Here is a 54,174-nt window from a genome sequence, read left to right on the forward strand (position 1 = left end):
ATCGGTGGAGCTGCATGACAAAGTCATCGGGCATTATCTGAACATAAAACACTATCAATAAGTTGGAGTCATTACCTGGTGTTGCGACGCAATTGCTCGCAGCGTATATTTTGCTATTTGATGAGTACAATGAGAAGAAAGCATCCGCCCAGAAAGACATTCTCATTAAGGTACTGGATGACGGCATCACGAAGCTGAATGAAGCGCAAAAATCCCTGCTGGTAAGCTCACAAAGTTTCAACAACGCTTCCGGGAAACTGCTGGCGTTAGATAGCCAGTTAACCAATGATTTTTCAGAAAAAAAACAGCTATTTCCAGTCACAGGTAGATAAAATCAGGAAGGAAGCGTATGCCGGTGTCGTCGCCGGTCCATTTGGATTAATCATTTCCTATTCTATTGCTGCGGGCGTAGTTGAAGGGAAACTGATTCCAGAATTGAAGAACAAGTTAAAATCTGTGCAGAATTTCTTTACCACCCTGTCAAACACGGTTAAACAAGCGAATAAAGATATCGATGCCGCCAAATTGAAATTAACCACCGAAATAGTCGCCATCGGGGAGATAAAAACGGAAACTGAAACAACCAGATTCTATGTTGATTATGATGATTTAATGCTTTCTTTGCTAAAAGAAGCGGCCAAAAAAATGATTAACACCTGTAATGAGTATCAGAAAAGACACGGTAAAAAGACACTCTTTGAGGTACCTGAAGTCTGATAAGCTATTATTCTCTCCATGTACTCAAGGTATAAGGTTTATCACATTTAAAAACACAGACGTTTTTTAAAGATTGAGAGTTACCTGTTGATAATAAGGTATCGGGTAACTCTCATTATGATAGAGCGCTTTCAAAAACAGGGCTACGAAATGGCGAGCATCCAGACGTATATTAAGAAAGCCCCCATCAACATCTATTAAATTTATCACTGCGCCCAGTCAGGTTTATTTAAGATATGATCCTGCCAGTCAATCACTTCTGATTCTTTCACTGCGATATGACGCACAGAGATACGTTCACCATGCATTGCCGCTTTCGAACCCGTAAGTAGCGGATGCCACGCAGGTAAATCTTTACCTTCCGCCAGCAACCGATAAGCGCAGGTCATTGGCAGCCATTCGAATGTTGGCAGATTTTCACGGGTTAATTTAATGCAGTCGGGTTCAAACTCGAAACGACGTTCGTAGTTCCGACATTGACAGGTTTTAATATTGAGCTGGCGACAGGCGACGTTAGTGAAGTAGATTTCGTCGGTGTCTTCATCCATCAGTTTATGCAGGCAACACTGACCGCAACCATCACACAACGACTCCCATTCCGCATCGCTCATTTCGTCCAGGGTTTTACTTTGCCAGAAAGGTACATCGCTCATCAGGTGTTCCGCCATTACGTTAAAACGCACCTTATAACCAGTCTGGCACAGCGATGCAAGTTTTGCCGCCGCTTTCAGGCGGCAAAAAGTATTACAAAACGCGAGTTGTCAAAGAATGCCCATCGAAAGTGACTGTCAGCTCATCACCGCTTTGCAACGGGCCGACGCCATCAGGCGTGCCTGTCAACACAACGTCACCGGCCTTGAGGGTAAAAAACTTGCTCATATAAGCGATCAGCGGAACGATTTTATGGATCATGTCCGCAGTCGTACCTTGCTGGCGTTGCTCGCCGTTTACGCTCAGGCCCAGCGTTGTATTTTGCGGGTCGCCGGTAAATTCCGCCGCGGGAATAAACCCGGAAAGCGGACAAGAGTTATCAAACGCTTTAGCCTTTTCCCACGGCTGCCCGGCTTTCTTCATTTTTCCCTGAACATCACGCAACGTCAGATCGAGCGCCACGCCATAACCGGCAATGGCTTTGCGGACATGCTCTTCCGTAGCCTGACGCAGCGTCGCGCCAATCAACACCGCCAGTTCGACTTCATGATGAACTGAACCGAAATCGGATGGGATCGCCAATGGCTGCCGCAGATCGCACAGTGCCGTTTCTGGTTTAATAAACAGCACTGGCTCTTCGGGCACTGCGCTGCCCATCTCTTTAATATGTTTGGCATAGTTACTGCCAACACAGACTACTTTACTCACCGGATAATCCAGCAGCGCACCTTGCCAGTTGTGATGTTGATACATAACGTTCCCCTCACCTTATCGTGGATATGAAAACCCGCGCCGACAAAGATAATGCCACCGCCGGATATCGGTTATTTGTTAGTGTCGTCTGTTTTCTGCCCCATGACGGAAAGATGTTGCTTCAGCAAATCTTCGGGTGGTGGCGGTAACTGCAAATAGTAACCTTGCTCGGTTAATGCCAGTTTAACCTTTTCAATATCAGCATTGACCAGTTTCTTCCGCCCATCCAACGGCAGAATCATCGCTAACTGAGGCTGACCAAAACCTTTCATCAGTTCCTCAGGAACACGCGAAAAATCGTCTTTTTTTTCGACATATAAATAGGTCTGGTCACGCTTGCTGCTTCGATAAATCACACAAAACATACTTTTACTCTTTAAGATGCCAGGTTTTGGCATAAGCTAACATCAATGAAACCCGCGCCACAAGCCAGCCAGCTGTAGATTTCTGCGGTTTGTTGAGTCCATGCCCCTTTATAAGTAATCCCCCCGGCAAAAAATGCCGCGCCGGGATTTTACCGAACGCAGAAAAGCCACTGGAATTCTCCCGTAAGGGATTGTTATATTATAACAGTTCATCGTACTCATTCTGAACAGGAGACTACCAATGAAAATCAAGAGCATCAGTAAGGCTGTATTGCTGTTTGCACTGCTAACCTCCACGAGCTTTGCTGCGGGTAAGAATGTCAATGTTGAGTTCAGAAAAGGCCATAGCAGCGCTCAGTACTCCGGCGAAATAAAGGGATACGATTACGATACATATACCTTCTATGCCAAAAAAGGTCAGAAAGTGCATGTGAGTATCTCTAATGAAGGCGCTGATACTTACCTCTTCGGGCCAGGAATCGATGATTCTGTTGATTTATCCAGATATTCCCCAGAACTCGATAGTCACGGACAATACTCACTCCCTGCTTCTGGCAAATATGAGCTGCGAGTGCTGCAAACCCGAAACGACGCCCGTAAAAACAAAACTAAAAAATATAACGTCGATATTCAAATTAAGTAAATGTCAACCGACGGGGACTCTCCCCGTCATAAACGTTGACGCCCCACTCCTCTCTGTCGCTCAAGAGGTTAATGACGAATAGAACATAATGTAAACAAGACATCACTCACGACACATAAATAACATCTTTGTGGTGATTTGATTGATTTTTCCACTCCGCTTACCATCCACACCAAAATAACGATCATCACGACATAATTTTTCTTTAACATCGCAAAATACACCGTTAGCGAATGTAAATTCGCTGGGACCGTAGCCTTGTAATGATTGTAAGTTTTCAGCGGCTTTTTCGCCGAGATATTTCCTTGTTAACGCTGGGGAAATGCCATCTGAGTTCACACAAATATACGGGTCGCAAACAACGCCGCACGCCGGAGATTGAAGTCCGCCAGCGTCATTTCCAGACGCCATTGATGAGAACATCATCCCCACACCTGACAATCCGATATAAAAAATACGCATCATATTCATAGCACATCCTGATAATCCAACCGTACAACACTTATGCTCATTTCATCATCAATCCGTAATCAAAACCGCTGACCTGGACGAGTTACGATGACCTGACAGAAGTATCAGACGTCTTCTGCGGTTTCTATGATAGAGCAATTCTGTGGCGGATATTAAGATAACGGGTATCTGTTCTTTAATGATGCCGCAAAAAATGGAAAGTTAAGAAAGCCTGGCGTGGTGAAAAAATACACTTGCCTCAATACTGGATATTTAAACAGGTCTGGAGATGCTGTCACGATTAGGGTGCGGAAAAAGGAAGCGTAAATAAGAACAATCAAAAGTACGACGGCAATGGGTTGATTGACAAGGGTATTTTTTAAGCTATGAATCAGCGCCATTTATCACAGAATAGACTTTTACTCTGAATAAATGGGAGGGTGACTTGCCTCAATATAATCCAGACTATAACATGCCTTATAGTCTTCGGAACATCATCGCGCGCTGGCGATGATTAATAGCTAATTGAGTAAGGCCAGGATGTCAAACACGCCAATCGAGCTTAAAGGCAGTAGCTTCACTTTATCTGTGGTTCATCTGCATGAGGCAGAACCTAAGGTTATCCATCAGGCGCTGGAAGACAAAATCGCTCAGGCCCCCGCATTTTTAAAACATGCCCCCGTTGTACTCAACGTCAGTGCACTGGAAGACCCGGTAAACTGGTCAGCGATGCATAAGGCGGTTTCGGCAACCGGTTTGCGGGTTATTGGCGTAAGTGGCTGCAAAGATGCGCAACTTAAAGCCGAAATTGAAAAGATGGGGCTGCCTATCCTGACGGAAGGAAAGGAAAAAGCGCCACGTCCAGCTCCCACACCGCAGGCTCCAGCGCAAAATACAACGCCGGTCACAAAAACGCGTTTAATAGATACCCCGGTGCGTTCCGGTCAGCGTATTTATGCTCCACAATGTGATCTGATTGTTACAAGCCACGTTAGCGCTGGGGCCGAATTGATTGCCGATGGGAACATTCATGTCTATGGCATGATGCGCGGTCGTGCGCTGGCAGGGGCAAGTGGTGACCGGGAAACGCAAATATTTTGTACGAACCTGATGGCGGAACTGGTGTCCATCGCAGGTGAATACTGGCTGAGTGATCAAATCCCAGCAGAATTTTATGGCAAAGCGGCGCGACTGCAGTTAGTCGAAAACGCTTTGACCGTTCAACCGTTAAATTGATCCCTTTTTAACAAGGAATTTCTATGGCACGCATTATTGTTGTTACTTCGGGCAAAGGGGGTGTTGGTAAGACAACCTCCAGCGCGGCCATCGCCACTGGTTTGGCCCAGAAGGGAAAGAAAACTGTCGTGATAGATTTTGATATCGGCCTGCGTAATCTCGACCTGATTATGGGTTGTGAACGCCGGGTCGTTTACGATTTCGTCAACGTCATTCAGGGCGATGCAACGCTAAATCAGGCGTTAATTAAAGATAAGCGTACTGAAAATCTCTATATTCTGCCGGCATCGCAAACACGCGATAAAGATGCCCTCACCCGTGAAGGGGTCGCCAAAGTTCTTGATGATCTGAAAGCGATGGATTTTGAATTTATCGTTTGTGACTCCCCGGCAGGGATTGAAACCGGTGCGTTAATGGCACTCTATTTTGCAGACGAAGCCATTATTACCACCAACCCGGAAGTCTCCTCAGTACGCGACTCTGACCGTATTTTAGGCATTCTGGCGTCGAAATCACGCCGCGCAGAAAATGGCGAAGAGCCTATTAAAGAGCACCTGCTGTTAACGCGCTATAACCCAGGCCGCGTAAGCAGAGGTGACATGCTGAGCATGGAAGATGTGCTGGAGATCCTGCGCATCAAACTCGTCGGCGTGATCCCAGAGGATCAATCAGTATTGCGCGCCTCTAACCAGGGTGAACCGGTCATTCTCGACATTAACGCCGATGCGGGTAAAGCCTACGCAGATACCGTAGAACGTCTGTTGGGAGAAGAACGTCCTTTCCGCTTCATTGAAGAAGAGAAGAAAGGCTTCCTCAAACGCTTGTTCGGAGGATAAGTTATGGCATTACTCGATTTCTTTCTCTCGCGGAAGAAAAACACAGCCAACATTGCAAAAGAACGGCTGCAGATTATTGTTGCTGAACGCCGTCGCAGCGATGCAGAACCGCATTATCTGCCGCAGTTGCGTAAAGATATTCTTGAGGTCATTTGTAAATACGTACAAATTGATCCTGAGATGGTAACCGTACAGCTTGAGCAAAAAGATGGCGATATTTCTATTCTTGAGCTGAACGTGACCTTACCGGAAGCAGAAGAGCTGAAATAAGCCCGCTGTAAAAGCGCATTTATCTTCAAGGCAGAGTTATCTCTGCCTTGAGTTTTTCATCCCTCTCATCCACGTTGTGGTAAAGCGGCGAGTATTCTTGCTGATACTCCTCATTGCTATTTCCACCTCCCCCTTTACACCTTAAGGCTGTTCCCACGCACAAAACAAAATGTTTATGCCTGGTTGAGTAAATAACCTTATTCTTAGTATGGATATACTGGGAGATGATAACCCCGCAATTTCATTATTCATTGTTCTCCCATAGGATGAGGTTTCCCGCCGTAACTGGCGGGCTTTTTTTGCCCCAGAATTTTCCCTTTCAACATCCTGTAAACGAAAACTGCGCCGAAGCGCAGTTTAATCGTTGATGGTCAGAACGACCAGTTCACACCAGCCACCGCGTTCCACGGGGATTCCACACCGGCACCATGGCTATACCCCACCCCGAGATGTCCGCTAAACGTACTGCTGAATGAGGCTTTAATAGCTGCCTGGTATATTCCACGTCTGCCCGACAAATCATTGACGAAATTACCGTCATTATTCACCTTCACCCGGTTATCATCGACAAATTCTTTGCGCACAGCCGCCTTCAGCCAGGGTTCATTTCCATACCGTTCCCCAGGCGCATGTTGTAACTCAGCGTTGCACCCAGTTCACGATATATACTGCGGGTATCGACTGATTTCGACTCCATGCCATTGGATAAATGATAGTAGCGTCTAAGTGACCGAAGCTCTGCTGCAACATCAGCCCGCAGGCACCAGACCAGGGGATTCATCCTGAAGAGACAGCGCAGGTGTATTGTGTTCACCGCTCACCAAAGACATCATGATGAAATGATGATATCCCGCATAAGAAAGAGGCATTTTTTACACGCAGTGCGCTGAAGTGTAGTTGGATAAAAAATCACTCTTTTCTGATAATACTGTCGTACGCTTATCTTTCGACAATGAGGCCGTCGGCAAAATAAAATGACTAATGTAATCGTTGCTGATGAATATCTTCTGCTCACATAAAAATCACACAATAATATTGATAAATCAGATTATCTTACCTTTACAACATTGCGTTAACAGTCAATGACACTTCTTGAATAAAAATATTGTCAATCAATGAGTTATTCCTCATTTAAGATTATTCTCATTCACGTAAAAAACATAATTCCTATCATCACAGCCACGCTCATTTTGAATTATCTGAATAATAGCGAGCGTTCTTTAGTTAAGCAGATCTTAATTGAAGACGAAATTATTGTGTGTGCAACTTACTTAATACCGGACATCTAAGTTGAAGAAAAAAATACTTGCCTTCGGGCTTATCTCAGCATTGTTCTGCTCCACGCCAGCGATGGCGGATATGAACCGCACCACGAAAGGTGCATTGCTAGGCGCAGGCGTTGGTTTACTTACTGGCAATGGTGTTAATGGCGTACTGAAAGGTGCAGCTGTTGGCGCTGGTGTTGGTGCAGTAACAGAAAAAGGCCGCGACGGTAAAAATGCGCGTAAAGGTGCAAAAGTGGGTGCCGCCGTTGGTGCTGTCACTGGCGTTCTGACCGGCAATGGCCTCGAAGGGGCGATTAAAGGTGCCGTGATTGGCGGTACGGGTGGTGCAATTCTGGGTAAAATGAAATAAGGAATGATGATGAAAAAATTTGCTTTACTGGCGGGCCTGTTTGTTTTCGCACCAATGACCTGGGCGCAGGACTACAATATTAAAAACGGTTTGCCGTCAGAAACCTATATTACTTGCGCAGAAGCCAACGAAATGGCAAAAACTGACAGCGCACAGGTTGCAGAAATTGTTGCGGTAATGGGTAATGCCAGCGTTGCCAGCCGTGATTTAAAAATTGAGCAATCTCCGGAACTGAGCGCCAAAGTGGTAGAAAAACTGAATCAGGTTTGCGCTAAAGACCCGCAAATGCTGTTGATCACGGCAATTGATGACACCATGCGTGCTATCGGCAAAAAATAATATTTCATATGTACCGCGTCGATGAATACGACGCGGTTTTTTAGCTAACGGCGGGATCAGAACTTATATTTCAGGCCCACCATCACTGCGGTGTCATTGTAGCCATTATCACCCAGCTGCACGCCCACATTCCCCAGACGCTGGCCGCTGGATTCAGGTTGCCATTTACGCCAAGTTTAATTTCCCCCAAATTACTCGCCCCATCTTGTTCGACTTTCACACCGTTCATTGAGACAGCAAAATCTTTACTGTTATGGATCCAGTTCATTTCAACAAAAGGTTCAAAGTCGTCACCGTGCGGACCGCTGTTTTTCTCCTGAGTACGAATAAAGGTGCGGAAGCCGAGTCGGGTCTGGATGTTGTTATTTGCGTCATTCTCAATACGTGAGCCATTGGCTTCCGTGTGCGCATTATGATCGACGCCCATCCAGATAGCCTGTGCCTGTGGCTGGAAGATCCACGTATATTTCGCCGCTTCCAGACCAAAGGATTTATTCAGGGCAAAACCGTAACCCGCTTCCAGCGAGACGGTTGCACCTTTCGCGCTATAGGATTCATAGGCTAATTCATCCCCTTTCACCGAGTTTTTAAACCAGCTATATTGCGCCCAGGAGTCAATGTATGCGCCTTTTTTACTGATGTCATCGGCAAACCAGGTGGCATACAGCCCTGCGCTATAGCCTCTGACACTCCCTTTCGAACGATAATCCGACACGCTGGAATGAGTTAAGTTGTAGTCGCGGGCATAACCAGCCATCACTCCCAAACGCCAACTGTCACTATCGGTAAAACCACCGGTTAACAGATCGCCCCCTAACTGCGAGACGTAGCGATGCGAGGTCGTTCTCAACTGTCCGTTGCTGTCACGCCAGGCATTATGCCCGCCAATTTGACGTAGCCAAAGTCGGCTTGAACGCTCCTGTTCAGTTACAGGATCGATGTAGCGCGTTTCACCCGCACGGTCGTTCAGACGCATAACAAAAAGAGTGTTAGCAGCTGCCAGGTTAGCGACGTAACTTCCAGCTTCGGGGCGCAGGACGGGGGTAGGCGTTTCTGTTGATTCTGAATTTCCCTCTGAGCTGTTATCCTCCTCATTCACTGACTGATAACTTGTCAAATACCAGTTTTTGCCTTGTTGTTTTAGTTGATATTCGAAAGCTCCAGCTGCAATCCTTGCATCACCTTATCTGAAGGCATCTGCTGGAGATTCATCGCCATTCACAGTTATGAGTTCGATCCCGTTTAGCGTGGCCGCGCCGCTTCCTCCAGCATTTTTCACATAGACGGTAGTTGAACCCGAAGTATTACCCTCAACAATAAGTCTGTCCGTAGCCGATTTATCATCACCTAATACGGTGCGGATATTAAGCTGACCATTATTACCGACATAATTACCTTTTACGGTTAATGTTTTTCCTTGGGTAAATGTTTGACCATCATCATACGAAAGATTGATAATACTGTCTGAATTAGTCAGATGGGTAACAACGGAGTCATCTTTCATATTCCAGATTGTATTTTCTGAAAGCTTCAGCGTGGTTGTGCCGCTGACGAGTTTAGTCGCTCCATTTAGAATAGAGTCGGACGAAATTATGTTTAAGTCACCTCCAGTATTATTAACCAGAACATTATTACCAGGTGTGATAATACTTCGATTAAGGATACTTACATCCGTTGTAGTTTTGTTAACATCAATACTATCCAAAGCACTTGAAAGTTCAACACTTAATAGTGCTATTTTGGCTTGAGAATCGATATTTGATGCATCAATTGATATTCCTTTATCTTGTTTTGATACCGCGGTGACATTGGAAAAAAAATAACTCTCCACCATTGTATATTTTTGCAATGGGGGCTTTAGTGCCTGTTGTTGTAATAGAACTATTTTTTATATCAATGTTACCTTGTCGAATAGCAACTGCATAACTTCCATCAGCCACAGTTTCAAGTGCCACATAATCTAAATTAATATATGCTTTTTTCCCATTAGCATAAGCACCATAGCTATTAATGCCATTAGTTGTTATGGAACCACCATTCATTTTTAAATCAGCACGGCTAATAACTTCGTAACTGTTAGAATCACTAACTTCATCATCTACAGCATCGACACATGTTCGAGACTCTCCAGGACTTGAACATGCAAGAACACCTACTGCATTTTCCCCAGAGGTAACAATGTTCGTTTTATCTGTGGTTTCAAGACGGGTGTTATTTACCATCTTTTCAGAATCATTAACCTGGCTTAAAAGTCCCGCTGAATATGCCCCACCCGACTCGACTGAATTATCACCATTCATAAAGATGGTGCCACCAAATTCACTGACTACTGCGCTGGCTGTTATCCCTCCATTTTCTTTGTCAGATACGCTTCCAGAGGTCTTAATATCGCTATCGCTTATATATAATACTTTGTTTTGACTATCAACAGAAATACCATAAGATCCATCACCACTAGTCATCACACTGGCATTATTTATATATCCAGTTACACCGTCATCCACTTTCACAGCATGGCTTTCGTCTTCAGTGGTTAGATACTCTCCATTACTTATCGGATTATTATCTTTGATTTCAATCGGCGATTCTTCATCAGTCATATAGGAAATTATACTATAATCATCCAACAATTGTGTTGCATATGCATTACCCACCGCCAGAGCAATAAGTCCCAAACTAAACCCGGAGAGTTTTTTCAGTTTCATAGATTAACCATCCATTCATTGGATTAACAAACATTCCTGGTCAAATAACCTATGAGCTCAGATTACCAAAACGGAGGGTAAAGACAAAAACAAAAGCACAAAAAATTTAAATAGATAAAAAGCGACAATATATAAATGATAAATAAGTCGGCATTATCATTTTTCACCTTATTTTCATGACATTGATCACTTTGAGGTGACGATTTTGTTTAACAAATAACTCTTCGACATCAAAATTGTTAATAGTTGCGATGAGGATTATTTCGGTGATATATAAAAACAACCGTGATAACACCAGGGTTGACAACTATTTGCGCAATAATGCCTTTCCTTCAATGATCCAGGCGTTCACTGCCAGCAACCCATTCAGCCGCATACTGACAGTGAGAAACTGAAAGATTATTGCTGATCCCTGTGGTTGACGAGTCTTTCTCTTAATCGATTAACCAGATTGATCGCCAGCCAAACAAGGGCATTAAGCAAATTTATCGTCACAAGCACTTCTCCCAGCCCGGTACTGGGTTTTGCAATAAGGATGACCAGGAGGGTGATCAGCATAAATGCAATGGAAAATATGATATAGAGAGTGAAATAATCCAGATTATTACTATTGTTCATGCTACTAATGGCAATCCTGTCAAAACTTTCAAACAATTATAGCAAACAAAATAATGAACAATAGTAACAAGAGGCAACGAGCTAATTAGCTGTCTATAATTACACCGCACTATGGCCTTACTGATCAATTTTCACTCAACCACAACCTTCACCTTCGGTTTAGAAAGGATAATTTTGACCAGGTCGATGTATGTAACAGGTTTATAGAAATAATAACCCTGCTGAAATGTGATATTATTTTGGTTCAGATAGTCAAGTTGTTCTTTCGTTTCGACACCTTCAGCGACGATACTGATCGAAAGTTTACGCGCCAGATCCAATACACAATCCAGAATTCGGGTTGATTCTGGGTCTGCGTTTACGCGGCCAACGAAACTGTGATCAATTTTGATATAATCAATATGCAGGTCATGAAGATAAGAAAGCCCTGAGTAGCCAGTACCGAAATCATCCAGTGCGATGACAAAACCATTTTCATGCAGTATGTTCAACCGCTGAACCAGACTTTCATCAACATTCAATGGCTCACGCTCGGTGACTTCCAGAACAAGGTTTAAATCGCGGCGGGTAAAACTGTCACGGAAATTTAAACACTCGTCGACAAACGTCGGCGAAATAATATGCGAAGCGCTAAAATTAATTCCAATATGAAAACCTTCCGGCAATTTACTCGCGATAGCGTTCATCTGTCTGGCAACCTGATTCATCAGGCTTTGCGTAAGCGGAACGATTAATCCGGATTTTTCAGCAAGTGGAATAAATGCCGCGGGTGATATATATCCACCGTGAGGTTGTTTCCAGCGGGCTAACACCTCAACTCCCCGCAATGTCCCTTCCCGACCATTTACCACAGGTTGGTAAAAAGGGACGATCTCCCCATTATTTATTGCCCGTCGCAGGATCTCTTCAGGCGTTGCGCTTTTATTGAAATATCTATCAAGCAGGAAGGCAGCGGCGCAGGCGATTAACAGAATAAATATTAAAATCCCAAAGCCTTTATCGATAAGTCTGTAGAAGCTAAAGAGTGGCGGCGGGTTAAAGATAATAGTGAAATGATATTTTGTGGAGTGAACCTTCTCGGTATAGGGATAATGTCCATTAAGCGTCATCACATCACCCGTTGGTCCAATAATGTCATCCGCCACGCGTAATACATACCTTACCCCTTTCAAGGGTACATTAAGTGCCCCACGAATATGCTGATCGCTTATCGTAACCAAAATGCGCGTATCTGCAAATTGGTTCTGATAGAGCAGGATAGGTAATCTATTAACGGTGTCGATTGCTGGAGCCAACAGTAAATTACTGTCCGGGAAAACAGGAATACGAGACAACAGGACCCGATTCCCAGGCAGGGATGTACACCAGACTATTCCCTGTTTGAGAATGATGATTGTGCGCAGGTGAGGTTTCAGAGCTGCTTCAGTGCCAAGCTGATATTGCTCCTCGAGGTTGCATTCCTTCCCGGCAATGTTAACCGCTGTTTGAGTCGCTTGTGACGCTTCTTCAAGTATATGATTGATATTGTTGGCGGCATATCTCGCTCCCGCCAGGTACTCTGCTTTTGCGGAATACCAGAGCTGGATGTTCAAAATAGCGACACCGGTAATAAACAAGCATATCGCAACGAGGATGGGTATGAGTGTATTGCGCATTTGCTTGTCCCGGCCAAAGGGTTTAATACATGAAAATGCCATTCATTCGCTCGCGCTGGCATCTACAGAGAGCATGGTAGAGAGCATAAGAAATATCCACGCCGAAGATAAAATTTTCTCCATCTTGATCTAACCCATTAATTATTGAGCATAATGTAGGCAGTACAAAATAAGTTAGGCGGGATATCAGGCGTCAAGAATGGAGAGCGAGAACTCTCCATTCTTGACACCTGATATTGCGGACATAATAAGAAAGCATAACGCCTGAAATGCTCACTTTGTATCAGCATGGTGATACAGCTGATGTTTATTCTAAAACCTTACTCAAGTTCTAAGAGAGCACGGATTCCCTGTCATTAATAATGATATCCGTTAGTGTAGTCTTATGCATTTCAATGTACTGCAATATTTGCAGATAGAGATCAGAAAGAATCACACTGGTTTCATCTTTTAAACGCAAGCGTAAAGCCTGATCAATAATATGACTATCAACATACCCATGCGTCATGAACACCTCCCTCTCGAGATTTTTAAACAAAGCACATTGAAAAATAAATCTCTCTGGGATTGAATTATTCATGTCAGCCTCGTAGAAATATTAACCTAATAAAATTATGCTGTGTATAGTCTAAAGCGACAGACAAAAATAAGATGAATGAGTTTTCTATAAACTTATACTTAATAATTAGAAGTTACATATCATCAGCTGTGTATCGCAACACGATTTCCAGTGTTTTTCTAATCACATCAGCTTTGAGAATATCACTTGTTGTTTCCAGGGAGTGTATCAGACTTAAGATAATATTTTTATTATTAACATTATCGCCTGAAAGCATTAAATTGGTGACAGCCTGCCCTAACACTGCTGACTCTTCTTCTAACAAATTACCCGAACTGCGAAAGTAACTTGCTAACGCTTTATCAGTTATTGCATTATGAATTGTAGTATCTTCAAGCATGGTAACCTCTCATCTTACTTATGAAATTTTAATGTATTCTGTTTATTTTCCAACCATTGAACATACTTTTATTGTCAGCTGTCGCTGTTCTTCGGTTTGGCCCTCCTGAATCACTATTGCTAAAATCACGAATTATGCTGTCAATTAAATCGCGTCGGAAAGCATCTTCCTCAGCCGATTTCATTACGAGTAATTGCTTAATAAGAGTCTGCAATGAAAAATTTATCTTCATGCGCAGTATCTGGAGCACCGCCTGGCCAGTAATTTCATATTTTATACGTTCATTATCAGATGTCTTCATAACGACTTCATAGCTAACCTGTTAAATAATCAGGCTGTTGCATTATTCAAAAAGCAACCCAATTAGTGCATTATAATGTTTCTGTTTCTCTTCCCCTGTCGCTTGTTCCAGTCGGCAAAGAAGTTTGGCACAAAGCGACTTTCGACTCAGATTACGTCCATCTTTCAAAATCTCAGTCACAATTTCCCCGAGAGTTTCCTGCTGAGTAGGCAAGTTAGCTTTTGCAAAGTAACGAGTGATTGCTCCCGCAGAATCTGAAGTCACTGAATTTTGATGCATGCTACGCCTCTGTTAAAAATGTTAATCAATGTGAAGTGAGGTAACAATAGCAAACTTGTACGAAATATGTGTACAGAATGATAAATTAATTTTTTGCAATTAGTGCTAATGCATATAAAACAATGTGTTATGATAAAAAATATTGCATCATTTAACTGACAATATATACAAGATTTTTCGCCAACTAGTGTTCAACTTTTTCCATTTTTTATCAATGTAAAGAAACGGTTATGTTTTGGTATTAAAAGAAAGACACAAGAAGATATGTCTGTTACCGTCTTACTCTCGCCTCACCCATTACCCTGGATTGTTAATGCTTACCACCCTTATTTATCGTAGCCATATACGTGACGACGAACCTGTCAAAAAAATCGAAGAAATGGTTTCTATAGCAAATCGCAGGAACATGCAGTCTGACGTAACAGGGATCTTACTGTTTAATGGTTCTCATTTTTTCCAGCTTCTGGAAGGTCCGGAAGAACAGGTTAAAATGATATATCGGGCTATATGCCAGGATCCACGGCACTATAATATTGTTGAGCTGCTGTGCGATTACGCGCCTGCTCGCCGTTTTGGCAAAGCGGGAATGGAATTATTTGATTTGCGCCTGCACGAGCGAGATGACGTTTTACAGGCCGTATTCGACAAAGGCACATCAAAATTTCAGCTAACTTATGATGACAGAGCGCTACAATTTTTTCGTACTTTTGTCCTTGCAACCGAACAATCAACCTATTTCGAGATCCCTGCCGAAGACTCCTGGCTTTTTATCGCTGACGGATCTGATAAAGAACTTGATTCCTGTGCCCTTTCACCAACTATAAACGACCACTTTGCCTTTCATCCTATTGTCGATCCCTTATCGCGGCGGATAATCGCTTTTGAAGCCATTGTGCAAAAAAATGAAGATAGCCCATCAGCCATAGCGGTTGGGCAGCGTAAAGACGGGGAAATCTACACAGCGGATCTCAAAAGTAAGGCGCTTGCATTCACGATGGCACACGCACTTGAGCTCGGTGATAAAATGATTTCAATCAATCTATTACCTATGACCCTGGTTAACGAACCTGACGCAGTCTCTTTTTTACTTAATGAAATAAAGGCCAATGCTCTGGTGCCTGAACAAATCATCGTTGAATTTACTGAAAGTGAAGTCATATCTCGGTTTGATGAGTTTGCCGAAGCGATTAAATCGCTAAAGGCTGCTGGTATCAGTGTAGCAATTGATCATTTTGGCGCAGGTTTTGCTGGTTTGTTACTCCTGTCACGCTTCCAGCCTGACAGAATTAAAATCAGTCAGGAATTGATTACCAATGTTCATAAAAGTGGGCCACGGCAGGCAATTATTCAGGCGATCATAAAATGCTGTACATCACTTGAAATTCAAGTCAGTGCTATGGGCGTGGCAACACCAGAAGAGTGGATGTGGCTTGAATCCGCAGGAATTGAGATGTTTCAGGGAGATCTGTTTGCTAAAGCTAAATTGAATGGTATCCCTTCCATAGCGTGGCCAGAGAAAAAATAATTTTCAGCACATTCTTTCACATGATTTCAGTAGATCATCGTGAAAATGAATACGTTACGTTTAAATTTAATCCACATTAAAAATAATGTTTCATCCAATTTAGCTGAAATCTTATTTATACTTTGTACAATTTTAGCGTATATTGTACAAAGTATTATTGGGTCGTGTACAGGCGACGGAGATTTGTGACCGCAAGGAGGAATTGTGGCTTATTACAGCATTGGTGATGTTGCTGAACGTTGCGGGATTAATCCTGTCACTCTCCGGGCCTGGCAACGCCGCTACGGTTTGTTAAAACCACAGCGCAGTGAAGGCGGACACCGACTCTTTGATGAAGAAGACATACAACGCATCGAAGAGATCAAGCGTTGGATAAGTAATGGCGTCCCTGTAGGCAAAGTTAAAGCATTACTGGAAACCACCAGCCAGGATACGGAAGATGACTGGAGCCGCCTGCAAGAAGAGATGATGTCAATTCTTCGCATGGCTAATCCTGCCAAACTACGCGCGAGAATTATTTCACTGGGTCGAGAGTACCCAGTAGATCAATTGATTAATCATGTTTACCTTCCTGTTCGCCAGCGTCTCGTGCTTGATCACAACACCTCCCGCATTATGAGCAGTATGTTTGACGGCGCATTAATTGAATACGCAGCAACCTCGCTTTTCGAAATGCGCCGTAAGCCCGGTAAAGAAGCCATTCTGATGGCGTGGAATGTTGAAGAGAGAGCACGATTGTGGCTGGAAGCATGGCGTTTATCATTGTCAGGATGGCACATTTCTGTTCTTGCTGATCCCATTGAATCGCCGCGCCCGGAACTGTTCCCGACGCAAACATTGATTGTCTGGACAGGCATGGCACCAACGAGAAGGCAAAACGAACTTTTACAACACTGGGGTGAGCAAGGTTATAAAGTCATCTTTCATGCCCCCTAATTTCACCTTTATCCCGCCCCTTAGACAGAATGTTATAATCTGAACCCACAACAGCGTTTGTACCGGAGCTGGTCCGTTGCAAAATGCTCACCGGGAGAATTCAGATATTCCCTCTATCACACTCTGTACATATCACAGCCAAAGGACAGACCAGATTGAAGTGGTAAAACCGATCGTGCACACTACGCAGTCTCACAACTAACAAGAGGTTATTATCCTGATGGATCAGGTCGTTGTTTTTCAAAAGATGTTTGAGCAAGTGAGAAAAGAGCAAAACTTCTCCTGGTTTTATTCAGAATTAAAACATCACCGTATTGCACATTACATTTATTATCTGGCTACGGATAACATCAGAATTATTACTCACGATGATACGGTTTTGTTATTAAGAGGAACCAGGAACCTGTTAAAAGTTAGTACGACCAAGAACCCTGCTAAAATAAAAGAGGCCGCATTGCTTCATATTTGCGGAAAATCTACATTTCGGGAATACTGTTCAACACTGGCAGGCGCGGGCGTTTTCCGGTGGGTTACTGATGTTAATCATAACAAACGCAGTTACTACGCCATTGATAATACGCTTTTATATATTGAAGATGTAGAAAATAATAAACCATTAATCTAGCTAAAGTTGGATACTTAAGAAATGCTTCATAATTCAGTAAGGCATTAGCATAATGGAAATAAAAGTGCAGAGACTATCTCTATGGATGATTAATACTGTCTTTTTATTGTCACCCATAAATAATCACCAGACTAATACTATCAACTTGATATTTGAAATGTGATCACTTGACTTTTGATACGTTATTTTATAACGGTTAACATATTTATAAAAACAACGGCCGTGCCACACGTCCGTTTCAATACTTAACGCACATGTATTTTGGTTTAGTCATCATCCGGTTATATGTATTTTAGCCAGGAACAGGTTAAATCATTCCTATATAACTCAAAAATTGAAACCTTATTCTCATGTCATGCTTATATTCATTATTATCGTTATATAAAAAGGCAACCATAATGTTTAGCAAATTGGCACAAAGTAGCATAAAGGCTATGTTTTAATTACAGGATGTTCAGTCATTTGAATGTATAACATTATAGCTAAACAAATCTAAAACGAAGTCAATAATTTATTGCTTTCACAAAATCTCATTTTGTTTAACATCCATTGAGATTCCTTGCTTTAAATTTTATTTTATATAAGCCATCATTTTAATTAATTTATTTTTTTGAGGGGGGGGTAATATACTCATATGCAAAATCAAGAAATAAACATCCTAATGAACCATATTAAATACCGTGGGATAAGACATAACAAATGAAGTGGATAGTAATTGACACGGTAATTCAACCTACATGTGGTATATCTTTTTCAGCCATATGGGGTAATATGAAAATGATCATCTGGTATCAATCTACTATATTTCTCCCTCCTGGCAGTATATTTACACCGGTTAAGTCTGGTATTATCCTTAAGGATAAAGAATATCCTATTACTATTTATCACATCGCACCATTCAACAAGGATTTATGGAGTTTACTCAAAAGCAGTCAAGAGTGTCCTCCAGGAGAAAGCAAAATAATAAATAAATGTTTACATAATAGTTGCATTATAAAAATATGCCCATATGGGCTCAAGTAATGGGCTTCATATAAATATGCTCGATATGCTATTAATAATATCCACATAAATAAAACAACGGGCGTGTTATACGCCCGTTTCAATATTTAACACATGGAGAGATTACATGTTTTCGATGATCGCTTCACCAAACTCTGAACATTTCAGCAGCTTAGCGCCTTCCATCAGACGTTCGAAGTCATAAGTTACGGTCTTGGCATTGATTGCGCCTTCCATACCTTTAACAATCAGGTCAGCCGCTTCAGTCCAACCCATATGGCGCAGCATCATCTCAGCGGAGAGAATAATAGAGCCAGGATTTACTTTGTCCTGACCGGCATATTTCGGCGCAGTACCGTGGGTGGCTTCAAACAGGGCGCATTCGTCACCGATGTTTGCACCAGGGGCGATACCGATACCGCCAACCTGCGCTGCCAGGGCGTCAGAAATGTAGTCACCGTTCAGGTTCATACAGGCGATAACATCATATTCAGCCGGACGCAGCAGGATCTGTTGCAGGAATGCATCAGCAATCACGTCTTTAATGACGATCTCTTTGCCAGTGTTCGGGTTTTTAACTTTCAGCCACGGGCCACCGTCGATCAGTTCACCGCCAAACTCTTCACGCGCCAGCTGGTAGCCCCAGTCTTTAAACGCTCCTTCGGTGAACTTCATGATGTTGCCTTTGTGCACCAGAGTCACAGAGTCACGATCGTTAGCAATTGCGTATTCGATCGCTGCACGAACCAGACGTTTGGTGCCTTCTTCCGAACACGGCTTAATACCGATACCACAATGTTCCGGGAAGCGAATTTTCTTCACCCCCATCTCTTCACGCAGGAATTTAATCACTTTCTCGGCGTCGGCAGAGTCTGCTTTCCATTCGATACCCGCATAAATGTCTTCCGAGTTTTCACGGAAGATAACCATATCGGTCAGTTCAGGGTGTTTAACCGGGCTTGGAGTGCCCTGATAGTAACGTACCGGACGCAGGCAGATGTAGAGATCCAGTTCCTGGCGCAGGGCAACGTTCAGAGAGCGAATACCGCCACCAACCGGAGTGGTCAGCGGACCTTTAATGGCAACGCGATATTCACGAATCAGATCAAGAGTTTCAGCAGGCAGCCAGACGTCCTGACCATAAACCTGTGTGGATTTTTCACCGGTGTAAATTTCCATCCAGGAGATTTTACGCTCGCCTTTATAGGCTTTCTCGACTGCAGCGTCGACCACTTTCAGCATGGCTGGGGTTACATCTACACCGATTCCATCACCTTCAATGTAAGGGATAATCGGATTTTCAGGAACGTTGAGTTTGCCGTTTTGCAGGGTGATCTTCTTGCCTTGTGCCGGAACAACTACTTTACTTTCCATTCACCTCTCCTTCGAGCGCTACTGGTTTGCTCGTCTGCCACCACGTTGCATATGCGTTTGCGTCCTGCGATACGGATGCTTTAGAGCAATTTTTTGTTAATGATTTGTAATTGGCTTGTCAATACTACCCTATTGTTTGCCGTCATGAAAGATGCGCGTTATTAGGCTATAATGCGGCAATTCATAATCTCTGAAAATACCATGCAAAAAACTTCTTTTAGAAATCACCAGGTTAAGCGATTCAGCTCGCAACGTTCTACCAGGCGTAAACCTGAAAACCAGCCCACGCGTGTGATCCTGTTCAATAAACCCTACGATGTTCTTCCGCAGTTCACCGATGAAGCCGGACGCAAAACATTAAAAGAATTCATCCCGGTTCAGGGCGTTTATGCAGCAGGTCGCCTTGACCGCGATAGCGAAGGGTTGCTGGTGCTGACCAATAACGGCGCGTTGCAGGCGCGTTTAACCCAGCCGGGTAAACGCACCGGAAAAATCTATTATGTGCAGGTGGAAGGTATTCCCACACAAGACGCACTTGAAGCCTTGCGCAATGGCGTAACCTTAAATGATGGCCCTACCCTGCCCGCCGGCGCGGAGCTGGTTGACGAACCCGCGTGGTTATGGCCGCGGAATCCATCAATTCGTGAACGCAAAAGTATTCCCACCAGCTGGCTGAAGATCACCTTATATGAAGGACGTAATCGCCAGGTGCGCCGCATGACCGCCCATGTTGGCTTCCCCACGCTGCGACTGATTCGCTATGCGATGGGTGATTACTCTTTGGATAATCTTGCCAATGGCGAATGGCGAGAAGTGACAGATTAAGGATGCAAAATGTTTAAACCGCACGTTACCGTTGCTTGCGTGGTGCACGCAGAAGGCAAATTTTTAGTCGTTGAAGAGACGATTAATGGTAAAGCGTTATGGAACCAACCTGCCGGGCATCTGGAAGCCGATGAAACCTTAGTGGAAGCCGCCGCCCGTGAACTGTGGGAAGAAACCGGCATCAGCGCGCAGCCGCAACACTTTATTCGTATGCATCAGTGGATTGCGCCAGATAAAACGCCGTTTTTGCGTTTCCTCTTTGCCATTGAGCTTGAGCAAATATGCCCGACCCAGCCTCATGACAGCGATATCGACTGCTGCCGTTGGGTCAGCGCCGAAGAAATTTTACAGGCGTCAAATCTTCGTTCGCCGCTGGTGGCGGAAAGTATTCGTTGTTATCAAAGCGGGCAACGTTATCCGCTGGAGATGATTGGCGATTTTAACTGGCCTTTTACAAAGGGTGTCATCTAAAAGGCTGCGTGATAGAATACGCCGCCTTGAAGTTCAATGTCGTGAGTGATCCAATGTCTGAAACCGCAAAAAAAGTAATCGTCGGCATGTCCGGCGGTGTCGATTCCTCCGTTTCTGCCTGGCTGTTGCAACAACAGGGATATCAGGTCGAAGGCCTGTTTATGAAGAACTGGGAAGAAGACGACGGTGAGGAATATTGCACAGCGGCAGCGGATCTGGCTGATGCCCAGGCTGTCTGCGACAAGCTCGGCATTGAACTGCACACCGTTAACTTTGCTGCCGAGTACTGGGACAACGTCTTCGAACTGTTCCTTGCCGAATATAAAGCCGGTCGCACGCCGAATCCGGATATTCTGTGCAACAAAGAGATCAAATTTAAAGCCTTCCTCGAATTTGCCGCCGAAGATTTAGGTGCCGATTATATCGCTACCGGTCATTACGTACGTCGGGCCGATGTCGATGGCAAGAGCCGCCTGCTGCGTGGTCTGGACAGCAATAAAGACCAGAGCTACTTCCTTTATACGCTCAGCCATGAGCAGATTGCGCAAAGCCTGTTCCCGGTCGGCGAACTGGAAAAACCGCAGGTGCGTAAGATTGCTGAAGATCTTGGTCTGGTCACCGCGAAGAAAAAAGACTCTACCGGCATTTGCTTCATTGGCGAACGTAAATTCCGCGAGTTCCTGGGCCGTTATCTCCCGGCGCAACCGGGCAAAATCATTACCGTCGATGGCGATGAAATTGGTGAGCACCAGGGGCTGATGTATCACACTCTCGGTCAGCGTAAAGGTCTAGGTATCGGTGGCACCAAAGAAGGTACCGAAGAACCGTGGTATGTGGTGGACAAAGACGTCGAAAACAACATTCTGGTTGTCGCTCAGGGCCATGAACACCCGCGGCTGATGTCTGTCGGGTTGATTGCCCAGCAGTTGCACTGGGTCGATCGCGAACCATTCACCGGCACTATGCGTTGCACGGTAAAAACCCGCTATCGCCAGACCGATATCCCTTGCACCGTCAAGGCGCTGGACGATGATCGCATTGAAGTGATTTTCGATGAACCGGTTGCCGCCGTGACGCCGGGCCAGTCTGCCGTCTTCTATAACGGTGAAGTGTGCCTCGGTGGCGGTATTATTGAGCAGCGTCTGCCGCTGCCGGTCTGATTATTATCTTTACTTAAAACAAGGAAGCAGTGAACGTGGCAAAGAATTACTATGACATCACCCTCGCCCTGGCCGGTATTTGTCAGTCGGCACGCCTGGTGCAACAACTCGCTCACCAGGGGCATTGTGATGCCGATGCGCTACACGTCTCACTCAACAGTATTATTGATATGAACCCCAGCTCGACGCTGGCGGTTTTTGGCGGTAGCGAAGCCAACCTGCGCGTCGGGCTGGAAACCCTGCTCGGCGTGCTCAATGCCAGCAGTCGCCAGGGCTTAAACGCCGAATTAACCCGCTACACACTCAGCTTGATGGTGCTTGAGCGCAAACTCTCCTCAGCGAAAGGCGCGCTCGACACTCTGGGCAACCGGATCAACGGCCTGCAACGCCAGCTCGAACACTTCGATTTACAGTCCGAAACGCTGATGAGCGCGATGGCTGCTATCTATGTTGATGTGATTAGCCCGCTTGGCCCGCGCATTCAGGTCACCGGTTCCCCTGCTGTACTGCAAAGCCCACAAGTGCAGGCGAAAGTTCGCGCAACCCTGCTGGCAGGCATTCGCGCCGCCGTGCTCTGGCACCAGGTCGGCGGCGGACGTCTGCAACTGATGTTTTCTCGTAATCGCCTGACCACTCAGGCAAAACAAATTCTTGCTCATTTAACCCCGGAGTTGTGATCTATGGAATTATCCTCACTGACCGCCGTTTCCCCTGTCGATGGACGCTACGGCGATAAAGTCAGCGCGCTGCGCGGGATTTTCAGCGAATATGGTTTGCTGAAATTCCGTGTACAAGTTGAAGTACGTTGGCTGCAAAAACTGGCCGCGCACGCAGCGATCAAGGAAGTTCCTGCTTTTGCTGCCGACGCAATCGGTTACCTTGATGCAATCGTCGCCAGTTTCAGCGAAGAAGATGCGGCGCGCATCAAAACTATCGAGCGTACCACTAACCACGACGTTAAAGCGGTTGAGTATTTCCTGAAAGAAAAAGTGGCGGAGATCCCGGAACTGCACGCGGTTTCTGAATTCATCCACTTTGCCTGTACTTCGGAAGATATCAATAACCTCTCCCACGCATTAATGCTGAAAACCGCGCGTGATGAAGTGATCCTGCCATACTGGCGTCAACTGATTGATGGCATTAAAGATCTCGCCGTTCAGTATCGCGATATCCCGCTGCTGTCTCGTACCCACGGTCAGCCAGCCACGCCGTCAACCATCGGTAAAGAGATGGCAAACGTCGCCTACCGTATGGAGCGCCAGTACCGCCAGCTTAACCAGGTGGAGATCCTCGGCAAAATCAACGGCGCGGTCGGTAACTATAACGCCCACATCGCCGCTTACCCGGAAGTTGACTGGCATCAGTTCAGCGAAGAGTTCGTCACCTCGCTGGGTATTCAGTGGAACCCGTACACCACCCAGATCGAACCGCACGACTACATTGCCGAACTGTTTGATTGCGTTGCGCGCTTCAACACTATTCTGATCGACTTTGACCGTGACGTCTGGGGTTATATCGCCCTTAACCACTTCAAACAGAAAACCATTGCTGGTGAGATTGGTTCTTCCACCATGCCGCATAAAGTTAACCCGATCGACTTCGAAAACTCCGAAGGGAATCTGGGCCTTTCCAACGCGGTATTGCAGCATCTGGCAAGCAAACTGCCGGTTTCCCGCTGGCAGCGTGACCTGACCGACTCTACCGTGCTGCGTAACCTCGGCGTGGGTATCGGTTATGCCTTGATTGCATATCAATCCACCCTGAAAGGCGTGAGCAAACTGGAAGTGAACCGTGACCATCTGCTGGATGAACTGGATCACAACTGGGAAGTGCTGGCTGAACCAATCCAGACAGTTATGCGTCGCTATGGCATCGAAAAACCGTACGAGAAGCTGAAAGAGCTGACTCGCGGTAAGCGCGTTGACGCCGAAGGCATGAAGCAGTTTATCGATGGTCTGGCGTTGCCAGAAGAAGAGAAAGCCCGCCTGAAAGCGATGACGCCGGCTAACTATATTGGTCGAGCTATCACGATGGTTGATGAGCTGAAATAAACCTCGTATCAGTGCCGGATGGCGATGCTGTCCGGCCTGCTTATTAAGATTATCCGCTTTTTATTTTTTCACTTTACCTCCCCTCCCCGCTGGTTTATTTAATGTTTACCCCCATAACCACATAATCGCGTTACACTATTTTAATAATTAAGACAGGGAGAAATAAAAATGCGCGTACTGGTTGTTGAAGACAATGCGTTGTTACGTCACCACCTTAAAGTTCAGATTCAGGATGCTGGTCATCAGGTCGATGACGCAGAAGATGCCAAAGAAGCCGATTATTATCTCAATGAACATATACCGGATATTGCGATTGTCGATCTCGGATTGCCAGACGAGGACGGTCTGTCACTGATTCGCCGCTGGCGTAGCAACGATGTTTCACTGCCGATTCTGGTATTAACCGCCCGTGAAAGCTGGCAGGACAAAGTCGAAGTATTAAGTGCCGGTGCTGATGATTATGTGACTAAACCGTTTCATATTGAAGAGGTGATGGCGCGAATGCAGGCATTAATGCGGCGTAATAGCGGTCTGGCTTCACAGGTCATTTCGCTCCCCCCGTTTCAGGTTGATCTCTCTCGCCGTGAATTATCTATTAATGACGAAGTGATCAAACTGACCGCGTTCGAATACACCATTATGGAAACGTTGATACGCAATAATGGCAAAGTGGTGAGCAAAGATTCGTTAATGCTACAACTCTATCCGGATGCGGAGCTGCGGGAAAGCCATACCATTGATGTACTGATGGGACGTCTGCGCAAAAAAATTCAGGCACAATATCCGCAAGAAGTGATTACCACCGTTCGCGGCCAGGGCTATCTGTTCGAATTGCGCTGATGAAAAAATTACTGCGTCTTTTTTTCCCGCTCTCGCTGCGGGTACGTTTTCTGTTGGCAACGGCAGCGGTAGTACTGGTGCTTTCGCTTGCCTACGGAATGGTCGCGCTGATCGGTTATAGCGTCAGTTTCGATAAAACTACGTTTCGGCTGTTACGTGGCGAAAGCAATCTGTTCTATACCCTTGCGAAGTGGGAAAACAATAAGTTGCATGTCGAGTTACCAGAAAATATCGACAAGCAAAGCCCCACCATGACGCTAATTTATGATGAGAACGGGCAGCTTTTATGGGCGCAACGTGACGTGCCCTGGCTGATGAAGATGATCCAGCCTGACTGGCTGAAATCGAATGGTTTTCATGAAATTGAAGCGGATGTTAACGATACCAGCCTCTTGCTGAGTGGAGATCATTCGATACAGCAACAGTTGCAGGAAGTGCGGGAAGATGACGACGACGCGGAGATGACCCACTCGGTGGCAGTAAACGTCTACCCGGCAACATCGCGGATGCCAAAATTAACCATTGTGGTGGTGGATACCATTCCGGTGGAGCTAAAAAGTTCCTATATGGTCTGGAGCTGGTTTATCTATGTGCTCTCAGCCAATCTGCTGTTAGTGATCCCGCTGCTGTGGGTCGCCGCCTGGTGGAGTTTACGCCCCATCGAAGCCCTGGCAAAAGAAGTCCGCGAACTGGAAGAACATAACCGCGAATTGCTCAATCCAGCCACAACGCGAGAACTGACCAGTCTGGTACGAAACCTGAACCGATTGTTAAAAAGTGAACGCGAACGTTACGACAAATACCGTACGACGCTCACCGACCTGACCCATAGTCTGAAAACGCCACTGGCGGTGCTGCAAAGTACGCTGCGTTCTCTGCGTAGTGAAAAGATGAGCGTCAGTGATGCTGAACCGGTAATGCTGGAGCAAATCAGCCGCATTTCACAGCAAATTGGCTACTACCTGCATCGTGCCAGTATGCGCGGCGGGACATTGCTTAGCCGCGAGCTGCATCCGGTCGCCCCACTGCTGGACAATCTCACCTCGGCGCTGAACAAAGTGTATCAACGCAAAGGGGTCAATATCTCTCTCGATATTTCGCCAGAGATCAGCTTTGTCGGTGAGCAGAACGATTTTGTCGAGGTGATGGGCAATCTGCTGGATAATGCCTGTAAATATTGCCTCGAGTTTGTCGAAATTTCTGCAAGGCAAACCGACGAGCATCTCTATATTGTGGTCGAGGATGATGGACCCGGTATTCCATTAAGCAAGCGAGAGGTCATTTTCGACCGTGGTCAACGGGTTGATACTTTACGCCCTGGGCAAGGTGTAGGGCTGGCGGTAGCCCGCGAAATCACCGAGCAATATGAGGGTAAAATCGTCGCCGGAGAGAGCATGCTGGGCGGTGCGCGGATGGAGGTGATTTTTGGTCGCCAGCATTCTGCGCCGAAAGATGAATAAATATGTCCATACTTCACGCATTACGTTAAGCATCCGTTATAATCGGTTGCAGATACCAGCCTGTGGATGCTTAACATGGAATACCAACTCACTCTTAACTGGCCCGATTTTCTTGAACGTCACTGGCAGAAACGCCCGGTGGTGTTAAAACGCGGCTTTAATAATTTTATTGACCCGATCTCTCCAGACGAGTTGGCGGGTCTGGCGATGGAAAGCGAAGTCGACAGTCGACTGGTCAGTCACCAGGATGGCAAATGGCAGGTCAGCCACGGTCCGTTCGAAAGCTACGATCATCTCGGTGAAACTAACTGGTCATTGTTAGTGCAAGCAGTAAATCACTGGCATGAGCCGACCGCCGCGCTGATGCGACCGTTCCGTGAACTACCGGACTGGCGTATTGATGATCTGATGATCTCTTTTTCTGTACCTGGCGGCGGCGTCGGCCCGCATCTCGATCAGTACGACGTGTTTATCATTCAGGGTACCGGACGTCGTCGCTGGCGAGTGGGCGAAAAGCTGCAAATGAAACAGCACTGCCCACACCCGGATCTGTTACAGGTCGATCCGTTCGAAGCCATCATCGATGAAGAGCTGGAGCCTGGCGATATTCTTTATATTCCGCCAGGATTCCCGCATGAAGGCTACGCGCTGGAAAATGCGATGAACTATTCCGTGGGTTTTCGCGCGCCAAATACGCGGGAATTAATTAGCGGATTTGCCGATTATGTGCTGCAACGTGAACTGGGCGGCAACTACTACAGCGATCCTGATGTTCCACCTCGCGCTCATCCTGCGGACGTTCTGCCGCAAGAGATGGATAAACTGCGTGAGATGATGCTCGAATTGATCAACCAGCCGGAACACTTTAAGCAATGGTTTGGCGAGTTTATATCCCAGTCACGTCATGAACTGGATATCGCGCCGCCAGAGCCGCCTTATCAGCCGGATGAAATCTACGATGCGCTGAAACAAGGTGATGTGCTGGTGCGCCTGGGTGGTCTGCGCGTATTGCGCATTGGCGACGACGTGTATGCCAATGGTGAGAAGATCGATTCCCCGCACCGTCCGGCACTGGATGCACTCGCCAGCAACATTGCGCTGACCGCGGAGAATTTTGGCGATGCGCTGGAAGATCCGTCATTCCTCGCGATGCTCGCGGCGCTGGTCAATAGCGGATACTGGTTCTTCGAAGGGTAAGTTTGGATTTAAGCCGGATGCGGCATCACATGCCGCATCCCTTTTCGCTTACTTCCGTTGCGCCGTTAACTCGGCAATACGGACGATCACCTGCACCGCTTTTTCCATACCTTCCAGAGTCACAAACTCATGCTTACCATGATAGTTGTAACCGCCAGTGAACAAGTTCGGGCACGGTAATCCCATAAACGACAACTGCGCGCCGTCGGTACCACCGCGGATCGGTTTCAGTTCCGGTTCAATATCGCAGTCACGCATCGCCTGCTGGGCGATATCGAGAATATGCGGATGCTCAACCACTTTCTCGCGCATATTGTAGTAACTGTCTTCAATCACCAGTTCAATGTAGCAATCAGGATGTAACCCTTTGCCCACTTTTTTGGCGATCTCCATCATTTTACGTTTACGCGCTTCAAACTGTTTACGGTCGAAATCACGGATGATGTAGTGCATATCGGCTCGGTCAACGGTGCCTTTCATGCTCGCCAGGTGATAGAAACCTTCATAGCCTTCTGTCATTTCCGGGCTTTCATCCGCCGGAACTTCCGCATGAATACGTGCCGCCAGCGACAGCGCATTTACCATCACTCCTTTCGCCGTGCCCGGATGAACATTGTTACCGACAATTTTGATATTGACCGATGCGGCGTTGAAGTTTTCAAACTCCAGTTCGCCTACGCCACCACCGTCAACAGTGTAAGCCCAGCGGGCATCGAAGGCATCAACATCAAAATGTTTCGCCCCTTTGCCCACTTCTTCATCCGGGGTAAAGGCGACGCGAATATCACCATGCGGAATGTTTTTCTGTTGCAATACCGCCAGCGCGGTCATGATTTCTGCAATACCGGCTTTGTCATCGGCACCTAACAAGGTTTTACCATCGGTAGTAATCAGGGTCTGACCCAGTAGCTGATGCAGCACCGGGAACATAACCGGTGATAAAACTTCATCGCCGATACCCAGCGCAATATCGCCACCGCGATAGTTTTCAACAATTTGCGGATTCACATTTTTGCCGCTGCAATCCGGTGAGGTATCCACATGAGAAATAAAGCCAATCGCCGGGATATCGCCAGGGACGTTAGCCGGTAACGTCGCCATCAAAGTGCCCTTCTCACTTAAGGTCACATTGATAAGCCCCATCTCTTCGAGCTGCTCTTTCAGCAGATGCAATAACTTCCATTGGCCTTCCGTGCTGGGAACCTGTCTCACCCCTGCTTTTGATTGGGTATCCAGAGACACGTAGTTCAAAAATCGCTCAAGTAGTTTATCCATGTAGTCACCCTCACTTTTTGTGACAACATTATTAAGAAGCAAGAAAAGACAAATATTGCGTCAGGTCACTTTTACCCCTGCAAGCGGGAATATTTATCAGCATTACCTTAATGAATATAAAGCTAAGCCAGTAATTCACAACAAAGATTGGCGATTCAAGCGGTTTGCCGTAGAATTACCGCCCTCATTAAGAGTCACCAAGGTGGTTAACCACAAACCCCGCATCGGTAAGCCATCCGTTGCGTTTACATGGGACAGAGTAAAAAATTGAATAAACAACCGAGTTCGCTTTCACCGCTGGTGCAATTGGCGGGAATTCGCAAATGCTTTGATGGTAAAGAGGTCATTCCCCAGCTGGATCTGACTATCAACAATGGCGAGTTCCTCACGCTGCTTGGCCCTTCTGGCTGCGGTAAAACAACCGTTCTTCGCCTGATTGCAGGTCTGGAAACTGTTGATTCCGGACGCATCATGCTGGATAACGAGGACATCACCCACGTTCCGGCGGAAAACCGCTATGTGAACACTGTTTTCCAAAGCTACGCACTTTTCCCCCACATGACCGTGTTCGAAAATGTGGCCTTTGGGTTGCGCATGCAAAAAACCCCCGCTGCTGAAATTACGCCCCGCGTGATGGAAGCCCTGCGGATGGTGCAGCTGGAAACCTTCGCTCAACGCAAACCGCATCAGCTCTCTGGTGGTCAACAGCAACGCGTCGCCATTGCCCGCGCGGTGGTTAACAAGCCTCGTCTGTTGTTGCTGGATGAGTCGCTCTCAGCGCTGGATTACAAACTGCGCAAGCAAATGCAGAACGAGCTGAAAGCGTTACAGCGTAAGCTTGGTATTACCTTCGTCTTTGTCACTCACGATCAGGAAGAAGCGCTCACCATGTCAGACAGGATTGTGGTGATGCGCGAGGGTCGTATTGAGCAAGATGGTACACCGCGCGAAATTTACGAAGAGCCGAAAAACCTGTTTGTTGCCGGCTTCATTGGCGAAATCAATATGTTTAACGCCACTGTCATCGAACGTCTCGACGAGCAGCGCGTACGCGCCAACGTTGAAGGCCGCGAATGTAATATCTACGTTAACTTCGCCGTTGAACCGGGGCAAAAACTGCATGTTCTGCTGCGCCCGGAAGACTTACGTGTTGAAGAGATTAACGACGACAACCACGCTGAAGGGCTGATTGGTTACGTTCGTGAGCGTAACTACAAAGGCATGACGCTGGAGTCGGTTGTTGAACTGGAAAATGGCAAGATGGTGATGGTCAGCGAATTCTTCAATGAAGACGACCCTGACTTTGACCACTCTCTCGACCAAAAAATGGCCATTAATTGGGTAGAAAGCTGGGAGGTCGTACTGGCTGATGAAGAACACAAGTAAGTTCCAGAATGTAGTGATTGTCACTATTGTCGGTTGGCTTGTGTTGTTTGTCTTTCTGCCCAACCTGATGATCATTGGCACCAGCTTTTTGACCCGCGACGACGCCAGTTTCGTCAAAATGGTCTTTACGCTGGATAACTACACGCGTCTGCTCGATCCGCTCTATTTTGAAGTGCTATTGCACTCGCTGAATATGGCGCTGATCGCCACCCTCGCCTGCCTGGTGCTGGGCTACCCGTTTGCCTGGTTTCTGGCGAAGCTGCCACACAAGGTGCGTCCGCTGCTGCTGTTTCTGCTGATTGTTCCCTTCTGGACCAACTCATTGATTCGTATCTACGGGCTGAAAATTTTCCTCAGCACCAAAGGCTATCTCAACGAGTTTTTGCTCTGGCTGGGCGTTATCGACACACCAATCCGTATCATGTTCACGCCCAGTGCGGTGATTATCGGTCTGGTTTACATTCTGCTGCCGTTTATGGTGATGCCGCTGTACTCCAGTATCGAAAAACTGGATAAGCCGTTGCTTGAGGCGGCGCGCGATCTCGGTGCCAGCAAGTTACAGACTTTTATCCGCATAATTATTCCACTGACGATGCCGGGGATTATTGCCGGATGTCTGCTGGTGATGCTGCCAGCGATGGGCCTGTTCTATGTGTCCGACCTGATGGGCGGTGCGAAAAACCTGCTGATCGGTAACGTCATCAAGGTACAGTTCCTCAATATTCGTGACTGGCCGTTTGGTGCAGCCACCAGCATTACGCTGACTATCGTAATGGGCCTGATGTTGCTGGTTTACTGGCGCGCTTCTCGTCTGCTGAATAAGAAGGTGAGCGAATTAGATGATTAATCCTTTATATTCAATGCATTAGGTTTGTTTTTGAGTGGTTTTGCCGTTTAAGGTAACGGCATTATAGATCCTATCAAAATCAATCAATTGCATTCTGGTTTTGGAGAAAGATTTTTCGAGAACTTCGGTCTTTAACTAAAACTGATTGCGTATAATCCCAATCCCCCCTCCCCGACTATCTGAATGGTCGGGGAGGCACTTCAAGCACAAAATATCATCCCTGCGCCGTTGATTACTCTGCAGGTGAAGTCGGCCACTCAATATCAGGTGCAGTTGATGTATCAACACGATTCAACAACACCCGATATTTATTCCATGCCTCCAGCAACGATCTTTCTTCCTCCGTTGCGATTTCCAGATCTACAGCATCCTGCAGTGGCGCAATATACTCACTGAATTCCTGGATGTAGAACTGTGTGGTGACGGTCTTCCAGCCATTCGGCTCCTGCTGTACCTCCAATAGGCTGAGCATCCACCTATATAGTTTTAATTTTCATCAATCCATTTAACTATCGTTTAATTGTTGTCACATAGGATTCTGCCGTTTTTAACAATGCAGGATAATAAGATGAAAAAAATGTTGTTTTCTGCCGCTCTGGCAATGCTTATTACAGGATGTGCTCAACAGACGTTTACTGTTGGAAACAAACCGACAGCAGTAACACCAAAGGAAACCATCACCCATCATTTCTTCGTTTCGGGAATTGGACAGGAGAAAACTGTCGATGCAGCAAAAATTTGTGGTGGTGCAGAAAATGTGGTTAAAACAGAAACCCAGCAAACATTCGTAAATGGATTGCTCGGTTTCATCACTTTTGGCATTTATACTCCGCTGGAAGCGCGGGTGTATTGCTCAAAATAATTGCATGAGTTGCCCATCGATATGAGCAACTCTATCTGCACTGCTCATTAATATACTTCTGGGTTCCTTCCAGTTGTTTTTGCATAGTGATCAGCCTCTCTCTGAGGGTGAAATAATCCCGTTCAGCGGTGTCTGCCAGTCGGGGGGAGGCTGCATTATCCACGCCGGAGGCGGTGGTGGCTTCACGCACTGACTGACAGACTGCTTTGATGTGCAACCGACGACGACCAGCGGCAACATCATCACGCAGAGCATCATTTTCAGCTTTCGCATCAGCTAACTCCTTCGTGTATTTTGCATCGAGCGCAGCAACATCACGCTGACGCATCTGCATGTCAGTAATTGCCGCGTTCGCCAGCTTCAGTTCTCTGGCATTTTTGTCGCGCAGGGCTTTGTAGGTAATGGCGTTATCACGGTAATGATTAACAGCCCAAGACAGGCAGACGATGATGCAGATAACCAGAGCGGAGATAATCGCGGCTACTCTTCTCACTGATCTATCCCCCAACAGGCTAATGCGCTTTCCTGGTCACGACGAATAACCTGTCCGTAGCAGTTATTTGAACGTGTGCGGCAATCACGCCCACCGTCCTTAATCCACCAGCGAATCGACTCACAGGCACCTTTACGATCACCGGCATTAAGCCGCTTATAAAACGTCGACGGGAAACACTTACCGGGGCCAATGTTATAGGGGCAAAATGACGCGATACCCGCTTTTTGTGGTTCGGTCAGTGGTACTTTAATATTACGTTCCACCCATGCCAGCGCCTTATCACGTTCGATGGCGTTAACCTGGTCGCATTTTTCCTTCGACAGTTTCATACCGGGAAAAACGGGTTTTCCATCCACCATCGTGGCACCCCGACAGATGGTCCAGATGCCGGACCCATCGCGGTATGCCGTTGTGTGGTTACCTTCTTTTTCATCCAGAAACTGGTCGAGAATATCAGGCGCGGGCGCACCGACGGCAATCAGTGCCAGAACGGCAGCCGACAGGCCGTATCTGATTTTTGCGTTCATGGATATTTATCAGGATTTATCGGTTTCTGCCCACGGACAGGTTTATCTGTTCCGGTCAGTGACTTAAGGTTGTGATTCCGGAGGAGTCTTCAGAGAACCAGTAATTCTTCCCGGTAGCTTTCCTTTGTAGGTTATCCATACATTCTGCGCCTCTAAAATTACGGGGCGCTTTTCCGGCGACTGCTCATCCCCTTCACATAACCCGGCAGCAACATCCAGGAAGACCTGTCTGATGCTCCTTCTGGCTGCTGCCTCATAAAACTCCAGCGCGGCACCTTCAACACGGTCCAGCGAGATGTCCAGGTCAAAAATTTCACCGTCAAAGCGTTTTTTGTCCCGTAACGCTAAAGTTACCGTAACTTTATTCTCAAAATTGCGGATCCCTTTCACAATCAGTTCATAGTTTTGAGTCATTGAATTACTCTCCCCGTGCAGCCTTACGCTTGTCTTCTCTGATTTTGAAGTACAGATTTGTCAGATAAGTCAGGAAGCCCAGAACCAGACTCCCCAGCACACCAATCGCAGCCCACTGTGACGGACTGACCTGATCAAGCCACTGTAAAAACCAGTAGCCAGCACTGCCTGCGGAGGTGCCATAGGCAATGCCCGTTGAAATTTTGTCCATGGATTTCATAGCCTCACCTCCGCAAATAACGGATGGCGTAGTTTTACACTGAGAAATGAAAGGGATTTGAAAAGAAAAGCCCGCAAAAGCGGGCGAAACAATATATACAGTAAGGAAAGCACTCTATCCAACAAACCACCCACAGTTAATCGGAATAAAAGCAGAGTGCTTATGAATGATCGCCTGCCCGAAGGTTAGTATTTCTGCACAGCAATTTTGCAAAAAAAAGCGATCATTCATAACTTAAACGTCTTTCAGTCACTCCGGGATTTCCCATCATCGCAGACTGAAAGACTCTAACTGGAGCGGGCAGCGGGAATCGAACCCGCATCATCAGCTTGGAAGGCTGAGGTAATAGCCATTATGCGATGCCCGCATATGGTGCCGACTACCGGAATCGAACTGGTGACCTACTGATTACAAGTCAGTTGCTCTACCTACTGAGCTAAGTCGGCACTGGACCGCCACCGGGGACTCGAACTTCGCACACTCAACTTAAAGGGTTGACGCTCTTTCCTGATGAACTGGTGACGGTTGGTGGCCCTTGCTGGATTTGAACCAGCGACCTGGCGATTATGAGTCGCTCGCTCTCACCACTGAGCTAAAGGGCCGGGCGCAGGATAATAACGTTACGAAATAAATGTTGCAAGCATTCAAGAATCACCTAGTTAAAAATTACCCTTACTTCCTCCACCAGCGCATTCACCATTTCTATCCGAGATAAGTGGCACAAAAAAACCCGCTTGTGGGCGGGTTTTGTTTGCTTTTGCCATCACGTACAAAATCGGCAAAATATCAGATTTGCATGAAATATATGCCTTTCAATCTACTTTTGCAACACTTTGCTTTGAAAATGCCGCCTTTTGTTTTGAACGTGTTCTCATTACAAACAATAAAGCCTCACTATCCAGTCGGTGAAAAATGTGTTTCATTGCAACCCAGTGACGAGTAAATGTTTTGGACCAGTTTTTAGTTGTCACTCCCGCCAGTAATGCCAGCTCCTGGTATTCATAACCTTCCCCACCAAAAAGTTCTGCTTTTACTGCCTGCGCCGCCAGCCAGATTAATTTTTTCAGGCGTTCCTGCGTTTTCCCTGCAATTTTTCTGGTACCGGATTGAGTATTAAATTCATTCCACGCCCACTGTGTTATCACGATCTGATATTCCCAACAAATACTCCCGCTGTAACTCCACAACAACCAGGCTTTATGATGTTCTTCAAGAGACAGAACAGCCCGCCGCCACGATGATGTCGAAAACTCAACCGGACTGACCAGAGGAATTGACGTCCCCTTCGCCAGCGATTGTTTCCCCGGGATTGGTGGATTATCCCGCGTAATCATTTTTCCGGTCACTTCATCTCGGTACCGGATTTTTTTACGCCTGTAACGCCCTGTATCGAACATGGCATTCTCCTGCCAGGCTTCAAGCTGACCTTTTGTTGCCCCACTCAAATCAGCGGTGGCGATAATGAGCTGCTCACGCACAAACTGTAAATACTGGTTATTCATGCGCACTCCAGTTCTGTGATTTTTATCCCCAGCCGCCCACCAGGAACGAGCTGACCGCGCACAATATTGATTTCATCAAACTGCTCGTCGTCTATAAGTAGTCCGGCATGCGTCAGCGCATCCAGTGGTGCCTTCAGGATATTGTCCAGGTCGCGGCGGCGCTTATCCGGTGGCTCTGCAGTAATTTTTATTGCCAGTCTTCCGGACAGGTTTAATTTCAGCCGCTGCTGGCGAACAATTAGCGCCACATCACGGCGATAATGCTTTCCGGCCTCCGAGATGAAATACGTATTGCCATGACGTCGCCAGTAGGTATTCACCGTCGGCGGGTAAGGCAAAACAAATTCTATGCGTTCAGTCATTCATGCTTTCCACTTCAGGACACCCGAATTTCTCGCGTGCATTAAAAAACGAATCAGCAACAACAGCTGGCTGCCGTATTTTTCTTCAAAATCTTTTACCCCGGCGTGCAGTTCGTTATGACATTTACGGCACAGCGGAATAACAAACAAATCATCAGCCTTTGTTCCCATACCTCCCAGGCCATGACCAATGATGTGATGCGGATCATCTGCCTGATTACCGCACGTCATGCATTTCTGCGTTTTTACCCAGCGCGTGTATACAGGCATCTCTTCCCGTTGTGGTTTCTGGCGCTGGAGATACTGAGCCGGAGACTCCGGATCAACGGCGATGCTTACTAACGTCTTTTCCTGGAGTGGGGGCTGTTGCTGGTGGACGTGAAGTGGCAGCGCAATATTTTTTGTGCGCTGCTTCAGTATGCTGGTGGCAGTCTGTTCTCCCGGTACGATGTCACTCTCACGGTATACGGAGCGGATTTTTTCCACCGGTAATCCCAGTGAACGACACGATACAGACTCCGGAAGCGCATCAGCCACCTGATTGCAGACCGCCCACCAGGATAATTCGGCCAGCGATAACTCCCTCTCCTGCGTACCGCTGATTGCGTGACGGATGACGTCAATCATCCATGCTGACAAGTTTTGGTGAGCAAGTTGCTCAAGTGATTCTGAGGTCTGGTCACGCAACTGGTTGTCGCAGTGCCAGCACAACACCATTGCGCCGGTACCATAACGGTGAATGACGGTTTCACTGTGGTGATAATCGCCGTGTGGCCACTGGCAGGATTTAACATGGCGCAGTAACCAGTCAGACAATGCGCCAGCGCCACCAGCAGCACGAATCACTCGTTCGTCGCTGAAAAATGGCAGTAATGATTTATCCTCCGCCAGCGACTGGCGAACGGCAGGAACGACCCCGGACGGCAGATTACGCATGCTTTTCGGTTCCGGCTCCACCAGTACCCGGGTATTGTGGAATACCGGCATGGATTCACGGCCTGGCTTAAGGACCACCAGCCCGAGTTCCGGAACCAGAACAGGTCGAAGTAATACCCGCACATTACCTCCAGATCCGTTGCTGGAATGTGCAGGACGGACGCGGTGGCCGTTCGGAGTAAGGGAGCCTGACGGAGATTATCCAGTGACGGTAGTCGAGGCTAAGGGCTTTTTTAACCTCGCATCCGCGCCTGCGGTAACACTGAATGAGCCATTCGGCCTGTTCTTCAGTGCATGGGGGATGCTGGTACCAGTCTGACTTAAATGCATGAGAATACCGCTCGTGCGTGTGGGCAAGAACGGTCGAATTATCATGATTGTAATATTTTGCGTTGCGTGCCATCGGTTTTCTCCGGTGGCACGGTGTTACTCAGCGGGAGTTCAGCCCCGCGCAAGATTGTAGATGAGTTTATTCTTCTGAAAAAGCAGAAAAGCCAGCTTTTATTCCGATCTCTTTCAATGCCTGTAATGAAGTGACAAACTCACCGTCGCGCAAGATAAATCCGTCCGTCACTCGGGCATCCACAAAATTAATTAACGCAGCCCCATTTTTTTGCAAACACACAATGCGGTAATGACTAACAATATTTCCATTTTCAACGCACACAGCATAGAGGCCATCTTCACAAAAAATTTTACGCAGTTCTTCGATGTTCATCATCAGAATCCTTCCGGATAATTAGCTCTCCCCTTTAAGGGACCATCCCTCTTATCCCTGCGCGCTACTTAAGTATTTTTGATTCTATTCCGGCACCGTCCAGAACTTCAAACGCGTTGAAAATAAAAACAAAAACCCGCCGAAGCGGGTTAAGTGCGGGTGCGTTGAGGATGCCTGCCACATCAGAGGTGGCGAGGGATTTCTCCCTCGCCGGGTCTCTTACTCCTCAGGTTCGTAAGCTGTGAAGACAGCGACCTCCGTCTGGCCGGTTCGGATTCGTACCTCGCAGAGGTCTTTCCTCGTTACCAGTGCCGTCACTATGACGGTTAAACAGATGACGATCAGGGCGATTAGCATCGCCTTTTGCTGCTTCATAGCCTGCTTCTCCTTGCCTTTCGGCACGTAAGAGGCTAACCTACGTGTGTAGAGCATAGATATGGCCTCAGATTAATGTTAAGCGTCTTGCCGGACGCGTAATGTTAACTGGGGCTTTTCTCTATCTGCCTTTGGTGTTGATGCCCGAGGCAGATAGCCTCAAGCACCCGCAGCAATTCTACTTAACTACCGTTACCTCGCCAATATGAAATCAATCAGAAAGGTGATCCATAAGAACAACAGCAAGACAATAAATTGCCATTACAGCAGCAATAGCCAGCGCACATTTGAGAACCAGCACCACAACCTCCTGTATTGGACGTACACCAGTCCTGATAAATATGAGGCTGTCTCGTCAGTGATTCAATACAACTACTGGGTATAGTTTCTATGATTTTGTTCTGTGGAAATGGAAAACAGCAACCAGTCACCACCAGCACTTCTTTAAACATGCCAAGTCACACGCAAGCCAACATTATAGTTCCCTTTGAGCGAGCAGATGAAGCTAGCAAAAATATTGATCACTTAGGATGCATTACTAACGTTGCTATGTGTTAACGAACAGGGAGTGGGTCATCAGCATAAATATTTATGCAGTAGGTTTCTTTTAGGACTAGATTAATCAAAAACATTTAGATAAAATTATAAAATCAAGAAATTGGTGGCAATTAATCTTTAATTGTGCCAGCTGAATTTCGTTATTATAGAAGATTAGCTTTTTTTTGAATGTTTGGAGAGTAAAATGTTAGAACCACCAAAGAGTTATAATGAAATGTTGCCTATGCTCCATAAGGCGACTTTTATTACTACATTTATATTTTACCTATCATTAGTCATTTATGGCTACATGCCATTGGTTGGCATTAATGCCAAGTATATCCCCCCCGTTAAAGACTACGAGGAATTTATTAAATGGATATTAACCTTTGGCATATTACCAATTGCATCTTCAGTTTTTTGGTCAGTAATTAGTGGAGCTTTAGATCTACATAATAATGTAGCAAAAATTATTGGAATAAGGAAGATGTGGGATAGTCATTTAATTATTAAACCATTAGCAAAAATTGCAGGCGTTACGAGAAAATTAACTACTGATGAATCTCACAAGGTAATGAGTAAACTGTATTACCCAGAAGTTAAAGAGTTAAAAGACAAACATTACGTTGAACTTTTCTGGAACAAAGTTTATTACTTTTGGGTTTTCTTTGAACATACAGTAATCGCATTTGTTACTATTTTAATAATAAGTATCGCCAAATTAACAAATATATTCTCTGTTACTGGCTCTTTAATTAATCTTTGGTTGTGGATTATTTCTCTTGTCGCATTTGACTTCCTTATTTTCATAGCATCAGTTAAACCAAGAACAGAAAGCCAAGTAAGACAAATACCTGATAGCAAAATAAAAGAATTCTTTAACAATAACAATATTTTTTAAACGAGGTTGATTTTGAATTACAAAATAAATGGAATAAACATACGTTCAGAAAATGCAGCGAAACCGCACACTATGCCATCTAACTATCTCTGTAAACAGATTGAAAGCACTAATAAAAATGGCAATGCCCTTGATTTTGGATGTGGAAAACTTAGATATTCAGAACAATTAGTAAATAAATTTGAAACTGTGACATTTTTAGATTCCAGAAGACAACTAGAAAGAGTGCAAATTATCAGAGGTGTACAAACCACGATTCCAGATTACGTGATAAATAACTATAAGAATGCTAATATTGTTTCTTATGAAAATATAGATAAAATAACAAATCATTATGATTTCATACTTTGCGCAAACGTGCTTTCCGCAATTCCATGTGAATCCACAATTCACAAAGTCCTCAGTGCGATTAGAGAATTATTAAAGAGTGATGGTGAAGCACTGATTGTCAATCAATACAAAAGTTCTTATTTCAAGAGGTACGAGAGCGGTATTAAACATTTGCATGGGTATATATACCAAAACTCTCGTAATGCTTTCTACTATGGTTTATTAGATGTGGATACTGTAAGTAAAATATGCTCAGATAATAATTTAGAAATAATAAAATCATGGAGCAAAGCAGGTAGTTCATATGTGGTTGTTGGTAAACATATACATATTTAGTTTATTTCAACAAATTATTAGAAAGAGTGATTTGCTTGTTAATTATTAGCTCGGCAGTGCCGGATCAACATGACCCTGCCACTTAGGCCATTGCCGGTTTACCTACTTTTGTAAGGTTCAGCATGAAGTTTTTATATACTCTTCCTAATATCAATAGTGATGCTCGCTTATGTTAGCTGCTTCTTGTACATAGTAGCCTTCTCCGACAGTACTGCAATGAGCGGAGAGTAAAAGTCGATAAACAATAAGGAGGTTCACAATAAATATTTCTCGGTGAAACTTTCAAAGCATTCTCTGTTTTGCTAAATCGACAATTATAAATCAACAACATTTAGTGTTATATCAATATTATTTAGCCTTGCAATCTCTGATGAATCACTTGCTATTTTAGCTTTTAATTTATCAATATTAATCATATCTTCATGGCTTATATAAACCATATCACCTTGGTTAACTTTAGATTTGTTCACTATGGCTTGAATAACAGACAAATCATCCATTACACCTCTCATAAATTTCACCATGCTTTGATCTTTGAAGTCAGATATCGATTTTGAACGTTGCTTACGTTGAATTGTTCCTTTTGTAATTACTTCATTAATTTCTTTTAAACCAGTGAGCATATCAGACAGACTGCCTTCGCAACTCATCCGATGTTTTATTGCATTGCGATTAATAATATTGAGTATAATTTCGAGTGAATCTTTATCACTCCATGGATGTAATGATGTATAATCATGATGGCGTCGAATGGCGTCAATCATATCCTGGACCATATCTTCATCTGCTTTATCGCAAAGTTCATTCACGAAATAGCTGGGGTCGATTATTTTACAATAACTTGGAGTTAGGTATCTTGAGGCTTTACAAAAACCAAAAATATATAAAGTAGAGTATTTATCTTTCAGACTCTCTCCTATTTCATTTGTTTCCTCAAAAGATTCGATAGTTTTTTTAATTTTTGCTGGACTTGCATTCGTAGTAACTTGAACTGCTATCATGTTTTTATTATCAGCTAAATCAATGGCGGGAAAATTAACTTTAATCTGATTCATGTTTACCAGTTCACCCATTTTCAGCGCGCGAAACATAAAGATGGTCAATGACTCAATTATTCTTTCCATGTCATGAAAGCCTGCCTGTTTGCGTTGCGCGATATAAAGCCGGAGTAGTGCAATATCACTCTGTAAGTTTCTAATAAGTGGATCAATCATAGCTAATAATCCTTTTCAATGAAGCTGGAGGTGTGTTTAACTATTAGTTAAATTTCTATTTTTATAGAAACAAGCTTTACAACTTCATCAAAGTTTCTCAAATCCTAATCCACTTTGCAAATCCACTAACCATGCTGAATGCTTTCTGTTGTTAAACATATCCGCTGCTGGCACCAAGCAGACAAACACACTAACTCTACCCTACTCCACAAAAGAGCCAATCAATATCTGAACTAATAAACTTTAATCTCATCACTTCAATAAATATCGAGCATTTCCCTGATAGAATGCTAGTATGCGCTGCATAACTTCACTCTTCCGGCACTCGCGACAGATTATGTTCTGACGCCTGTCGTAGCGACGTATTTCTCCGTCAGGTAATGACCAGATAAGGTCCGGATCAACCGCAGATGGTTCCTTCAGCTTTGCCCTTGAGAGCTTTTTACGGGCATTTTGCCAGTCCTTACGCGCCTGTTCAGACGGGAATAACCCGTAACCAGAGTTGTATACATCGCCGCTGGCAACCAGCTCTCTTGCGAGAACGCTCATCAGATATCTTGTCGCACCTGTCTTGACTTCCAGTTGCCGTAACGTCTCACGACCGCTCTGGCGCACGAGTTCCACCACCTGCCCTTTAATTTTTTCCCGCTCTTCTTGTGTAAAAACTTTTGCCACAAGTCCCCCTTAAAATTACCTCATGACCTGAAATCAAAACTTATCCTCTGAAACCAGGCGGAATTTCTGTATCCGGTTCAGAAATATGATTAACACAACGCTGTACAGGTGAACGCCCCAGGCGGATGACCAGTTCGTCCCATTTTTCGCGGAGCTTTGACGGGCTCATGATGTTTTTTACCCAGAACGGATCCCGCTGTACCCGACCAAACATTTCACAAATTTGTCTGTGGCTTCTGCCATCCAGCATCCGCATTGTGCGCACATCATTGGCCCAGACAGTCCAGTTAGGCTCTTTTGGTCGCATGATCTCGCCATCATCACTGGCGGCCTGTTCGTAGAGACCCACGATCCGCCCCCATATCCACTGCGCACACGCCAGATCCTCCTGGCTACCCCACTGGCGTTTTTTCGCACTAAACACAACTGCGCCAGGGTGCCGGATTAAAAAATCCTGTTCAGCCGTCTGCGGGTCCGGTTGCGAAGCTTCCGGACGAAAAGTGTTTTTATTCTCTGTAGTAATCTCTGTTGTATTCTCTGTAGGATCATCGGGCCATTTTGACCCGATGACATTGGGTCGTTTTGAACCAATGGAGCGTTTCATTTTGACCTCTTCCATCGTGTCATTTTGACCTGATGGAGCGGCGCATTTTGAACCGATGGATTCGCTCAATTTGCCATCATCTAAAAGCTCGCTCCCATAGTTAATCGTGTAGAAATTGGTCATATCGCGCTTTGATTTATTGAGCTTTTCACAACGCAAGAGCCCCAGCGTTTTCAGACTTGCAAACGCGCGCTTTAACGTTGACTCTGACCAGAATGGGAACTGTTCCAGCCATTGTTCCGTTGTGTTGTAAATCCAGCGAACACCATCACATTCCATGCCGGAATTGGTATCTCTCAACCAGTAATGCAACTGCTGCAACACAATGGCTTCATTTAAGCCAATCTTCATCGCAAGCTGTGTGTTTATAACCAGTGGGCGTTCAGCAAAAAGAAGGCTCATAATTCCATCCAGCTTTTTGTTGGTATTGCTGTCGATACGCAAGTTTGAAAGCAATTGCTTTTTCTATAAGTTCGTCAGTTTCACGATCCACTACGGCAGGATCAGCAAAAAGCAGTCCGGACTCCACCACATCGCCATATTCTTTGTTTAACCCGGCGATCATGTACGTGATGCTTTTTCCGTCACTAATTTCACGATACAACCTGAAATCATTAATCCGGATAGCCTCCATAATTGCAGGCACTAGCGCCGTGAACTTTTCACGCTTATCCCTGGTGTCGATAGCCTTCCAGCGTTCGAATATCTTCACTCGATTAACGCCAAGCGCTCGCTGATCAACCGCGCCACCTTCATCTGTGACACGCTGAACATCGATGTTCGGGCGCTCTTTCAAAGCCCAGAATGCTTCAGTGATTAATATCGTCGCCTGCTCCTGTGTCATTCCTGGTCGACATATCCAGGCATCCAGAGCCTCACGAGCCTGTTCAGGAGTGATTTTCATTGTTCAACCGCCCCGCCCGCTTCGTCTTACGATATTCATCATAAACTTTGGGATCATACTGAAGCTCCCCGCCAGATGCCTCCTGTAGACGCATCGCGCGACCTTCGGGAACTAAATCCCCTTTCCAGCTATAAAGCGAAGCCAAACGAATACCTGCTGCTTGTGCAAGTTTTGTTTTTGAACCGAAATACAAAAGAGCGTCAGTTTTAAGCATTTAAAACACCTTTATTGTTAGTCATAACTAACAAGATAGATGTTAACAAAAACATAGTCAATACGATTTAGCATTAGCTAACTATGGAAACAAAAAATTTAACTATCGGCGAACGCATCAGGTATCGTCGGAAAAACCTCAAACACACCCAAAGGTCTCTTGCTAAAGCCCTGAAAATCTCCCATGTGTCTGTATCACAATGGGAACGGGGTGATAGTGAACCTACAGGGAAGAACCTTTTTGCCCTCAGCAAAGTATTGCAATGCTCACCAACATGGATTCTATTTGGCGATGAAGACAAGCAACCAACACCACCTGTTGAGAAGCCAGTTGCCTTATCCCCCAAAGAACTAGAGCTCCTTGAGCTGTTTAATGCACTGCCAGAATCAGAACAGGATACCCAGCTCGCCGAAATGCGAGCTCGAGTAAAAAACTTCAATAAACTCTTTGAAGAATTACTAAAAGCCCGTCAGCGGACAAATAAAAGATAACATCATCAATGAGTTATCTTTTACCACATCAATTATGTTAGCTATAGCATACAAAATCACTTGACCGATATGTTAGTCATGGCTAATCTTGTTTGCATCAACACACCGCACGGTGTTCTCAGCAAACAGTTCCGCTACCCCAGCGTTAAGGGGAAATGAGGTCAGCATGGATACTATCGATCTTGGCAACAACGAATCTCTGGTGTACGGCGTGTTTCCAAACCAGGACGGCACGTTCACCGCAATGACGTATACCAAAAGCAAAACGTTTAAAACCGAAAATGGTGCCCGTCGCTGGCTGGAAAGAAACTCAGGTGAGTGATATGGATTTCGACACAATCATGGAAAAGGCTTACGAAGAATACTTCGAAGGCCTTGCCGAAGGCGAAGAAGCTCTCAGCTTCAGTGAGTTTAAACAGGCGCTTTCCAGTTCGGCAAAATCTAACGGCTGATAAGCGAAACAGCACCGCGAGGAATCAGTATGCAGAAACGAGAACCCGTCATCATCGCGCCAGACTATACCGATGATGAACTTTATGAGTGGATGCACCAGAAAATTAATGCAGCGCAGGATCTGAAATGGGCCAATGAAGCCAGGGCTAAGCAGGCTGAAAATCTGTCCGCTCTGGAGCAGGATATCACTAATCTGGAAAAAGCAGCGGCATTAAGCATTGCCAGAATGATTACATACCCGCGTTAATAGCTAACCAACGAAGCTAAGGTTGGTAATTAAGGAGTTCTCCACGGGTGAGGTGGAGTGCGTGCGCCGGACACGGGTGAGCATCCGGCACTGACAGTTTACTGAAAGGATATTTCCCTGAAAAGTCAGACCATAACGCGAAAGCGCACGGCGAGGTAGCTGGTTCATAGATAGCCTGTCGTTAAATTTTCGTCGACCGTGCGCTTCCGGTTGTGGCAATCCGCGAAATGGCGCGGCGGTAAGTATGGCGGGGTTATTCCTTCCCCCGTTGAGGACACCGGGTTGTCAGGTTGACCATACGCTTAAGTGACAACCCCGCTGCAACGCCCTCTGTTATCAATTTTCTGGTGACATTTGGCGGTATCAGTTTTACTCCGTGACTGCTCTGCCGCCCTTTTTAAAGTGAATTTTGTGATGCGGTGAATGCGGCTAAGCGCACGCGGAACAGTTAAAACCAAAAACAGTGTTATGGGTGGATTCTCTGTATCCGGCGTTAATTGTTAACTGGTTAACGTCACCTGGAGGCACCAGGCACCGCATCACAAAACTCATTGTTGAGGGCGCGATAATGAAAACGTTATTACCAAACGTTAATACGTCTGAAGGTTGTTTTGAAATTGGTGTCACTATCAGTAACCCTGTATTTACTGAAGATGCCATTAACAAGAGAAAACAAGAACGGGAGCTATTAAATAAAATATGCATTGTTTCAATGCTGGCTCGTTTACGTCTGATGCCAAAAGGATGTGCACAATGAATTCAGCATTTGCGCTTGTTCTGACAGTTTTTCTTGTTTCCGGAGTGCCAGTTGATATTGCAGTCAGTGTTCACAGGACAATGCAGGAGTGTATGACTGCAGCAACCGAACAGAAAATTCCCGGTAACTGTTACCCGGTCGATAAAGTTATTCACCAGGATAATATCGAAATCCCGGCAGGTCTTTAAAACAGTTCCGTAATAAATATCCGGTTTCATTCTTATATGCCAGCAATGGCAGGGATTTGTTCATCCTTAAATCTGTCATGAGGTTAAAACAAAATGAGTAAAGTCTTTATTTGCGCCGCTATTCCTGACGAACTGGCAACAAGGGAAGAAGGCGCTGTGGCTGTAGCCACAGCCATTGAAGCTGGCGACGAACGCCGTGCTCGAGCAAAATTTCACTGGCAATTCCTGGAACATTATCCGGCTGCTCAGGACTGCGCTTATAAATTTATTGTCTGCGAGGATAAACCTGGTATACCCCGCCCTGCCCTCGATTCATGGGATGCTGAATATATGCAGGAAAACCGCTGGGATGAGGAGTCTGCTTCTTTTGTCCCGGTTGAGACTGAATCCGATCCGATGAACGTCACTTTTGACAAGTTGGCCCCTGAAGTACAGAACGCTGTCATGGTTAAGTTCGACACATGTGAAAACATCACCGTTGATATGGTTATTAGCGCACAGGAATTGTTGCAGGAAGACATGGCAACATTCAACGGACATATCGTTGAAGCGTTGATGAAAATGCCAGAAGTTAACGCCATGTATCCGGAGCTTAAGTTGCACGCCATTGGGTGGGTTAAGCATAAATGTATTCCTGGTGCTAAATGGCCCGAAATTCAGGCAGAGATGCGCATCTGGAAAAAACGTCGCGAAGGTGAACGCAAGGAAACCGGAAAATACACGTCTGTTGTTGATCTCGCCCGCGCCAGAGCCAATCAACAGTACACTGAAAATTCAACAGGAAAAATCAGCCCGGTCATTGCTGCCATCCATCGCGAATACAAGCAGACATGGAAAACACTGGATGACGAACTGGCCTACGCTCTCTGGCCTGGTGATGTGGATGCCGGAAACATTGATGGCAGCATCCATCGCTGGGCAAAAAATGAAGTTATCGACAACGACCGCGAAGACTGGAAGCGTATCTCGGCATCAATGCGCAAACAGCCTGATGCCCTTCGCTACGACCGCCAGACTATTTTTGGCCTTGTCCGTGAACGTCCGATCGACATTCACAAAGACCCTGTGGCACTGAACAAATACATTACTGAATACCTGACTACAAAGGGCGTGTTTGAAGATGAAGGAAGAAATCAGAGCGCAACTGATACTCTCTCGTCGCCAGTACCAGAAACTGATGCAGTGGAAACGGCAATTCCGGACAACGAAAAAACCGAATGCAAAGTGGAAGTCGAACCATCTGTAGAGCGTGAGGGGCCGTTCTACTTCCTCTTCACCGACAAGGATGGCGAAAAATACGGTCGCGCAAACAAACTTTCTGGTCTGGATAAGGCACTGGCTGCCGGGGCTACTGAAATCACGAAAGAAGAATATTTCGCCCGCAAAAACGGTACATACTCAGGTTCACAACAAAATACTGGTGCATCTGACACGACCGCACAACCAGGGCCGGTAAAAGTTACCGCTGACGAAGTAAACAAAATTATGCAGGCAGCCAATATCAGCCAGCCTGACGCCGATAAGTTGCTTGCTGCCTCTCGCGGAGAATTTGTTGCAGGGATTAGCGACCCGAATGATCCGAAATGGGTTAAGGGGATCCAGACCCGCGATTCTGTAAACCAGAACCAGCATGAATCGGAACGGAACTACCAAAAAGCGGAACAAAACAGCCCAAATGCGTTACAAAACGAGCCAGAAACGAAACAGCCTGAACCAGTGGCGCAACAGGAAGTGGAAAAAGTCTGCACCGCCTGCGGTCAGACCGGCGGCGGCAACTGCCCTGATTGTGGCGCGGTGATGGGCGACGCAACATACCAGGAAACATTCGATGAAGAGTATCAGGTTGAAGTTCAGGAAGATGATCCGGAGGAAATGGAAGGCGCTGAACATCCACACAAGGAGAATACTGGCGGCAATCAGCATCACGATAGCGATAATGAAACTGGCGAGACGGCAGATCACTCAATTAAGGTGAACGGTCATCAAGAAATCACATCCACCAGCAGGACGTGTGACCATCTAATGATCGACCTTGAAACCATGGGAAAAAATCCTGATGCCCCGATCATCTCAATAGGTGCAATATTTTTCGATCCGCAAACCGGAGATATGGGACCGGAATTTAGTAAGACTATCGATCTGGAAACTGCTGGCGGAGTCATTGATCGGGACACCATTAAATGGTGGCTTAAGCAATCACGCGAAGCGCAATCTGCCATTATGACCGATGAAATCCCGTTAGATGATGCACTGTTACAATTGCGGGAATTTATCGACGAAAACTCCGGTGAATTTTTTGTTCAGGTCTGGGGAAATGGAGCCAACTTCGACAACACGATTTTGCGCCGTTCATACGAACGGCAGGGGATCCCCTGCCCGTGGCGTTACTACAACGATCGCGATGTACGCACAATCGTTGAGCTGGGGAAAGCCATAGACTTCGATGCCAGAACGGCTATTCCATTCGAAGGTGAGCGCCATAATGCACTTGATGACGCCCGTTACCAGGCAAAATACGTTTCAGTTATCTGGCAAAAACTGATCCCGAGTTAGGCTGATTTTTAATGTTCAACCGTCGCCAGTTGTCGTTGATATTCTGCAACTGGCGCGTTCCGGAGTGATAGCCATGAGCGAACAGTACCTGATAACGCTCGACGAGTGGAAACCAAAACGGTTCAGTCTCCCAATAACAAACACTACCCTGGTGAAATACGGAAAACTAGGATACATCGTTCCAAGGCCACAAAAAATTCGTGGGCGTTGGCTGATAGATCGCCGAGCAGTATTTGTTGGGCCTGGTGAAACGGGAATTGCGCCGGAAATTCATACTGGCGATGATGATGCACTGAAGGAGATTTTAACTCATGTCACCGAGGCCACGAAAAAACAGCATTGACGTAGCCGGTCTTTACGAAAAGTTTGATCGCAGAACTGGCAGAGTTTACTACCAGTATAAAAATCCTGTGACTGGAAAATTTCACGGACTCGGAACAGACAAAGGTAAGGCAGAAAAAATCGCTTCCACAGCCAATCAGCGAATAGCTGCAGCAGAAGCTGAATATTTCATGCGCAAAATTGATGAAAGTCCGTCAGCAACAAAACGTCGGGGTATCAGATTAAAGGCATGGGTTGATCGATATCTGAAAATACAGGACACGCGACTGAAAAATGGAGATATTGCAGCTACAACTCACAAAGAAAAAACTCGAATGGCTGCATACCTGGTTTCCCGTCTGGGAAACCACCCATTGAAAGAACTGGAAGTAAGAGACTTTGCATTAATACTGGATGAGTGGCTGGATAAAGACATGGTCAGCACAGCGAGAGTAAATCGTGGATTATGGGTTGATATTTATAAAGAAGCACAGCATGCAGGGGAAGTTCCTCCTGGATGGAATCCTCCGGAGGCTACCCGTAAACCGATCCCTAAAGTAACCAGAGCCAGGCTCACCATGGAAGACTGGCAAAAAATTTACAATGCAACGCCTGAAAAACACTTTATCCGTAACGCAATGCTTCTTGCGATTGTTACTGGTCAGCGCCGTGATGACATTTGCCACATGCGTTTTTCAGATGTGTGGAACGAACACTTGCATATCACCCAGGGAAAAACCGGAATGCGTCTGGCGTTACCGCTTACACTACGCTGTGATGCCATTGGGATAACGTTAAAAGAAGTTATTGATGGGTGCCGAGACAGAATATTAAGTCCATATCTAATCCATAGTCGGCACCAGAAACAACCGAAGCCGATGAGTAAAGACAACCTGAGCGACTACTTTGCCAAAGCACGGGATCTGGCTGGGATAATTCCACCAGCAGGAAAAACTCCGCCAACATTTCATGAACAACGCTCTCTATCAGAACGGCTGTACCGTGCACAGGGTATCGATACAAAAACATTACTAGGACATAAAGTCCAGGCAACCACCGATCGCTATAACGATACTCGAGGTCAGGAATGGGTTAAGTTGGTTATTTGACAAACACCATATGGAATATCCGTCACCATCTCAGGAAAAAAGTGTTGTAAAATGCGTGGCCTAGTTTTGGGGAAACGTTTTGGAGAGATTTTGGAGAAAGGAAAAAATTGAATAAATTCAAAATCCTGAAAGTGTCCCGCCTTATGAATAAAAAGGTGGAACTCGAATGATCGGTCGACTGCTTCGCGGCGGTTTTATGACCGCTATCTACGCGTACCTGTATATCCCAATCATTATTTTGATTGTGAACTCCTTTAACAGCTCGCGCTTTGGCATCAACTGGCAGGGTTTTACCACCAAATGGTATAGCCTGCTGATGAACAACGACAGCCTGTTACAGGCAGCGCAGCATTCACTAACAATGGCGGTGTTTTCGGCGACGTTTGCTACGCTTATCGGTTCACTGACGGCAGTTGCGCTGTACCGTTATCGCTTTCGCGGTAAGCCGTTCGTTAGCGGAATGCTGTTTGTGGTAATGATGTCACCAGATATCGTGATGGCAATTTCGCTGCTGGTGCTGTTTATGCTGCTGGGTATTCAGCTTGGCTTCTGGTCGCTGCTGTTCTCGCATATCACCTTCTGCCTGCCATTTGTGGTGGTGACGGTGTATTCGCGCCTGAAAGGTTTTGACGTGCGGATGCTGGAAGCGGCGAAAGATCTCGGTGCCAGCGAATTTACCATTCTGCGAAAAATCATTCTGCCACTGGCAATGCCAGCGGTGGCGGCGGGCTGGGTGTTAAGCTTTACCCTGTCGATGGACGATGTGGTAGTTTCTTCGTTCGTCACCGGACCAAGCTATGAAATTCTGCCGTTAAAAATTTATTCGATGGTCAAAGTCGGCGTATCGCCGGAAGTTAACGCGCTGGCAACCATATTACTGGTGCTGTCGCTGGTGATGGTTATTGCCAGCCAGCTTATTGCTCGTGATAAAACGAAAGGTAACACAGGGGACGTTAAATGAAAAAATGGTCACGCCACCTGCTCGCGGCGGGTGCTCTGGCACTGGGCATGAGCGCCGCTCACGCCGATGACAACAACACGCTGTATTTCTACAACTGGACCGAGTACGTGCCGCCAGGACTGCTTGAACAGTTCACCAAAGAAACCGGTATTAAGGTTATCTATTCGACTTACGAGTCGAACGAAACCATGTATGCCAAGCTGAAAACGTACAAAGACGGTGCCTATGACCTGGTGGTTCCTTCAACCTATTACGTCGATAAAATGCGTAAAGAAGGGATGATCCAGAAGATCGACAAGTCGAAGTTAACGAACTTCAGCAATCTCGATCCAGACATGCTCAATAAGCCGTTTGACCCGAATAACGATTACTCCATTCCGTATATCTGGGGTGCGACGGCGATTGGTGTTAACGGTGATGCGGTGGATCCGAAATCTGTCACCAGCTGGGCCGATCTGTGGAAGCCTGAGTACAAAGGCAGCCTGCTGTTGACCGACGATGCCCGTGAAGTGTTCCAGATGGCGCTGCGTAAGCTGGGCTACTCCGGTAACACCACCGATCCGAAAGAGATTGAAGCTGCATATAATGAGCTGAAAAAACTGATGCCAAACGTCGCAGCGTTTAACTCCGATAACCCAGCTAACCCGTACATGGAAGGCGAAGTTAACCTCGGCATGATCTGGAACGGTTCTGCTTTCGTTGCACGGCAGGCGGGTACGCCAATTGACGTGGTGTGGCCGAAAGAAGGCGGCATTTTCTGGATGGACAGCCTGGCGATCCCGGCAAATGCCAAAAACAAAGAAGGCGCGCTGAAATTGATCAACTTCCTGCTGCGCCCGGATGTGGCAAAACAGGTTGCTGAAACTATCGGTTATCCAACGCCAAACCTTGCGGCGCGTAAGCTGTTAAGTCCGGAAGTGGCGAACGATAAAACGCTCTACCCGGATGCTGAAACCATTAAAAATGGCGAATGGCAGAATGACGTTGGCGCAGCCAGCAGCATTTATGAAGAGTATTATCAGAAGCTGAAAGCAGGACGTTAATTCAGCAAGCGGGCGGTGGCATTACCGCCCGTTTTTTATTTAGCAAGGATGTGGCTAATGAGTCAGGACAGTAAAGTTTTATCCCGCTCTTTCGTCGGTATTGTGGTCCCCTTGCAGGCCTGATAAGCGTAGTGCATCAGGCAATGCTTCCCGCTTTTAATCCCTTCAGCAACTTTTCAACAAACTCAGGCACCACCTGGCTTGCCGGGCCGTAATATTTCTCGGCAAATTCATTACCAACCTGACTCGGTTCAAGATTCAGTTCCACGGTGTGCGCGCCATGCAGTTTCGCTTCGTGAACAAACCCAGCCGCCGGATAAACATGCCCGGATGTACCAATGGCAATGAAAATATCGGCCATCGACAACGCCATATAAATTTCATCCATGCCGAGTGGCATTTCGCCAAACCACACTACATGCGGGCGCAAGGGTGCCGGAAACTGGCAGCAATGGCATTTATCTTCTGGGGTAACGTCTCCGGTCCAGTCGAGAACCTGACCACTTTGTGAACAACGAACTTTCAGCAGTTCCCCATGCATATGAATCACATTGGTATTACCTGCGCGTTCATGCAGGTTGTCGATATTCTGCGTCACCAGCAAAAAGCGATCGCCGAGGGCGTCTTGCAGTTTAGCCAGCGCAAGATGCGCGGCGTTAGGCTGAATTTCTGGCTGCTGCAGCTGTCGACGACGGGCGTTATAAAACGCTTGCACCAGTTCAGGATCGCGATCGAAACCTTCCGGCGTTGCCACATCTTCAACCCGATGTTCTTCCCACAGGCCATCTGCGGCGCGAAAGGTACGAATACCTGATTCCGCGGAAATTCCTGCCCCTGTCAGTACGAGTACTCTTGGTTTTTCCATTGCTTCCGGCACCACTTTATCTCTGAAAAAAATACGCTGACGCAAACGCTCGCGCAGGCGGCGTTTATTTTTACGAAAACGACTTAACCGATGACCCCGACGCGACAGCATAGCAACCTCTGTTGTTTAATCGGTTAGATGTAGGAAGGCCGCACCACGCATTCCTCCCGCATCACCGTGGCGCGCGCGTTCAATGCGCGGAACACGAGCTACAGGTAAGAGATGACGAGGCAGCCTGTCCGCCAGTTGCGCTGTGATTGCCGGGAAATTCGATAAGCCACCACCAATGACGACCAGGTCAGGGTCAACAATGGTCAGGATATTTCCCAGACAAACCGCTAATAAATCCAGATAACGCTCAACGTGCGCCCTTGCCTGCTCATCGCCTTGATCATAAAGCGCAATAATTTCGGGAGCCTGCAACGGTTGATGATAATAGTGTTGATACAGCCACGCAAAACCGCGACCAGACAGATAATTTTCAATGCAGCCATGCTGACCACAGCCGCAGCGGCGTAACGGGAAATCCAACCCCATCATGGTTAACGCATCAACCGGCAGACGCATATGGCCAAACTCGCCGGTAATGTAGCTTTTACCGGTAATCGGTTTGCCGTTGAAAATCAGCCCGCCGCCAACGCCGGTGCCGAGAATCAACCCCATCACCAGTGGATATTGAGTAAATTCATCATCCCAGGCTTCTGAAAGGGCAAAACAGTTGGCATCGTTATCAAGGCGTACATCGCGATCAAGACGTGCGCTCAGGTCGGCACGCAGCGGTTTACCGCTGGCAGCGGGGACATTGGCGGCATACAGCGTACCATCTTCTGTTTCCGGCATTCCCGGAATACCGATGCCGACAGAACCTTTACAGCCAAAACGTTGGTCAGCTTCAGCTACCAGCTCACACACTGCATCTAAAAATGCGTCATAGCTGTCACGCGGTGTCGGCACCCGCTTTTCCCACTGCAACTGCCGACCGCTATCAAACACGCCAAGCGCAATTTTTGTTCCACCAATATCAAACCCGTAATACATTGCCGCTCCTTGTTTTAATGTACTGCCTTTACTGGCCGCTAAGGACTCGCGCAGGGTCAATATTACTGGCGCGCCGCGCCGGATACCAACTTGCCAAAAGACTCAGCAACAATGCTGTGACCAGTACGTAGAAGACGTCCAGCCAGTGCAATTCCGATGGCAGGAAATCAATAAAATAGATATCGCTGGAGAGGAACTGATGACCGATCAACTTTTCAATCCACTCAATAATCGGGGTAAGTTGCAGTGAAACCACTACGCCGATAATCACACCACACAGGCTGCCGAACAGCCCTGCCAGCAATCCATACCAGACAAAGATGGCGCGAATTAAACCATCTTTCGCCCCCAGCGTTCTTAATACTGCGATATCGCCACTCTTGTCTTTCACCGCCATCACTAAGGTGGAGACGATGTTGAAACAGGCCACGCCAATCACCAGTACCATCGCCAGATACATAATGGCGCGGATCATTTGGATATCGCGATACATATAGCCGTAAGTACCAATCCAGCTTTTAATATAAACATAGCTGTTGGTCACTTCACCCGCATCGCGTACCAGCTTATTGGCGTTGAAAACATCCGTCATTTTAAGGGCAATACCTGACACGCTGGAACCCATATCAAGATAT

The 54,174-nt window shown here is 46.2% G+C and carries 70 protein-coding genes, 3 tRNA genes and 4 pseudogenes (1 of these 77 only partly in view); 39 read left to right on the plus strand and 38 right to left on the minus strand.

What is annotated here, in order from left to right:
- The coding region (locus RTW80_RS31245; RefSeq protein ID WP_071528444.1) for an IS1 family transposase at positions 1-61 on the plus strand (61 nt) is incomplete at its 5' end.
- A gap of 16 nt (positions 62-77) precedes the next feature.
- Positions 78-717 (plus strand): annotated as a pseudogene (hlyE, locus tag RTW80_RS03640) (hemolysin HlyE); the annotation flags it as partial.
- Between the two features lie 206 nt (positions 718-923).
- Here the strand turns inward: hlyE and RTW80_RS03645 are convergent.
- The 3 genes from RTW80_RS03645 to RTW80_RS03655 form a co-directional block, all read right to left on the minus strand.
- Positions 924-1,370, minus strand: coding sequence for a YcgN family cysteine cluster protein (locus RTW80_RS03645; RefSeq protein ID WP_001306825.1), 447 nt, complete (start codon positions 1,368-1,370; stop codon positions 924-926).
- Positions 1,371-1,461: 91 nt separating this feature from the next.
- Complete coding sequence (locus RTW80_RS03650; RefSeq protein ID WP_000284277.1) at positions 1,462-2,121, minus strand: fumarylacetoacetate hydrolase family protein; 660 nt, start codon at positions 2,119-2,121, stop codon at positions 1,462-1,464.
- 71 nt (positions 2,122-2,192) lie between these two features.
- A complete protein-coding gene (locus RTW80_RS03655; protein ID WP_001297679.1) occupies positions 2,193-2,486 on the minus strand; it encodes a YcgL domain-containing protein in 294 nt (97 codons plus the stop codon).
- Between the two features lie 241 nt (positions 2,487-2,727).
- On the opposite strand from RTW80_RS03655, the gene pliG reads away from it, so the two are divergent.
- Positions 2,728-3,129 (plus strand): g-type lysoyme inhibitor PliG, encoded by a 402-nt coding sequence (gene pliG / locus RTW80_RS03660; protein ID WP_000695218.1) that lies wholly within the window; start codon positions 2,728-2,730, stop codon positions 3,127-3,129.
- Positions 3,130-3,231: 102 nt separating this feature from the next.
- On the opposite strand, the gene RTW80_RS03665 is transcribed toward pliG, so the two are convergent.
- On the minus strand, positions 3,232-3,600 hold the full coding sequence (locus tag RTW80_RS03665) for a YcgJ family protein (protein WP_032248097.1): 369 nt from the start codon (positions 3,598-3,600) through the stop codon (positions 3,232-3,234).
- Positions 3,601-4,119: 519 nt separating this feature from the next.
- Between RTW80_RS03665 and minC the strand changes: the two genes are divergently transcribed.
- From minC to minE, 3 genes are read left to right on the plus strand one after another with little or no spacing between them, the layout of a single operon-like run.
- The gene (minC, locus tag RTW80_RS03670; protein ID WP_001301105.1) at positions 4,120-4,815 is read left to right on the plus strand and encodes a septum site-determining protein MinC; all 696 of its coding nucleotides are present in this window, start codon (positions 4,120-4,122) and stop codon (positions 4,813-4,815) included.
- 23 nt (positions 4,816-4,838) lie between these two features.
- The gene (gene minD / locus RTW80_RS03675; protein ID WP_000101055.1) at positions 4,839-5,651 is read left to right on the plus strand and encodes a septum site-determining protein MinD; all 813 of its coding nucleotides are present in this window, start codon (positions 4,839-4,841) and stop codon (positions 5,649-5,651) included.
- Between the two features lie 3 nt (positions 5,652-5,654).
- Positions 5,655-5,921, plus strand: coding sequence for a cell division topological specificity factor MinE (gene minE, locus RTW80_RS03680; protein WP_001185665.1), 267 nt, complete (start codon positions 5,655-5,657; stop codon positions 5,919-5,921).
- A gap of 371 nt (positions 5,922-6,292) precedes the next feature.
- On the opposite strand, the pseudogene RTW80_RS03685 reads toward minE, so the two are convergent.
- From RTW80_RS03685 to ymgJ, 3 genes and pseudogenes are all read right to left on the minus strand, one after another.
- Positions 6,293-6,636, minus strand: a pseudogene (locus tag RTW80_RS03685) (autotransporter outer membrane beta-barrel domain-containing protein); the annotation flags it as partial.
- Between the two features lie 34 nt (positions 6,637-6,670).
- Positions 6,671-6,790 (minus strand): hypothetical protein, encoded by a 120-nt coding sequence (locus RTW80_RS03690; protein WP_001131446.1) that lies wholly within the window; start codon positions 6,788-6,790, stop codon positions 6,671-6,673.
- The gene (ymgJ, locus tag RTW80_RS03695) at positions 6,751-6,936 is read right to left on the minus strand and encodes a protein YmgJ (protein ID WP_001325005.1); all 186 of its coding nucleotides are present in this window, start codon (positions 6,934-6,936) and stop codon (positions 6,751-6,753) included. Before ymgJ ends, RTW80_RS03690 begins: the two co-directional genes overlap by 40 nt.
- Positions 6,937-7,036: 100 nt before the next feature.
- Here ymgJ and ymgI point away from each other — a divergent pair, with 100 nt between their 5' ends.
- From ymgI to RTW80_RS03710, 3 genes are read left to right on the plus strand one after another with little or no spacing between them, the layout of a single operon-like run.
- Positions 7,037-7,210: a protein YmgI gene (gene ymgI, locus RTW80_RS03700; RefSeq protein WP_000122462.1), complete on the plus strand. Its 174-nt coding sequence runs from the start codon at positions 7,037-7,039 to the stop codon at positions 7,208-7,210.
- A 1-nt stretch (position 7,211) separates the two neighbouring features.
- Positions 7,212-7,556 carry a YMGG-like glycine zipper-containing protein gene (locus tag RTW80_RS03705; RefSeq protein ID WP_000726974.1) on the plus strand — a complete coding sequence of 115 codons (345 nt, stop codon included), beginning with the start codon at positions 7,212-7,214 and terminating at the stop codon, positions 7,554-7,556.
- A gap of 3 nt (positions 7,557-7,559) precedes the next feature.
- Entirely contained in the window at positions 7,560-7,895 is a 336-nt protein-coding gene (locus RTW80_RS03710; RefSeq protein WP_000979977.1) for a YmgD family protein, read from the plus strand.
- 56 nt (positions 7,896-7,951) lie between these two features.
- Here the strand turns inward: RTW80_RS03710 and ycgH are convergent.
- The 7 genes and pseudogenes from ycgH to ycgZ all read right to left on the minus strand — a co-directional run bounded on the left by ycgH (position 7,952) and on the right by ycgZ (position 14,412).
- A pseudogene (gene ycgH, locus RTW80_RS03715) lies at positions 7,952-10,600 on the minus strand (autotransporter YcgH).
- 399 nt (positions 10,601-10,999) lie between these two features.
- Positions 11,000-11,218, minus strand: coding sequence for a cell division-associated protein YmgF (gene ymgF, locus RTW80_RS03720; RefSeq protein WP_001065861.1), 219 nt, complete (start codon positions 11,216-11,218; stop codon positions 11,000-11,002).
- Positions 11,219-11,349: 131 nt separating this feature from the next.
- Positions 11,350-12,873 carry a cyclic diguanylate phosphodiesterase gene (locus RTW80_RS03725; protein WP_001246498.1) on the minus strand — a complete coding sequence of 508 codons (1,524 nt, stop codon included), beginning with the start codon at positions 12,871-12,873 and terminating at the stop codon, positions 11,350-11,352.
- A gap of 331 nt (positions 12,874-13,204) precedes the next feature.
- A complete protein-coding gene (gene ymgC / locus RTW80_RS03730; RefSeq protein WP_001065752.1) occupies positions 13,205-13,453 on the minus strand; it encodes a protein YmgC in 249 nt (82 codons plus the stop codon).
- A gap of 112 nt (positions 13,454-13,565) precedes the next feature.
- A complete protein-coding gene (gene ariR, locus RTW80_RS03735) occupies positions 13,566-13,832 on the minus strand; it encodes a biofilm/acid-resistance regulator AriR (protein WP_000888772.1) in 267 nt (88 codons plus the stop codon).
- A gap of 28 nt (positions 13,833-13,860) precedes the next feature.
- A complete protein-coding gene (locus RTW80_RS03740) occupies positions 13,861-14,133 on the minus strand; it encodes a hypothetical protein (protein ID WP_000858004.1) in 273 nt (90 codons plus the stop codon).
- A 42-nt stretch (positions 14,134-14,175) separates the two neighbouring features.
- Positions 14,176-14,412, minus strand: coding sequence for a regulatory protein YcgZ (ycgZ, locus tag RTW80_RS03745; protein WP_000554154.1), 237 nt, complete (start codon positions 14,410-14,412; stop codon positions 14,176-14,178).
- 313 nt (positions 14,413-14,725) lie between these two features.
- Here ycgZ and bluF point away from each other — a divergent pair, with 313 nt between their 5' ends.
- From bluF to RTW80_RS03775, 6 genes are all read left to right on the plus strand, one after another.
- Entirely contained in the window at positions 14,726-15,937 is a 1,212-nt protein-coding gene (gene bluF, locus RTW80_RS03750) for a blue light-responsive regulator BluF (protein WP_001299269.1), read from the plus strand.
- A 204-nt stretch (positions 15,938-16,141) separates the two neighbouring features.
- The gene (gene bluR / locus RTW80_RS03755; RefSeq protein WP_000332303.1) at positions 16,142-16,873 is read left to right on the plus strand and encodes a DNA-binding transcriptional repressor BluR; all 732 of its coding nucleotides are present in this window, start codon (positions 16,142-16,144) and stop codon (positions 16,871-16,873) included.
- Positions 16,874-17,093: 220 nt separating this feature from the next.
- Positions 17,094-17,498, plus strand: a complete 405-nt coding sequence (locus tag RTW80_RS03760) for a DUF1398 domain-containing protein (protein ID WP_000373101.1) — start codon at positions 17,094-17,096, stop codon at positions 17,496-17,498.
- A gap of 52 nt (positions 17,499-17,550) precedes the next feature.
- A complete protein-coding gene (locus RTW80_RS03765) occupies positions 17,551-17,661 on the plus strand; it encodes a hypothetical protein (RefSeq protein WP_032082692.1) in 111 nt (36 codons plus the stop codon).
- Positions 17,662-17,896: 235 nt separating this feature from the next.
- Positions 17,897-17,941, plus strand: a complete 45-nt coding sequence (locus RTW80_RS03770; RefSeq protein WP_120795380.1) for a protein YmgK — start codon at positions 17,897-17,899, stop codon at positions 17,939-17,941.
- A gap of 256 nt (positions 17,942-18,197) precedes the next feature.
- Positions 18,198-18,521, plus strand: a complete 324-nt coding sequence (locus RTW80_RS03775; protein WP_032247661.1) for an anti-adapter protein IraM — start codon at positions 18,198-18,200, stop codon at positions 18,519-18,521.
- A gap of 102 nt (positions 18,522-18,623) precedes the next feature.
- Here RTW80_RS03775 and icd read toward each other — a convergent pair whose 3' ends face one another.
- Positions 18,624-19,874, minus strand: coding sequence for an NADP-dependent isocitrate dehydrogenase (gene icd / locus RTW80_RS03780; protein ID WP_000444488.1), 1,251 nt, complete (start codon positions 19,872-19,874; stop codon positions 18,624-18,626).
- A 171-nt stretch (positions 19,875-20,045) separates the two neighbouring features.
- Here icd and rluE point away from each other — a divergent pair, with 171 nt between their 5' ends.
- The 8 genes from rluE (at position 20,046) to roxA (ending at position 27,878) form a co-directional block, all read left to right on the plus strand.
- The gene (rluE, locus tag RTW80_RS03785; protein WP_001248694.1) at positions 20,046-20,699 is read left to right on the plus strand and encodes a 23S rRNA pseudouridine(2457) synthase RluE; all 654 of its coding nucleotides are present in this window, start codon (positions 20,046-20,048) and stop codon (positions 20,697-20,699) included.
- Positions 20,700-20,708: 9 nt separating this feature from the next.
- Complete coding sequence (gene nudJ, locus RTW80_RS03790; protein WP_000476093.1) at positions 20,709-21,170, plus strand: phosphatase NudJ; 462 nt, start codon at positions 20,709-20,711, stop codon at positions 21,168-21,170.
- A gap of 53 nt (positions 21,171-21,223) precedes the next feature.
- Complete coding sequence (gene mnmA / locus RTW80_RS03795; RefSeq protein WP_001297484.1) at positions 21,224-22,330, plus strand: tRNA 2-thiouridine(34) synthase MnmA; 1,107 nt, start codon at positions 21,224-21,226, stop codon at positions 22,328-22,330.
- A gap of 35 nt (positions 22,331-22,365) precedes the next feature.
- Positions 22,366-23,007 carry a high frequency lysogenization protein HflD gene (hflD, locus tag RTW80_RS03800; protein WP_001297479.1) on the plus strand — a complete coding sequence of 214 codons (642 nt, stop codon included), beginning with the start codon at positions 22,366-22,368 and terminating at the stop codon, positions 23,005-23,007.
- 3 nt (positions 23,008-23,010) lie between these two features.
- Positions 23,011-24,381, plus strand: a complete 1,371-nt coding sequence (gene purB, locus RTW80_RS03805; RefSeq protein ID WP_000423742.1) for an adenylosuccinate lyase — start codon at positions 23,011-23,013, stop codon at positions 24,379-24,381.
- A 168-nt stretch (positions 24,382-24,549) separates the two neighbouring features.
- Positions 24,550-25,221, plus strand: a complete 672-nt coding sequence (gene phoP, locus RTW80_RS03810; protein WP_001265471.1) for a two-component system response regulator PhoP — start codon at positions 24,550-24,552, stop codon at positions 25,219-25,221.
- Positions 25,221-26,681, plus strand: a complete 1,461-nt coding sequence (gene phoQ, locus RTW80_RS03815; RefSeq protein ID WP_000735409.1) for a two-component system sensor histidine kinase PhoQ — start codon at positions 25,221-25,223, stop codon at positions 26,679-26,681. Before phoP ends, phoQ begins: the two co-directional genes overlap by 1 nt.
- Positions 26,682-26,756: 75 nt before the next feature.
- Positions 26,757-27,878 carry a [50S ribosomal protein L16]-arginine 3-hydroxylase gene (roxA, locus tag RTW80_RS03820; protein WP_001295435.1) on the plus strand — a complete coding sequence of 374 codons (1,122 nt, stop codon included), beginning with the start codon at positions 26,757-26,759 and terminating at the stop codon, positions 27,876-27,878.
- 48 nt (positions 27,879-27,926) lie between these two features.
- Here roxA and pepT read toward each other — a convergent pair whose 3' ends face one another.
- Entirely contained in the window at positions 27,927-29,153 is a 1,227-nt protein-coding gene (gene pepT, locus RTW80_RS03825) for a peptidase T (RefSeq protein WP_000359441.1), read from the minus strand.
- A 249-nt stretch (positions 29,154-29,402) separates the two neighbouring features.
- On the opposite strand from pepT, the gene potA reads away from it, so the two are divergent.
- Both potA and potB read left to right on the plus strand, forming a co-directional pair.
- Entirely contained in the window at positions 29,403-30,539 is a 1,137-nt protein-coding gene (gene potA / locus RTW80_RS03830) for a spermidine/putrescine ABC transporter ATP-binding protein PotA (protein ID WP_000531601.1), read from the plus strand.
- On the plus strand, positions 30,523-31,386 hold the full coding sequence (gene potB / locus RTW80_RS03835; RefSeq protein ID WP_000799406.1) for a spermidine/putrescine ABC transporter permease PotB: 864 nt from the start codon (positions 30,523-30,525) through the stop codon (positions 31,384-31,386). The genes potA and potB overlap by 17 nt, the downstream gene beginning before the upstream one ends.
- Positions 31,387-31,618: 232 nt before the next feature.
- Here the strand turns inward: potB and RTW80_RS03840 are convergent.
- Positions 31,619-31,792 (minus strand): annotated as a pseudogene (locus RTW80_RS03840) (tail fiber assembly protein); the annotation flags it as partial.
- Between the two features lie 162 nt (positions 31,793-31,954).
- On the opposite strand from RTW80_RS03840, the gene iss reads away from it, so the two are divergent.
- A complete protein-coding gene (gene iss / locus RTW80_RS03845; protein WP_207286943.1) occupies positions 31,955-32,248 on the plus strand; it encodes a Bor family protein in 294 nt (97 codons plus the stop codon).
- Positions 32,249-32,279: 31 nt separating this feature from the next.
- Here the strand turns inward: iss and rzpD are convergent, their stop codons facing one another.
- The 13 genes from rzpD to hokD form a co-directional block, all read right to left on the minus strand.
- Entirely contained in the window at positions 32,280-32,741 is a 462-nt protein-coding gene (rzpD, locus tag RTW80_RS31250; protein ID WP_001255095.1) for a prophage endopeptidase RzpD, read from the minus strand.
- Complete coding sequence (locus RTW80_RS03855; protein WP_207286944.1) at positions 32,738-33,271, minus strand: lysozyme; 534 nt, start codon at positions 33,269-33,271, stop codon at positions 32,738-32,740. The genes rzpD and RTW80_RS03855 overlap by 4 nt, the downstream gene beginning before the upstream one ends.
- A gap of 63 nt (positions 33,272-33,334) precedes the next feature.
- The gene (locus tag RTW80_RS03860; RefSeq protein ID WP_000193280.1) at positions 33,335-33,685 is read right to left on the minus strand and encodes a YdfR family protein; all 351 of its coding nucleotides are present in this window, start codon (positions 33,683-33,685) and stop codon (positions 33,335-33,337) included.
- 4 nt (positions 33,686-33,689) lie between these two features.
- Positions 33,690-33,905: a class II holin family protein gene (locus RTW80_RS03865; RefSeq protein WP_000839572.1), complete on the minus strand. Its 216-nt coding sequence runs from the start codon at positions 33,903-33,905 to the stop codon at positions 33,690-33,692.
- Between the two features lie 292 nt (positions 33,906-34,197).
- Positions 34,198-34,272 (minus strand) — tRNA-Gly (locus RTW80_RS03870).
- A gap of 3 nt (positions 34,273-34,275) precedes the next feature.
- A tRNA-Thr gene (locus RTW80_RS03875) sits at positions 34,276-34,351 on the minus strand.
- An 80-nt stretch (positions 34,352-34,431) separates the two neighbouring features.
- A tRNA-Ile gene (locus tag RTW80_RS03880) sits at positions 34,432-34,507 on the minus strand.
- A gap of 210 nt (positions 34,508-34,717) precedes the next feature.
- Positions 34,718-35,407 (minus strand): bacteriophage antitermination protein Q, encoded by a 690-nt coding sequence (locus RTW80_RS03885; protein ID WP_312718439.1) that lies wholly within the window; start codon positions 35,405-35,407, stop codon positions 34,718-34,720.
- Positions 35,404-35,769, minus strand: a complete 366-nt coding sequence (locus RTW80_RS03890; protein ID WP_312718442.1) for a RusA family crossover junction endodeoxyribonuclease — start codon at positions 35,767-35,769, stop codon at positions 35,404-35,406. Before RTW80_RS03890 ends, RTW80_RS03885 begins: the two co-directional genes overlap by 4 nt.
- Positions 35,770-36,828, minus strand: a complete 1,059-nt coding sequence (locus tag RTW80_RS03895) for a DUF968 domain-containing protein (protein WP_001718109.1) — start codon at positions 36,826-36,828, stop codon at positions 35,770-35,772.
- Position 36,829: 1 nt separating this feature from the next.
- Positions 36,830-37,108 (minus strand): hypothetical protein, encoded by a 279-nt coding sequence (locus RTW80_RS03900; RefSeq protein WP_032200798.1) that lies wholly within the window; start codon positions 37,106-37,108, stop codon positions 36,830-36,832.
- 66 nt (positions 37,109-37,174) lie between these two features.
- Positions 37,175-37,426 (minus strand): protein Rem, encoded by a 252-nt coding sequence (gene rem / locus RTW80_RS03905; RefSeq protein ID WP_000980987.1) that lies wholly within the window; start codon positions 37,424-37,426, stop codon positions 37,175-37,177.
- Between the two features lie 216 nt (positions 37,427-37,642).
- Positions 37,643-37,798 carry a type I toxin-antitoxin system toxin HokD gene (gene hokD, locus RTW80_RS03910; protein ID WP_000813254.1) on the minus strand — a complete coding sequence of 52 codons (156 nt, stop codon included), beginning with the start codon at positions 37,796-37,798 and terminating at the stop codon, positions 37,643-37,645.
- Positions 37,799-38,540: 742 nt separating this feature from the next.
- Between hokD and RTW80_RS03915 the strand changes: the two genes are divergently transcribed.
- Both RTW80_RS03915 and RTW80_RS03920 read left to right on the plus strand, forming a co-directional pair.
- Positions 38,541-39,236 (plus strand): hypothetical protein, encoded by a 696-nt coding sequence (locus RTW80_RS03915; RefSeq protein ID WP_000892866.1) that lies wholly within the window; start codon positions 38,541-38,543, stop codon positions 39,234-39,236.
- A gap of 12 nt (positions 39,237-39,248) precedes the next feature.
- A complete protein-coding gene (locus RTW80_RS03920; protein ID WP_001373963.1) occupies positions 39,249-39,902 on the plus strand; it encodes a class I SAM-dependent methyltransferase in 654 nt (217 codons plus the stop codon).
- Between the two features lie 314 nt (positions 39,903-40,216).
- Here the strand turns inward: RTW80_RS03920 and RTW80_RS03925 are convergent, their stop codons facing one another.
- From RTW80_RS03925 to dicC, 5 genes are all read right to left on the minus strand, one after another.
- Complete coding sequence (locus RTW80_RS03925) at positions 40,217-41,116, minus strand: SMEK domain-containing protein (RefSeq protein WP_312718449.1); 900 nt, start codon at positions 41,114-41,116, stop codon at positions 40,217-40,219.
- 252 nt (positions 41,117-41,368) lie between these two features.
- Positions 41,369-41,791 carry a DUF977 family protein gene (locus tag RTW80_RS03930; RefSeq protein WP_001151218.1) on the minus strand — a complete coding sequence of 141 codons (423 nt, stop codon included), beginning with the start codon at positions 41,789-41,791 and terminating at the stop codon, positions 41,369-41,371.
- 40 nt (positions 41,792-41,831) lie between these two features.
- The gene (locus RTW80_RS03935) at positions 41,832-42,797 is read right to left on the minus strand and encodes a hypothetical protein (protein ID WP_000054487.1); all 966 of its coding nucleotides are present in this window, start codon (positions 42,795-42,797) and stop codon (positions 41,832-41,834) included.
- Positions 42,778-43,299 carry a toxin YdaT family protein gene (locus tag RTW80_RS03940; RefSeq protein ID WP_000705349.1) on the minus strand — a complete coding sequence of 174 codons (522 nt, stop codon included), beginning with the start codon at positions 43,297-43,299 and terminating at the stop codon, positions 42,778-42,780. Before RTW80_RS03940 ends, RTW80_RS03935 begins: the two co-directional genes overlap by 20 nt.
- The gene (gene dicC, locus RTW80_RS03945) at positions 43,283-43,513 is read right to left on the minus strand and encodes a dicB transcriptional regulator DicC (RefSeq protein WP_000920568.1); all 231 of its coding nucleotides are present in this window, start codon (positions 43,511-43,513) and stop codon (positions 43,283-43,285) included. Before dicC ends, RTW80_RS03940 begins: the two co-directional genes overlap by 17 nt.
- A gap of 83 nt (positions 43,514-43,596) precedes the next feature.
- On the opposite strand from dicC, the gene dicA reads away from it, so the two are divergent.
- The 11 genes from dicA (at position 43,597) to potD (ending at position 51,636) form a co-directional block, all read left to right on the plus strand.
- Positions 43,597-44,004, plus strand: coding sequence for a DNA-binding transcriptional dual regulator DicA (gene dicA, locus RTW80_RS03950; protein WP_000448564.1), 408 nt, complete (start codon positions 43,597-43,599; stop codon positions 44,002-44,004).
- Between the two features lie 166 nt (positions 44,005-44,170).
- Positions 44,171-44,326, plus strand: a complete 156-nt coding sequence (locus RTW80_RS03955) for a DUF1391 family protein (protein ID WP_000379575.1) — start codon at positions 44,171-44,173, stop codon at positions 44,324-44,326.
- A gap of 1 nt (position 44,327) precedes the next feature.
- On the plus strand, positions 44,328-44,456 hold the full coding sequence (gene ydfB / locus RTW80_RS03960; RefSeq protein WP_000344964.1) for a protein YdfB: 129 nt from the start codon (positions 44,328-44,330) through the stop codon (positions 44,454-44,456).
- Between the two features lie 29 nt (positions 44,457-44,485).
- Positions 44,486-44,704, plus strand: coding sequence for a protein YdfC (gene ydfC / locus RTW80_RS03965; RefSeq protein WP_001171930.1), 219 nt, complete (start codon positions 44,486-44,488; stop codon positions 44,702-44,704).
- A gap of 568 nt (positions 44,705-45,272) precedes the next feature.
- Positions 45,273-45,461, plus strand: coding sequence for a cell division inhibition protein DicB (gene dicB, locus RTW80_RS03970; protein ID WP_000854559.1), 189 nt, complete (start codon positions 45,273-45,275; stop codon positions 45,459-45,461).
- Positions 45,458-45,649, plus strand: a complete 192-nt coding sequence (gene ydfD, locus RTW80_RS03975) for a lysis protein YdfD (RefSeq protein ID WP_001083280.1) — start codon at positions 45,458-45,460, stop codon at positions 45,647-45,649. The genes dicB and ydfD overlap by 4 nt, the downstream gene beginning before the upstream one ends.
- A gap of 93 nt (positions 45,650-45,742) precedes the next feature.
- The gene (locus RTW80_RS03980) at positions 45,743-48,202 is read left to right on the plus strand and encodes a 3'-5' exoribonuclease domain-containing protein (protein WP_312718461.1); all 2,460 of its coding nucleotides are present in this window, start codon (positions 45,743-45,745) and stop codon (positions 48,200-48,202) included.
- 73 nt (positions 48,203-48,275) lie between these two features.
- Complete coding sequence (locus RTW80_RS03985) at positions 48,276-48,545, plus strand: excisionase (RefSeq protein ID WP_000003742.1); 270 nt, start codon at positions 48,276-48,278, stop codon at positions 48,543-48,545.
- Positions 48,514-49,632, plus strand: a complete 1,119-nt coding sequence (locus RTW80_RS03990) for a phage integrase Arm DNA-binding domain-containing protein (protein ID WP_312718466.1) — start codon at positions 48,514-48,516, stop codon at positions 49,630-49,632. The genes RTW80_RS03985 and RTW80_RS03990 overlap by 32 nt, the downstream gene beginning before the upstream one ends.
- A gap of 166 nt (positions 49,633-49,798) precedes the next feature.
- Positions 49,799-50,593, plus strand: a complete 795-nt coding sequence (gene potC / locus RTW80_RS03995; protein WP_000580316.1) for a spermidine/putrescine ABC transporter permease PotC — start codon at positions 49,799-49,801, stop codon at positions 50,591-50,593.
- On the plus strand, positions 50,590-51,636 hold the full coding sequence (gene potD / locus RTW80_RS04000) for a spermidine/putrescine ABC transporter substrate-binding protein PotD (protein WP_000759317.1): 1,047 nt from the start codon (positions 50,590-50,592) through the stop codon (positions 51,634-51,636). The genes potC and potD overlap by 4 nt, the downstream gene beginning before the upstream one ends.
- A 136-nt stretch (positions 51,637-51,772) precedes the next feature.
- Here potD and cobB read toward each other — a convergent pair whose 3' ends face one another.
- The 3 genes in view from cobB to lolE are tightly spaced (at most 28 nt apart) and all read right to left on the minus strand, a layout consistent with a single transcriptional unit that may run on beyond the window.
- Positions 51,773-52,612 carry a Sir2 family NAD+-dependent deacetylase gene (cobB, locus tag RTW80_RS04005; RefSeq protein WP_000952737.1) on the minus strand — a complete coding sequence of 280 codons (840 nt, stop codon included), beginning with the start codon at positions 52,610-52,612 and terminating at the stop codon, positions 51,773-51,775.
- A gap of 15 nt (positions 52,613-52,627) precedes the next feature.
- A complete protein-coding gene (gene nagK / locus RTW80_RS04010) occupies positions 52,628-53,539 on the minus strand; it encodes an N-acetylglucosamine kinase (RefSeq protein ID WP_000291268.1) in 912 nt (303 codons plus the stop codon).
- 28 nt (positions 53,540-53,567) lie between these two features.
- Positions 53,568-54,174: the 3' end of a lipoprotein-releasing ABC transporter permease subunit LolE gene (gene lolE / locus RTW80_RS04015; RefSeq protein WP_001251348.1), read on the minus strand. The gene runs 638 nt beyond the window's last position; the window shows 607 of its 1,245 coding nt (coding positions 639-1,245); its start codon lies beyond the right edge, outside the window; the stop codon is at positions 53,568-53,570.

The organism is Escherichia sp. AM3 (assembly GCF_032029835.1).
In the GTDB taxonomy this organism is placed as follows: Bacteria; Pseudomonadota; Gammaproteobacteria; order Enterobacterales; family Enterobacteriaceae; genus Escherichia; species Escherichia coli.

What these genes read in the sequence shown, in the direction of transcription:
- RTW80_RS03990 (WP_312718466.1), top strand. Translation starts at nt 48,514, where the DNA reads ATGTCACCGAGGCCACGAAAAAACAGCATTGACGTAGCCGGTCTTTAC.
- minE (WP_001185665.1), top strand. Translation starts at nt 5,655, where the DNA reads ATGGCATTACTCGATTTCTTTCTCTCGCGGAAGAAAAACACAGCCAAC.
- RTW80_RS03710 (WP_000979977.1), top strand. Translation starts at nt 7,560, where the DNA reads ATGATGATGAAAAAATTTGCTTTACTGGCGGGCCTGTTTGTTTTCGCA.
- ydfD (WP_001083280.1), top strand. Translation starts at nt 45,458, where the DNA reads ATGAATTCAGCATTTGCGCTTGTTCTGACAGTTTTTCTTGTTTCCGGA.
- RTW80_RS03655 (WP_001297679.1), bottom strand. Translation starts at nt 2,486, where the DNA reads ATGTTTTGTGTGATTTATCGAAGCAGCAAGCGTGACCAGACCTATTTA.
- phoP (WP_001265471.1), top strand. Translation starts at nt 24,550, where the DNA reads ATGCGCGTACTGGTTGTTGAAGACAATGCGTTGTTACGTCACCACCTT.
- RTW80_RS03855 (WP_207286944.1), bottom strand. Translation starts at nt 33,271, where the DNA reads ATGAACGCAAAAATCAGATACGGCCTGTCGGCTGCCGTTCTGGCACTG.
- RTW80_RS03900 (WP_032200798.1), bottom strand. Translation starts at nt 37,108, where the DNA reads ATGGCACGCAACGCAAAATATTACAATCATGATAATTCGACCGTTCTT.
- ymgC (WP_001065752.1), bottom strand. Translation starts at nt 13,453, where the DNA reads ATGAATAATTCAATCCCAGAGAGATTTATTTTTCAATGTGCTTTGTTT.
- RTW80_RS03940 (WP_000705349.1), bottom strand. Translation starts at nt 43,299, where the DNA reads ATGAAAATCACTCCTGAACAGGCTCGTGAGGCTCTGGATGCCTGGATA.
- RTW80_RS03650 (WP_000284277.1), bottom strand. Translation starts at nt 2,121, where the DNA reads ATGTATCAACATCACAACTGGCAAGGTGCGCTGCTGGATTATCCGGTG.
- nudJ (WP_000476093.1), top strand. Translation starts at nt 20,709, where the DNA reads ATGTTTAAACCGCACGTTACCGTTGCTTGCGTGGTGCACGCAGAAGGC.
- RTW80_RS03725 (WP_001246498.1), bottom strand. Translation starts at nt 12,873, where the DNA reads ATGCGCAATACACTCATACCCATCCTCGTTGCGATATGCTTGTTTATT.
- bluF (WP_001299269.1), top strand. Translation starts at nt 14,726, where the DNA reads ATGCTTACCACCCTTATTTATCGTAGCCATATACGTGACGACGAACCT.
- RTW80_RS03665 (WP_032248097.1), bottom strand. Translation starts at nt 3,600, where the DNA reads ATGAATATGATGCGTATTTTTTATATCGGATTGTCAGGTGTGGGGATG.
- RTW80_RS03890 (WP_312718442.1), bottom strand. Translation starts at nt 35,769, where the DNA reads ATGACTGAACGCATAGAATTTGTTTTGCCTTACCCGCCGACGGTGAAT.
- mnmA (WP_001297484.1), top strand. Translation starts at nt 21,224, where the DNA reads ATGTCTGAAACCGCAAAAAAAGTAATCGTCGGCATGTCCGGCGGTGTC.
- RTW80_RS03935 (WP_000054487.1), bottom strand. Translation starts at nt 42,797, where the DNA reads ATGAGCCTTCTTTTTGCTGAACGCCCACTGGTTATAAACACACAGCTT.
- RTW80_RS03860 (WP_000193280.1), bottom strand. Translation starts at nt 33,685, where the DNA reads ATGACTCAAAACTATGAACTGATTGTGAAAGGGATCCGCAATTTTGAG.
- dicB (WP_000854559.1), top strand. Translation starts at nt 45,273, where the DNA reads ATGAAAACGTTATTACCAAACGTTAATACGTCTGAAGGTTGTTTTGAA.
- pliG (WP_000695218.1), top strand. Translation starts at nt 2,728, where the DNA reads ATGAAAATCAAGAGCATCAGTAAGGCTGTATTGCTGTTTGCACTGCTA.
- iss (WP_207286943.1), top strand. Translation starts at nt 31,955, where the DNA reads ATGAAAAAAATGTTGTTTTCTGCCGCTCTGGCAATGCTTATTACAGGA.
- pepT (WP_000359441.1), bottom strand. Translation starts at nt 29,153, where the DNA reads ATGGATAAACTACTTGAGCGATTTTTGAACTACGTGTCTCTGGATACC.
- RTW80_RS03760 (WP_000373101.1), top strand. Translation starts at nt 17,094, where the DNA reads ATGGATCAGGTCGTTGTTTTTCAAAAGATGTTTGAGCAAGTGAGAAAA.
- minD (WP_000101055.1), top strand. Translation starts at nt 4,839, where the DNA reads ATGGCACGCATTATTGTTGTTACTTCGGGCAAAGGGGGTGTTGGTAAG.
- RTW80_RS03865 (WP_000839572.1), bottom strand. Translation starts at nt 33,905, where the DNA reads ATGAAATCCATGGACAAAATTTCAACGGGCATTGCCTATGGCACCTCC.
- ycgZ (WP_000554154.1), bottom strand. Translation starts at nt 14,412, where the DNA reads ATGCATCAAAATTCAGTGACTTCAGATTCTGCGGGAGCAATCACTCGT.
- RTW80_RS03955 (WP_000379575.1), top strand. Translation starts at nt 44,171, where the DNA reads ATGGATACTATCGATCTTGGCAACAACGAATCTCTGGTGTACGGCGTG.
- ymgI (WP_000122462.1), top strand. Translation starts at nt 7,037, where the DNA reads ATGAGTTATTCCTCATTTAAGATTATTCTCATTCACGTAAAAAACATA.
- rem (WP_000980987.1), bottom strand. Translation starts at nt 37,426, where the DNA reads ATGATGAACATCGAAGAACTGCGTAAAATTTTTTGTGAAGATGGCCTC.
- phoQ (WP_000735409.1), top strand. Translation starts at nt 25,221, where the DNA reads ATGAAAAAATTACTGCGTCTTTTTTTCCCGCTCTCGCTGCGGGTACGT.
- rluE (WP_001248694.1), top strand. Translation starts at nt 20,046, where the DNA reads ATGCGGCAATTCATAATCTCTGAAAATACCATGCAAAAAACTTCTTTT.
- ydfB (WP_000344964.1), top strand. Translation starts at nt 44,328, where the DNA reads ATGGATTTCGACACAATCATGGAAAAGGCTTACGAAGAATACTTCGAA.
- RTW80_RS03985 (WP_000003742.1), top strand. Translation starts at nt 48,276, where the DNA reads ATGAGCGAACAGTACCTGATAACGCTCGACGAGTGGAAACCAAAACGG.
- RTW80_RS03765 (WP_032082692.1), top strand. Translation starts at nt 17,551, where the DNA reads ATGGAAATAAAAGTGCAGAGACTATCTCTATGGATGATTAATACTGTC.
- RTW80_RS03775 (WP_032247661.1), top strand. Translation starts at nt 18,198, where the DNA reads ATGAAGTGGATAGTAATTGACACGGTAATTCAACCTACATGTGGTATA.
- RTW80_RS03980 (WP_312718461.1), top strand. Translation starts at nt 45,743, where the DNA reads ATGAGTAAAGTCTTTATTTGCGCCGCTATTCCTGACGAACTGGCAACA.
- potA (WP_000531601.1), top strand. Translation starts at nt 29,403, where the DNA reads ATGGGACAGAGTAAAAAATTGAATAAACAACCGAGTTCGCTTTCACCG.
- ydfC (WP_001171930.1), top strand. Translation starts at nt 44,486, where the DNA reads ATGCAGAAACGAGAACCCGTCATCATCGCGCCAGACTATACCGATGAT.
- roxA (WP_001295435.1), top strand. Translation starts at nt 26,757, where the DNA reads ATGGAATACCAACTCACTCTTAACTGGCCCGATTTTCTTGAACGTCAC.
- ymgF (WP_001065861.1), bottom strand. Translation starts at nt 11,218, where the DNA reads ATGAACAATAGTAATAATCTGGATTATTTCACTCTCTATATCATATTT.
- RTW80_RS03915 (WP_000892866.1), top strand. Translation starts at nt 38,541, where the DNA reads ATGTTAGAACCACCAAAGAGTTATAATGAAATGTTGCCTATGCTCCAT.
- potD (WP_000759317.1), top strand. Translation starts at nt 50,590, where the DNA reads ATGAAAAAATGGTCACGCCACCTGCTCGCGGCGGGTGCTCTGGCACTG.
- RTW80_RS03885 (WP_312718439.1), bottom strand. Translation starts at nt 35,407, where the DNA reads ATGAATAACCAGTATTTACAGTTTGTGCGTGAGCAGCTCATTATCGCC.
- potB (WP_000799406.1), top strand. Translation starts at nt 30,523, where the DNA reads ATGAAGAACACAAGTAAGTTCCAGAATGTAGTGATTGTCACTATTGTC.
- ariR (WP_000888772.1), bottom strand. Translation starts at nt 13,832, where the DNA reads ATGCTTGAAGATACTACAATTCATAATGCAATAACTGATAAAGCGTTA.
- dicC (WP_000920568.1), bottom strand. Translation starts at nt 43,513, where the DNA reads ATGCTTAAAACTGACGCTCTTTTGTATTTCGGTTCAAAAACAAAACTT.
- RTW80_RS03740 (WP_000858004.1), bottom strand. Translation starts at nt 14,133, where the DNA reads ATGAAGACATCTGATAATGAACGTATAAAATATGAAATTACTGGCCAG.
- nagK (WP_000291268.1), bottom strand. Translation starts at nt 53,539, where the DNA reads ATGTATTACGGGTTTGATATTGGTGGAACAAAAATTGCGCTTGGCGTG.
- purB (WP_000423742.1), top strand. Translation starts at nt 23,011, where the DNA reads ATGGAATTATCCTCACTGACCGCCGTTTCCCCTGTCGATGGACGCTAC.
- RTW80_RS03925 (WP_312718449.1), bottom strand. Translation starts at nt 41,116, where the DNA reads ATGATTGATCCACTTATTAGAAACTTACAGAGTGATATTGCACTACTC.
- potC (WP_000580316.1), top strand. Translation starts at nt 49,799, where the DNA reads ATGATCGGTCGACTGCTTCGCGGCGGTTTTATGACCGCTATCTACGCG.
- RTW80_RS03690 (WP_001131446.1), bottom strand. Translation starts at nt 6,790, where the DNA reads ATGCCTCTTTCTTATGCGGGATATCATCATTTCATCATGATGTCTTTG.
- dicA (WP_000448564.1), top strand. Translation starts at nt 43,597, where the DNA reads ATGGAAACAAAAAATTTAACTATCGGCGAACGCATCAGGTATCGTCGG.
- icd (WP_000444488.1), bottom strand. Translation starts at nt 19,874, where the DNA reads ATGGAAAGTAAAGTAGTTGTTCCGGCACAAGGCAAGAAGATCACCCTG.
- cobB (WP_000952737.1), bottom strand. Translation starts at nt 52,612, where the DNA reads ATGCTGTCGCGTCGGGGTCATCGGTTAAGTCGTTTTCGTAAAAATAAA.
- minC (WP_001301105.1), top strand. Translation starts at nt 4,120, where the DNA reads ATGTCAAACACGCCAATCGAGCTTAAAGGCAGTAGCTTCACTTTATCT.
- RTW80_RS03645 (WP_001306825.1), bottom strand. Translation starts at nt 1,370, where the DNA reads ATGAGCGATGTACCTTTCTGGCAAAGTAAAACCCTGGACGAAATGAGC.
- hokD (WP_000813254.1), bottom strand. Translation starts at nt 37,798, where the DNA reads ATGAAGCAGCAAAAGGCGATGCTAATCGCCCTGATCGTCATCTGTTTA.